Origin of the sequence: Nitrospira sp. MA-1, from assembly GCA_032139905.1 — a bacterium.
Lineage (GTDB): Bacteria > Nitrospirota > Nitrospiria > Nitrospirales > UBA8639 > Nitrospira_E.
Genome location: JAQJDB010000006.1, coordinates 461372 through 519042, shown reverse-complemented (window position 1 = coordinate 519042; position 57671 = coordinate 461372). Strand labels below are relative to the sequence as shown.

The following is a 57671-nucleotide window of genomic DNA, read 5'->3' as shown; positions in this document are numbered from 1 at the left end:
GGCTGAGAAAAACTCCATACATAAACAAAAACTCAGCCAGGGTTTTAAACCAAACACTATTCAAATATACATTATCCATTTCCGGTGAGAAGAACCCTGCCATGGCCCCTATCCCTATTAGGGTTATTCCTGGAAAGATAAATGAAAATGCTCCCGTATACACCACAATAATCCAGGCAAAAAACCTCCATTCCCTCGATGCAAAAATCAATCGAAGATGGGGACATTTCCCCCCGTGATCAATAAGAATTGAACGATGACAATAAATTGCTAACATCACAAAAACCAAAGTGCTTGGTGTCGACGCCAAAAATAATATCGAACAATATTGCATCACCATCAGAACAGTAGGCCAAGCATCAACTTTCCCTTCTTCCTCTATTTTTAAGAATGGATCGACTAAATCTGTTAATCCGGAAAGGAATGCACCAACAACGATCCAACCCCAAAGTGCGCGACGCTGATCCCACGCAAAACTAAAAGCTTCGCGAATAATGGGCAAAACTTTGAGTGGTTTAGGAGAAGGATTAAGTTGCAGAGTGTCCATAAAGGCAAAAACACCGGTAATTTGAGGCGATGGATTCTCCAATTAATATCGGTTAATTGGAATGGCCGCAGGAGAGGAGTTTGGGCTCTGCTTTAGAGTGGAGGTGGAGAATTTCATTTCAAAGAAACGATGAATACCCATTTCTCCCTTTGAAAGCCAATAACTCTGAATCTTTGGTGGGATTACCAAAGGCTGCGAGCAGAAATAGCCAGAGGCAAAGTCCCAATTGTACCTGGTTGAACCGAAAACCCATGGCTAAGCCTCCAAAATGCCACAGACCTTGCCTTAGTTTAATTTTTAGTTTATATTTGGACTATGATTAAACTTAATATTCACGAAGCCAAAACCCATTTATCCCGCTATTTGGATAAACTTAAAAATGGAGAAACGATTCTTCTGTGTAAGCACAATAAACCGGTGGCGGAAATTAGAGGGTTACCTGCTTACCCATCCCGCAAACGACCTATTGGCTTAGCCAAAGGTCAGTTCACCATTCCCGATAGCTTTTTTGAACCTCTCCCCAATGACCTACTCAAGGCATTTTCCGGACTATCTGAGTGAAAGTTCTGCTGGATACCTGTACATTTCTGTGGATCATTTCAGACGACAAGACCCTATCGCCAGAAAGTCGGGAGATATTTTCCGACCCCTCGCATGAAATTTTGTTGAGTGCGATTTCCGTCTGGGAAATTCTCGTGAAATACTCTCTGGGTAAGATTCCCCTCCCCACACCAGTGGATCAATTCATCCTTCAACAGCGGGAGCGGCATGGCATCAGCACACTCGCGTTGGAAGAAGCCGCAACCAGACACCTGCCCAAACTTCCTGCTCTTCATAAAGACCCTTTTGACCGCATGCTCATTTGCCAAACTATTCAACATGAACTGACCATCCTCACTCCTGACCCACTCATTACCCAATATGCCGTCCGAACCGCCTGGTAGATGCCTTTGAAACCAATGTGTTACTGGCAACAGGACAAAAAATTGCGCAAAGGGGCTTTAAGCTAAAGAGGCTTTTTCGGAATGGGAGGAAGATGGAGTCCAATTGGTAAGTTCACGAAACGCGATGGATAACACGATTACGATGATCGGAGTAACCAAATACACAAGAAATGGCCTGAACACATGCTTCACAATCAACATTTGATCACTTTCCAACCAAGTCAATAGCGAGGGAGGGCAGTACAAAAACCCGAAAACAAACGGCAGGCCTCCAAATAATAGTGCCAGCCTCAATTCATTCCCATTAGTTTGTTCGGATGACCATGCCAAAGATGGCTTAAGATCAACTGCAGTTGCTGGAAGAACCAGACAATAGGGTGCAAGAAGATAGGAAAATCCTCCATAGAACAAAATATCCAATGAATAGTTATCCAAGAATGTTTTTATCAACACCAGGCCCCCATAATACCCTTTTAAATTCTCCAACATTTCCAGAGAAAGGTAACGGACTATTATTGCAAGAAGGCCAATGAAAATTGCGGCCAAACATAGATTTAAATTCCAGCAGAATAATCGCCACTCGCGTTTACCAAATTCAATACGACTCAAGGAGTTCCCCTCCCCGTTTGCTAAAACTAAACGATGGCAAAAAACCGAAAACATTGCAGAAATCATTAGGGTGGGAAATGCAGATAAAATAAAAAGGAAAATTCTACCTGATAAAGGATTCCAGTCCTTATTGGCCCAAACGTACTTTACGAAGGTACTCTTGGAGATAACAAAGGGTCCCGGCGATAAGGGTACATCCAATAATCCAGCGGAACAATCTAATCCGATGCTGCCATGAAACCATGAGGGTTTCTCGAATCGTCGCCAGGACGGGAAGTTTTTTCAGAGGAATGCTCTGAGATAATTGGGTCATAGCTATCACACGAAAAACGCACTCAAACGCTCACTATTATGCTTTCACTTATCGGCAAAGTGTCCTTCGCACTCAGACCTGGGGACATCAACCGCCTTTATTGAGTAGAAAAATGACGTAATGCCCACAATGAGAATGCGCTTTGATCCAAGCCGGTTGTGAAATTTTCAGGAAACTTTAAGAACATCGTCTTTCAGGCCTATCGCCTTTTGTGGCGGGCGTCCATTTTACTCACTCAGCAGGGTAGAAAAGATGGATTCCTGCTAAAGGCATCCAGGAATAACGCAAAAAAAAGCGGCTCGGATGAAATACCCGAGCCGCCTGATTCTAACCACCTCGGTTTTACGTTCCTGCACGTTGCAACGTGATATACTGCACCACGGACAATTTTGAGAAGACATCTAATTTTTCAACAGACAGCCTCCCGATCACAAGCGTGCCCGTCTTGGGCTGAGCTACCACTTCAAAGTCCAGTTCTTTCAACTTCTCCAAGGTCTCAGGATTGGTATCCGTCAACCAGACTTGAAGCAATACCTTCCCATCGGTCACATGTTGTGCCACGTCCTGAGGCAACACGGTTGCCTTCTCCACATGGGCCACCAACGATTCGAGTGTAGAATTCATCTTGTTAGATGAGTCCCCACGACGAGAATCATCCCTTTCAGGCTCCACACGATCCACCATAGCCGGGGGACTGGAGGCCACGTATTCCCGGGCAACCTTTCCTCCCAGAAAAGATTGACTCATTGTCGCTGGCGATTGCATCAGGTGTTGCCGAAAACTTCCTGCGTGTTCGTCACCGCTTCCAAAAATGCCTTCGTAGCTTACCCCTTCCGGCAGTTCCACCGGTACTTCTACACGTCGTGGCTGTCCACCTTCCGTGATAATCAACTCTTCCACCGCGACAAATGAGGTGAACTGGGTCATCAGCCGAAAATCCAAGCCCAACTGAGTGATGGCTTCCCGTACATCCTTCCGGGGGTTTCCTTGCTGAACACCATCGAAGTCCTGCGCCATCAGCTCCGCAATTTTGGTTCGCGCCCACAAAGAAGCCAAGACATCATGCTCTGGAGCAAAACCGGGTAGATCGACGGGAATATTCCGCACCACTGAACGCCCTGCCACCTTGCCGCGCAACCGTATCGTGCCCTTGCCTGGTGTCGTATACCGACCGGTCAACACCAACGGTTTCGCGCTAAACAAATCAGGGAGTCGCTTTGGATAGACCTCCGCCACATCCAGCCCTTCCCAGTCCACGGACAGATCCGTGAGCAACGGATGTTGAACCCGTTCATGAAAGCGCCGGGCTGCTGCCGAGCCGTCATCATTCAAACCCACATATTCCACCTCTCCACGGCCTTGTTCGGCCATCCTGTCCAATAAAAACCGGTTGACGCTGCTACCAATCCCGAACGAAAAGATTCGGGCGTTAGGATGTTTCTGCACTTCGCCCAGAATGGCCATATCGTTGCCGATATACCCATCAGTCATGAAACACACGATGCGAACATGTTCTTGCGAATCGGAGGGTTCTAGCGCCGCACGAATGGCCTTCATCATTTCCGTTCCACCGCCGCCCGACCGTGAGGCCAGAAACTTCTGGGCCTTCAGGATATTCGCCGGGGTTGCGGGAACCGGTTCGGGAAACAGAATATGGGTATCACCCGCAAACGTGATGAGATTAAACCTATCGCGGGGGTTCAATCCGTCGATGGCCAGGCGCATGGTTTCCTTTGCTTTTTCGATGGGAAAACCCGACATGGACCCGGAGGTATCCAACACGAAGACCAATTCCTTGGGTGTGACTTCATCAGTCTTCACCCGATCAGGCGGCTGGAGCAGCAACGTGAAAAAACCATTTTCCCCATTTCGGTGTGTCAGGACCGCATCGTGAATATCATTCCCCGCCACAGCATAGGTCAGGATAAAATCTTTGTTGGGAATAGTCGCTTCCCGTTTGAGGTGGACTTCCGCCTGAGAAGCTTGTGAATTGTTCACATCAATATCATGGGTTGCAGATTGGACCTGTTGAATCGGGACACCGGCATCGATCCTGACGGACAACGACAGATCATGTCCTGATCGCGTGCCCGATTTCAAAACAGGCGGCGTGATATGTGAGGCATCAGGGACTTGATGAGTGTCATAGGCCCAGCCCTCGCCGAGCGATGGGATCTGGACTATGGGTTTCCCCGGGATATAGCGCGGCCCCACCACCATCGGAAATATCACCGAATAGACTCCATCCTCATAGGAGAGTGTCTCCACGTAACTAATCGTCACCGTAATCTTCTCCCCCGGAAGAATATTCGCGACCGATTGTGTGAAGATATTCGGCCGTTCCTGATCCAAGAGCCCCGCCACTTGGCCTCGCCGTTTCGCTGCTTCATAAATGGCTCTCGCCTCTTCTCGCTTTTTAATCGTCCCTTTCACCACCCGGTCTCCAACCGTAAGCGTCATCGAATCCACTGCTGCTCTCTGTGGAAGTGGAAAGGTATAGACGGCTTCAATCTTGCCGGGATAAGGATTTTCGAATTGCTGGGTTACCTGAGCCCGCGCCAGGGGGCCGCTGACCTGAATGGAAACATCCGTGTGTTTAAGGGGAAAGGCTTGGGTGAATTTTCCTTCCGGATCCAGCCCTATCAGGCTTCCGGATTGATCTCCATTGCCCCATCCATCATTGAGATTTGCCTCAGCATAGGCTACCGGGACAGGAATGGTGACTCCTGCACCCAAAAAACCCGCTCCAGCAAAAGCCAGAAGCCCCGCCACTCCACTTCCCAACGCCCACCATCGTTTCCTGTCAATTACCGCTTTCATGTGGTCCCTCCTTATTTTCAGCGGCCCCATGCCGCTTCACAGGAGGGTATGGCAGGACTTTGAGAATCCTTTCAGAGAAATCCCTAAAAGATTAAAACAGAATAGAATAAAAAAGGTTGAATAATAATATGCCAACGGCATATCGGCCTACATTCACGTGGCATCTTTGTGGGGCGGGCCGGAATTCTAGAAACGATAATAATCAGTGGAGACAAAACGATCAGGAGTGAAGGCGGTTGGCCTATTCAAACCGACTGCAATATGCAACCGTCCTGACATGCCCCCAACAACGCTCATCATTCTGAACAAATGAATTCTGATGGGGTCCATAAACGGGTGAGGATGACAAGCAGAGGCACGGAGCCTTCTAGAGCTTGGCCTGAAAGTAACGTCGAAGGGTTTGAGCTACAATTTCGGTATGATCCAACTTTCATCGGACAAATCGCGTGGAGAAAATATAAAAAATATAAATTTCCGCACCAGCTCCTTAAAGTTCCACCAACTGCCAACACACAAAATACATTCAGGTTGACTGGTCATAGGAAATGGCATCGCGTCATGGGCAAGGTCAATCTTCACCGATGCACACCGGTACCGAGGCACAAACAGCGGTGGAGGAAATATCTTGAAGCATCTGACTGCTATTGACCAGGATGTTCGGTCTGGCTGTGGATGACAAAATAGTCCAATTCCAATGCTCCGGTATTCGATTGCACTTCCAATTGTATCGTATGGGAACCGGCAGGAAGTGGATGTGATAATCGCATCTCTGGCGTCACCATATATTCACCGATGGCACCCTCATCAATCATTTCGATCTTCGACTGGATTCGGCCATCAACAGAGATATTGACTACATCACCAGCGCCTTTGCCCTTGGTATATCGCAAACGAATGCTCGGATTCGCAATCTCCTCGGTCAGGTTCAACACATAGGTCGCTTCCCCCATCCCTTGTACCGTTTGCCCCCCGGATGCCGTCTTGCGGGACGTTTTCTTCAAGGTCCCCGAGCGATAGTCCTCCGCCTGCCGGGTCACGAAATAGCCCGTTGGTTCCAGCACATCGATCTTGAAATCCGGGCAGGAGGTATTATGCCGCGAATAGGTAGGCCGGTCAAAACTCCAGGAATCTCCCGGGATAGTGGTCCATTCCTCATGCGTCGGATCGATCGTATACGTCTGCACGACACCGGACGATGATTCAGCTTGGATGCGGGAGATATCGCTATTATCATTGGCCACCCACATGGACCGCATCGTGACAAACGGCGCGGTGAGGGTATCGTACGTCACATCCGTCACCCGTACCGTCGTCTTGCCCGGTTCGGCCTGAAGCTGCAGCACCGCAGACGATCCGTTTTTATACCGCACCTTGATGGTCATCGTGTGGGGATCGATATCCAACTTTTCGATCGGAATGAACGGAAACAGGGGATCCTCTGCCGCCGGCCCAATGATCATCGACGATCCGAAACAGACCCGCTCCTCCCGTCCCACCGGGGGTTGCGTGATAATCCGTGCGTATCCATTGGCATAGAGCACAAATATTTGCGGGGGAGCATGATCATCGTCCGTTCGTTTGAGGAACTGGATGAAATCGTGGTCCGGCTCCGATGCCCCTCCCACGATATTAACAGCCATACCCGATTCATAGGGCCACCCGGATACATCCATCACTCGAACCGCCACATCGCCGTCATTGTAAATGTCCTTACCGTCGAGATCGGCAATGTCCACAAAACCCGAAGTCACTAAACTCGCATACTGACCGGCGGAACCTGATGCGATGACCTGAGGATTGTCCCACTGCGGTGCGGTCGTTTTCGTTTTCGCCAGAAATTTCAAACTCTGCTTGTCGGCATCGTAATAGGCAATATTCGGATTCCCTCTTGCCGTAACCCCAATCGAGGCATACCGGCCGACATCCCCCGCCGCATCAAGAACGATCCCCACCGGCCATTGTGCCGAGGGAGATTCTTTATGAAGGTATTTTAGATCCTTATTCGTGGCATCATAATAGGCCACATGCAAAGCCCCATCCGGACCAAACGCCGTCGACGAATACTGACCGACATCTCCCGCCGCATCTAACACCAGCGGGGTCGACCACCCCTGTTTATCCTGATAGATATATTTTAAATTCCCGTTGCTCGCATCGTAATACGTAACATGCGGATAATGACCTTCATATGCTCCGTTCATTTTCTCCGTCCAACCCTCATAATACACGCTCATTGAGGCGTAGGTTCCAACATCCCCGACGGCATCCAGGACCACGGGGGCCGTCCATCCATGCGTATCATCGTTGGTGACGTATTTCAAATCCTTCTTGTCCGCATCGTAGTACACCACATGCAGGTGGCCCGATGGACTGATCGCCATGGCGGCATGCTGCCCGACATTGCCGGTGGCATCCAGGATTGTCGGGGGTGCCCATCCGCCCACCGCATCCGGATTGCTCTTGTAGGTATATTTTAAATCCCCGTGATCCGCATCGTAATACACCACATGATGCCGCCTATCCCGGCTAATGCGTAGCGAGACAAACTGCCCCACATCGCCGGTGGAATCGACAATCTCAGGCTCCCGCCACTTCCCATTTTCATCCCGGACAATGTACATGAGATTTTGTTTGAACGCGTCATAATACGCCATGGCCGGTGGCGAGCCTAAGCCTACCCAATAGCGATCTGTCGGCGGATACGCCAGGGACACATATTGACCCACTTCCGCATTCACCGCGTCCGGGGTTTCAATCGGATACCAATAGAAGCCAGGCGACTGCCAGACAAATTTCAGCTTTTGTTGCGCCGCATCGTAGTAGGCGATTTGCGCCGTCGGCCTCATGTCCCACGCCTGTTCACAGTTCGTCAGATCCCCAATACAGAGATCCTTCTGACCACGTTTGAGTGGATAGTAGGTAGGAAAGGTCGCGGTGATTTGATAGTCGGACACATAGCCGCCATAGACCGGAATATTCACATTGTCTTCTTCCGCGCACTGCGACGGAAAACTCATATTCTTGGCGTGCCGCCCAATGGTCTCACCCGCAACATTGGGGCTTTGCAAGCCCACCACCATCACACACAGCATCACGATGATCGCCAGATTCTTTGTCTTCCCTATACGCCAACCCATACCCATCAAGCGATCTCCTTACGTTTCAGTAGATTGGTGAATTGTCATGTTGCCCGGGTTTCGACAGACGGGTGCATTGCTTACCCGAGGTTGTTGATATGCAGCGTGCCTGTGAGTCAATATGCCCATCGAAGTTAGGATTATTCAACACTCCCCATAGGCATGCGGCGGCACGGTTCTTCCAAAATTTATGACACGTCCAGGAACATGAACCCCGGTAGCGGGTGAACGACAACCGACAAAGGAGGGTCCTGAAAAAGGAGATCCTAAGCCATGGCAAAGACTCCGCAAAAAATCAGGTGAATACCTTCATGACAGGGGCATAGGCTACAGTCATTCATCCCACCCCTGACCCTTACTCTTTACTCCTTATCAAACCGGCCATTTACCATTTGGCCACCAACTTGAATTTATTGCCTGACAACCAGATACCGTGATCATCAATGCGGTAGTTGTCATCGCCCTCAACGGTCACCTGCTCAGGCTTACCCTCTTTATGGATTGGCCAGCGAACATAAATCTTCCTGGCGATGTCTTTTTGCATATCCACATCCAGACTCAGCTTCTGATCGTTGTCGTCCCACTTTGCCTGCATCATCAGGTTTCCGAAATGTGTGGGAAAATTCGAAAGAGTAATCCCATCGCCCACCAGCCATTCACGTGGCGTACCAAACAGCAGGTTCAAGGTTTTACTGTTGTCCTCCTCCATCACGATGAGTCCACGAACAGAATTGACATATCCCGCCCCGACCCACGTATGTGGCATATCACCAATATACACACCCTTCCGACTGTCAGAGAGGACGACCTCGGCAAACTCATTCCAATTGGCCGGACGCCTGCCCTTAAAGAGAATTTCATGCAAGTGGAAAGCTTCCTTGCGATATCCAAGAGTTGCAAGAGCCAGAATATTGCGCACCTCGTATGGCGTGTACGAATAGGGTAGAGAACTGGCATCCCGTTTTTTCACCATTTGATAATATTCCCGGAATGTCCGGTCCAGGATATCGGCAGGCAGAACCTGCCAGGCTTCAGTGGGAAACATGGCAATGGCAATGGAGGTCGGATCAGGAGTGCCTTTGTCCGCATCCACAGGGATATAGTCGAGAGACTTCCAGGCAATGGTCTTTTCAATGGACTCCCTGACACTCGTACTGTAATTTTTCGCCTCCTCCTTCGCCCAATCGGCTAAAAATTTCCGGCCCAGAATCTCCGCCATTTCAATACCGTCCGCCCAACCGCGTATAGCCCAGAAATCATCCCAATAACTGTGCATCGGGGTAATGAAACCTTCATGGCTGATGGACGGGGGGAGAATGCCTTTCAGACGTTCACCGGCCTCAAGATGTTCATAATGTTTCGGATCAAGCGTACGCTCCCGCAAGATGACCATGTACTTCATCGCCCGGTGAACAGCCTCAAAGTGCTTTTCCAGAAAATCCCTGTCACCCGTAAAGCGATAATACTCCATGATCGCAAAGATGAACTGCCCCTGGCTGTCCCATTCGATATTTCTGCCCCAGCCGTCATACACCTCACCGCTGGTGAAGAGAATGGGAGGCACGAGACCATCAGGTTCCACACGTTCGGCATACCAGTTCAGAAAACCACTGACTTCCTCGAAAAAACCAAGTCGCATGAGGGTGGAGGAAATAATAGCGCCATCCCGCATCCAGGTCCGGTTATAGCTACGGGCACCGGGCTGAATGACCACGCCATCATTGTTCAACAGGATATAGGCTACCTGCGACTTCACCGTATTCACGACCGATTCCGCCGCAAGAGAAAATCCCACACGGTCAAGCTTGTCGGTCCAGAAAGTCACATACTCCTCGCGCAACTTTCCGAAGTCAGCGGCCGTTTTCATATGTTCAAGGGTGTCATGCAGGGGGGCCGCAAGCACCACCTCCTTGGTTTCGCCGGGTTTCAATTCAAACGCATACGTCCAGGCTGCCGAGAGGAGACCGGTTCTGGTCTCGTCACCAATAGAGACGGTATCGCCTGGCTTATCTGCCCTTGCGTCCAGGACGACCCTGCCTCGCAGAGCGTTGCCAATATCTCCGTGAGCATATTGCGGGGCGAGGAAACTGTCGGCAGGCGAGAGGGAGAGGTAGCTGTCTTTGCCATTAATAATCACCGGTTTCCCGGTTTCGTGTTTGTATCGGATCGAATTGATCGGCGACAGTCCGCCATGTTGCCACTCAGGGTTAATCTGGGCAGGCCTGACTGTGACGATGATGTCCCCCTTGCGTTCAGTATCGGAGCGATTTTCAAGCGTATGTCGCACATAGGTGATGCTGGCATCAACAGGGCCGCTCGTAATAGCCTCGGACCTGAAATGCAGTCCGTTTCCCGTCTCCCATTGTACGATGGGAACCGGGAGGTACCCGTCCTGCAAGTGCTGGGTTATTTTCTTAGCTCCGGCAGCCGAATACAGATTTTCACCCTCTCGTATAAAGGGCATCAACATGGGGGCATCGGCCTGGAATTCCAGATTGCCATACTCATCAAACAGACTTTCCTCGGTATCGACTGGAAGACCAACCAGGGTCCAGTAGGTCTGGTATCCCCTGAGATGTGGGGGATAATCCCCGAAGGGAGCCCTTCGGGCATCAAATTGATACTGAACAAAAGGCGTGAAGGCTTCCGTGGGACCTCGCAACGAAATATCCCCAATCCCAAAACCACCCTGGGCTTTAAGAGGGTCAGTCAGGACAAGCCTGATATAGTGGACCTCGGCCGCATCATGCGGCACAAAAGTGGATTGCCCCTGTGAACCCTCTGAGACGGAGACGGAAGAAACTTGCTTCCATGCCTTCCCATCCAGGGAAATCGCCATGTCCACCGAACCGGCATAGAGCTCGCCCCAGTCGATGCGCAACCCGGTAATACTTCTAGGCTTTCGCAGGTCCAAGAGCAATTCAGCCCGGTCAACCGCGTCGCTTTTCCAGACGGTATCCTTGCGACCATCCATCATGACCCTGACATCGCCCCCGCCTCCGGCAACCACGGATATATCTACAAGGTCATCCATCCCCTTAATATCAAATTCCCAGAGAGAATTCCCCCAAGCGGTTGCTCTCTCCCTGGTATCCAGCCGGACATATCTTCCGGAAATGGGTTGGATATAAATATCATCCATTTGCCCGTCACTGTCGTTATTTTCATAGACCGTCGTCCACACCTTGGCATCGGTCGAAATCAGAAGGTTATATTTGCTCGAAAATCCGTTCTCCCAATGCAGGGTAAAGCCTGTGATCTCCACCACCTCTCCAAGATCAATGAGAGCCCATTCCTCATCCTTAGCCTGACTAGACCAGCGGGTCGCCATGTCACCATCTGCCAAATACCCCGGAAGGAATTCATCGCTCTGAATCGAAGAAGCAGTCACCCGCCAGGTGTTCTTTGGCGGTATATTCGATGTTGCCAGCGCCGCTCTCAGGGGCAATACCAGCAGGACCAGAATAGACACACACGTCAACAGACTTCTTTTGAAAAACGTCATCAGTGATCTCCCTGACTTGTCGTGAGGTTTCCGGAAGGTTTTTGCCGAAGTTCCCTACCGTCTTTTCCGAAAAGATGGCATTGGTCTGCCGCAATACACACCGTCAGCCTATCTCCCTTCGCAAAACTAAAATCGCCGGATGCGCGGAATATCAGCAGGTCCTCGACATCCGGCGTTTCCAGATAGACATAGGAATGGCTGCCGAGTGGCTCCACCAGCTTGATCTGCGTCTCGACGAGGTTGTGATCACCTCCCGTCGCCAGATGCTCCGGACGAATGCCAAGCGTGACCGGAGTATCAGGGGGTAATGCTCCGGCAACGCCATTCACCTGAATCATCGCTCCGCTTTCAAGTCGGACCGTGGTGATATCCGGGCGGCTTTCTACCACGAGCCCGGACAGAAAATTCATGGCAGGCGATCCGATAAAGCCGGCCACAAAGCGGTTGACAGGATATTTGTACAGTTCATGCGGGGAACCCGTCTGTTCAATACATCCTTCCCGGAGCACCACGATGCGATCCGCCAATGTCATGGCCTCGACCTGGTCATGCGTGACATAGATCATGGTGGTTTCAAGCGTCTCGTGCAGTCGGGCAATCTCATGACGCATCTTCACGCGAAGGGATGCATCCAGATTGGAAAGCGGTTCATCAAAGAGGAAGATTCGCGGACGCCTGACGATCGCCCGGCCAATAGCCGTGCGTTGGCGCTGTCCACCGGAAAGCTCTTTCGGTTTCCGCTCAAGCAGCGCGGTCAGGCCGAGCGTTTCGGCAGCCGCGCGCACAGCCTGGTCGATTTCTTCCGGAGACGCTCCGGCAATTTTCATCCCGAAGCTCATATTGTCATAGACGGTCATATGCGGATACAGCGCATACGACTGGAACACCATCGCAATACCGCGATCCGAGGGGGGAAGCCTCGAGACATCGATCTCACCGATTTTAATGCTTCCTCTATCGATCTCCTCTAGGCCCGCAACGGTACGCAACAGGGTTGACTTGCCGCAACCCGAAGGGCCCACAATCACCGCAAACTCCCCATCGGCGACATCAAGGTCAATGCCCGATAACACGGCGGTCTTGCCAAAACTCTTGTGAATATTTCTTAGGGTCAGACTAGCCATGACGCAAATGCAAAGAGACCGGAAGAAAGGGGTTGTCCAGAATTCCTCCATTGGACTCGATAATTTTCGAATAATACCGGGCGGTATCCTTCGGCGTGCGTTCAAGCGTCTCAAAATCGACATGCACAATGCCGAATCGTTTGGCATAACCAAGTGCCCATTCATAGTTGTCCATCAGAGACCAGGCCATATATCCGCGGACATCCACGCCCTGCTCAATCGCGGTCCGGACCGCGCAAAGATGTTGATTCAGGTAATGCATCCGTACCGGATCAATAACCCGCCCATGCACCGCTTTCGGCGGATCAAAGAAGGCCGAGCCATTCTCGGTGATATACAGCGGCATCTCACCATAACGATTCTTGAGCCAGACCAACGTATCGGAAAGTCCGTCGGGATAGACCTCCCACCCGGTTTCCGTATACGTCTTATGGGGTTGGGGAACGGTCCCGGCCCTCACCGGCAAGGCATCCGGCTTATCACAGGTCACGGCCCGGGTGTAATAATTCAGTCCGACAAAATCGATCTTCTGACAAATCAGGTCGAAATCCTTGGCCGGCCATTCAGGCCAGGCGTCACCGAATATTTCCTTCATTTCCTCCGGATAGGATCCCAGAAGTGCCGGATCAAGAAACTGCCGGTTCATATACGCATCCGCGCGATTGGTGGCTGCGAGATCTTTGGGATCATCTGAAGCGGAATACTTGGGCTCGATATTCACCACGAGGCCGATTTCATGAGCACCGGCAGCGCGATAGGCCTGAACCGCGGCACCATGGGCACGCATCAGATGATGCGCGGCAACGGGCGCTTCATAGTGACAGGAATGTCCGGGGGCCAGAACACCATTTAAATAGCCGCCATCCGTGACGACCCAGGGTTCATTGAGTGTCGTCCATTTTTTGACCCGGCCATCCAGCCGTCGGTACATGGCTTCCCCATAGTCGGCAAACCAATGCGCAATGTCCGGATTCAACCATCCGCCGAGATCGTCCAACGCCTCAGGCAGATCCCAGTGATACAATGTCAGGAGCGGTTCAATTCCTGCTTCCAGAAGGCCATCAACCAGTTTGTCGTAGAAATCCAGGCCTTTCTCATTCAGCCGCCCCTTGCCTTCGGGAAAAATACGCCCCCAGGCCACCGAAAACCGATAGGCCTGCAACCCCAGCTCCTTCATGAGGGCGATATCCTCTCGCCAGCGATGGTAATGGTCGCACGCGACGTCACCGGTCTCGTTGTTCAGAGTATGTCCCGGCGTATGTGAAAATCGCTGCCAGATGCTCGGACCTGCGCCATCTGCCAGCGGTGCCCCCTCAATCTGGTAGGCCGATGTGGCCGCACCCCAAAGAAACCCCTTGGGAAATGTCGCTTGTTTGTTCATTCACCCTTATCCTTTTTTCTTTATCTGCTTTTTTCACAGGTCAATCCCCTTCTCGTGCTCCTTGTTCGACAGGCACCGGCCTGGAATTCTCCTCCGTTGTAAGGCTTTGTTCAGAAGAGGAACAAAGACAAAGAGGAGGTAGCCTCTGCGGAGCCTTTACTGGTTGCTCCGGTGCTGATTGACTGATAGCCCACGGAATCTACCTCACCTACCCTCTCCTTACAAAGGAGAGAGACCCACAACAGAAATGCTGGCACGCAATCCAATTCGCGCCAACCGGTTTTATTGGGATGTTGTATGCACGTTCACAGGGTCTCCGTTGAATGTTACCTTGAGGTCTCCCTTCAGGGAAGCTGGAAAAACCACGCCGCCGGGTGGCATGGAGGATCCTTCCAAATCAACGAGTACCTGCCCATCCTCATCACGCGCCGTATATGAGACCTCGCCATACGGGGTTTTCAATCCACGCACCCGAATCCCTTTACCTTGTAACCAATGACGCGGCAGACCGGCACCGATGACCAGAGAGCCGGTTTCTGGATCGGCATAGACAAACAGATCAAGCACCGCCCGGATAAAATCCGATCCCACCCAGGTATGGGGCATATCACCAATGAAACGCGGTACCCGTTCCTGCCGGCCGATCACCTCGCTCCATTGGTTCCACGCGGTCGGGCGACGGTCATGCATATAAAAATCAAGCAGGGCATGGGCACGTTCCACCTCTCCCAAGCGCACAAACGCGCTGACCTGCCGAAATTCATATGGTGTATAGACCTCCCACGCTTTTTGGTCATCGCGCCGGGATACAAACTCGGACCAGGCTTTTTCAAACGTGGCTATCAGCAATTCTCGTGGCAGGGCTGCCGCCGCCCCGGTCGGTGAAAGCGCGATCGTGGTGGATGTCGGGTCAAAATCTTTTCGGTCTGCGGCCCCCGGCACATGCCCAAGTTCTTTGCCCACCAAACTGACAGACGCGCTGATATCTGCCGCAAATTCAGCGGCATCGGCCCTGATGTCGACTGCCCGGTCAGCGTGACCCAGTTCCTCAGCCAGAAACGCCGCATCATTCAATCCTTTCAGACCCCAGAAATTATCCCAGAATGAATAGGCCGGACGGTCCAAATAACCTTCATGGCTCACCGATGCCGGTAACAGACCATAGAATGCCTTGCGATCATCTTGACGGTTATGCTCCGTGCGTTCCGACAGCCTCAAGGTATCGAGGGCCGCCGCCGCCTTATCCACATGAGGCCACATCATCTCGGCAAAGGCACGATCCCCGGTGTACCGGTAAATATCCACAATCAGAAAAATCAGTTCTCCATGGCTGTCATTCTCCACAACCGGATCCGCGCCACGCTTGTCCACACAGCAGGGAACTTTGCCACTGGCGAACTGGTGGGGTGCGTACCAGCGGGCATACTCAACCGCAGGGTCATTGTGCCCGAGACGCAGGAAACTTTCACTCATCATCGCACCATCACGTATCCACGAACGGGCATAGGTGCGTGGACCCGGACGCAGTGCCGGCCCGTCGCGCGTGATCAACATATGAGCCAACGCGGTTTTCAGACTATTGAGCATCGGCATGGATTCAGGCGGGCCCGAAATGGTCACCTGATTGAGCATGTCCCGCCATTCCTCGGCTGCGGCCTTTTCTCCGGCATCAATGGCCCTGCGGTTCAGGTCGGGCGCACGCCTCCTATCGGAACCGAGCACCGTAACGACAGAAACTTCGTAAATCTCACCCGGCTTCAGATCACCATGAAAATACATGACCCCGGAACCGAAGCCTCCCGGCGCCACAAGGCTTTGCGAAACCGTGCTTGCTCCGACATCCTGCACATGCGGAAACCCGGCCCGTTCAAATTCCGCGAGCGAAACATAGTCCGGCTTCAGATCAGGATATACGGACCAGTCACCATTCACCTGAAACGCGGCACCATCCCAGCCGATTCGATCAATGTTGCTGACACCACCCACAAGGTTCAGAATCTGCGTAGGCGGATCGACCTGCATGGGGCGGATGGCAAGAGCCAGGGTGAACGTTCGAGGGATCGCGCCGGTATTGACCACACGATATCTGGTCACCACATCCCGGGCATGGCCATCCGTTCCCCCTTCCCGTCCAGCAGGAACAGGCGGACGATGTGCACTGATCTCCAATGAGAGGTCCTCATGAGTCCGGCGCACGCGCGGCAAGGGCAGATACTCATCCAGCAGGCTGTGATGATGTTCGCCATCGGCCCAGCTCAGCACCGACCCATTCTCAAGAAGAAACGGCTCAATTGAGAATGCGCCGGGGCCCGGTTCCATGGCGCCATCTTCAGACAGCATGGCCGACCGGCCACCCTGTGGAGGGCCAACGACGGTCCAGTAAATCTGCTCCCCAAAGAAACTGCGCGGATACGATCCCTTTTTGGCTTCCCTGGCTAAGGACAGAAGAAATTGATTGTCATTCTGCCCGAATTCCGGTGGTTCAATCCGAGCTTCCCGCAAGCCAATCCGGCCTTCCGATGCCGGGGTAAGTGAAAGACGAACATAACGCCCGAACGCCTCTGCCGTCCGCACATACCCGATAATTCCTGGCGAGGAAGGCCCGGTTCCCCGTTCCCAGTCCGGCATGGTCCAGTCTGTTCCATCTTCGGAAAGGGCCAGGTCCATCGCCTCCGGAACCTGGCCCTCGGCCCATCGCAAGGTCAGTCCGCCAAAATCGCGCAAATAGCCCAGATCAAAGATCAGGTCCGTGGGTATTTCGGCCGTCCAGGTTGTTTCCGGATTACCGTCAAGGACGGCAGGGACAGGGATGTCGCCGGCCATGGCCACGACCGGCGGAATCACGGCGGGCGGCTCAGGAAGCGGACGAATCTGGAGGGCATCGAACTCGACCGTACCCTCGTCACCGGTTTCGCCAAGAATCACAAATTCAAATTTGGCGATGGTGTTCAGATTCTGGTCCTTGATCGGACCCCAGGCAAAATGGATATCGCTTCGCCGGATACGAACGGTTGTCCAGTCATCAGGAAATTCGTAATCATGAAACTGCTTCCACCAGACATTCGCGCCACTGACATCAACCAGCCGAATCTCAAAAGTAGATTGTGGCGCATGCCCCCTGAGTGTAAATGCGATCTCGAAATTGTTCGACAGATCAAGCTGAATGGCCCGATGTGCATTGGCGGCCCCGGCAGTTCGAAGTTCATAAGACAGTTGAAGCGCACTGCCCTTCACGCCTTCTGCCATCCTGAGCGAGGCCTCGCTGTATTCCGTCGCGATGGTCTTCCATTCCCCGACATTCTCAAAACCATCAAGCAACCGAAAATCATTGGCGGCAGGATTCTCCCCAAATGCGCACACCGGCAATAACAACCAGACCATGCCGACAAACAGGCAGCATGATGTCCGCCATGAACCTCTCATCCTTTGACACTTCCCGCAAGATTTCCGCTCATATAAAAACGCTGAAGCATCAGAAAAAGAATCAAAACCGGTGTCACAGTGATCACGGCCCCGGCCATCATCAGTTCGACATCCTGCACATGCTCACGCGACAAAGAGGCCAGCGCAATCGGCAGAGTATATTTATCCCTGTCGGTCAGCACGATCAGCGGCCATAAAAAATCATTCCATGCAGCCATAAAGGTAAACAGCCCCAGTGTGATCAGAATGGGTGTCAGCAACGGCACCACGACCGACCGGAAAATGCGTAGTTCACTGGCCCCTTCAATCCTGGCCGACTCGATCAGTTCCGTCGGAATGGACAAAGCATACTGCCGTACCAGGAATATACCAAATATGCTGGCCACAAAGGGGATCAGCACACCGATCCAGCTATTCACCAACCCCATCCCTTTCAACATCAAAAAAAGCGGAATCATGGACACCTGGGCCGGAATAACCAGGGCACTCAACAGTCCGCGGAACAACAGGTGCCGACCTTTGAACTCCAGTTTGGCAAACGCATATCCGGCAGCCACATTAAACGTGAGTGACAACAGGGTAGCCGCCGTCGCGACAAACAGGGAATTCAAGAAGTTTCTTCCCATGCTGGAATATTCAAAAAGCTTAATATAATTGGCGACCGTCGGATGCTCCGGCAACAGCGGCGGCGGGAAATTGCTGGCTTCTCCCGGAGCCATAAAGGACACACTCAGCATCCACAGCAACGGGAACAGGGCAAACATGGAAAGAAACGACAGGCCGATATTCACGCCGGATCCTCTCCATAGTTGTCTCATAGGCTTACCAATCATACCGAATTTATAGCTCCCCGCACTTCATGTGCATCCCTGAAAGTCTTGACTCGCTTGCTCCGACGCCTGCCGTCCGGACCAAGGAGCACGTTCTCCTCACAACAAGATCTTACGATAGTGATTCCAATGAATTTCCAAAGTCATCCCTATCTGGATTCCTCGCGGCGCTGCGTGACGCCTGCCGTCCGGTCCTTGGGTCGGACGCTCTTATCACCTGGCGGACTTTGTTTGAGCGTAGCGAGTTAGGCCGCCCTCCTCAATCTTGCGCCCGACCCATCTTAATGTTCCCGGACGGGGCGTCAATGGTTTTGGCCACTTTTGCCGAAACAAAAGTGGCTCGACCGCCGGGGCGAAACCCGGCAACACAGAACATCACGTTGACACGAGAGTAGCAGCCACCAGTGCGATGCGCTCTCATCCCAACAGGATTTTCCTATAGTGATTCCAATGAATTTTCAAAGCCATCTTTATCCGTATGCCCTCCTCGCCCCTGCAATGACGCCTTCCGGCTGGCCCAAGGGAGGGACGCTCTAATGGCGGACCTTGTTTGAGCCAGGCGAGTTGGGCCGCCATCCAGAAATTTGCGTCCCGCCCCTCTTTTGAAGCCAGACGGGGCGTCCATGGTTTTGGCTACTTTTGCCGAAACAAAAGTGGCTCGGCTGCCGGGCGAAACCCGGCAACAAACCTACACTCCACTCCCATACCGACGCATCACCATAAGCTGGCCGATTGCCGCCACAATCATAAAAACAAAGAGAATAAACGCCACGGCAGATGCCGACCCCAGGCTCCACCATTTAAAACCTTCTTCATACATCAGATAAATAATGCTGAGCGTACTCTGGACGGGTCCGCCCTGTGTCATCACATAGGGTTCGGCAAACAATTGGAAGTATCCGGCCATGGTCAGCACCCCGACGAGAAACAGTGAGGGAATAAGGGAAGGCAATGTGACATGGAAAAAACGCTGAAGGGCATTGGCCCCGTCAATCCGTGCAGCCTCATACAAATCGCCGGGTATCGCCTGGAGACCCGCCAGGAGAATAATCATATTGTAACCAAAGTTTTTCCAGACCGCGAAAAGAATGATGGACGGCATGGAAAAATGCGGATCACCCAGCCAGTCCACAACAGGAAGGCCCAACCAATCGAGGGAATAATTAATCAAGCCATAACGGGTATGCAGAAGATAACGCCAAATCACCGCCACGGCCACAATCGTCGTCACCACCGGCGCAAATAGTGCCGTCCTGAAAAATCCCTTAAACCGCACCATCTGCCCGTTCAGCAGCAGTGCTCCCGCCAGTGACACGAACACCGAGAGGGGGGCACCGACCAGCACAAAATACAGCGTATTACCCAGTGCCTGCCAGAACAACGGTCGTTGCAACAGCTCAATATAGTTTTGGAATCCCACGAATCGCAGGTTGGAAAGGTCGGCCAGGGCATAAATATCAAAATCCGTCAGACTGAGAGCCAAGGCCGCCAGCACCGGCAGAAAGAAAAAGACGGCAATGATCGCCAGCGCCGGCCCGGCAAACAGCCAGCCTGCCACGGACGATTTCACGACGGGGCTCCCTCTTCACGCGCCAGCATCCAGCGACGTTTCTCCAGAATGCGACCAATCCGGCTATCCAGTTCACGCGCCGCTTCGGCAGCCGTCCATTGCTCATGGACTGACCGCTCGGTCACAACGCGCAATTCTTGCACGGGATGTTCCCCCTTTCTAAAATCATGTCGGGTCTTGGGAATCACGCAAACCTTCATCACGTATCACAATGTCCGCAAGGTGGTGATGTATCTGATCAAGTGACTGTATGATTTAAGGTTTCAGGAAACAGCGATGCACTTTGGAGTGGAGAGCTATAGCGTCGTGAGCTGGGTATGGGCAAAAGTCCAGGCGGGGGGGGCCGGACAGGGACGACGTAGGTTTCTGATCAATATGGTTGACCCTATGGGGGGTCGCACGTACGGACCGTTGATTTACTGAGGCTGATGTTTGCCGTCCATGAGATTTGCAAGGCTACGAAGCGCCTGGTTCACCGATTCGGAATTGGGAAATCGTTCGGCTACATCAGGGGCTAAAACAACCACGTTCGATCCTTGATGGTAGGCTTTTGCATATTTCCCCCTCACACCCAGTGAAAAATCATATTCCTTTCTCATCTTATCATTTTCAGATTCCGTGCTCATAAAATTCTTTAGAGGTGTTCCACTCAAATCTCAAATTGGCCGGTTAAAACCATATCACACGAAAAACCGATTGGCCAGATGAACAACACGGTAGAATCCAGAATAACCAAGTTGACGCGAAAGAATGACTGATGGTTTTTACTCGTGACGCCTGCCGTCCGGTCCTTGGGTCGGACGCTCTTATGAATGGGCGGACTTTGTTTGAGCCCTTCGAAAACTCAGGGCAGGTTCCGCGAGCTGGGACACTTTAATTAAGGGGTACATAGTTTAGGCAGTCGCTCCTGGCCTTGTGGTGTGGCCGAGCAGTGCAGCCGACACCGGAGAAAAGTCGCGCATTGTTTGAGCGTAGCGAGTTTGCGCGACGCCGGAGTCGGCGAACCGCGCAGGGAACCCGAAGGGCCACACCACGGCCAACCTGGTTTTGGGTCCTTTTGCCGAAACAAAAGGACCTCGCCACCCGGGGCGAAACCCGGCAACATAGAAAACCAGGTGGCAACGAAATTTCCAGCCACCAGTGCAATGCGGTCTCATCACAACGCATTTTTCCAATTGTGATTCCAATGAATTCCCAAAGGCCTCTTTATCCGCCTGCCCCCTCGCCGCTTCCTGACGCCTGCCGGCTGGCCCAAGGGAGGGACGCTCTCATGGCGGACCTTGTTTGAGCCAGGCGAGTTGGGCCGCCCTCCGAATTGCGTCCATCCCCTCTTATGAGGCCAGACGGGGCGTCCATGGTTTTGGCTACTTTTGCCGAAACAAAAGTGGCTCGCCTAACAGGGGCGAAACCCGGCAACACAGAAAAACATGTGAATACGAGAGCAGGGAAATCATTACGATGCGATCACCAGCCAGCGCTTTTTCGATAAAAAAAAACAAGTGGGATTTCTCACAGACGATTTCACGACCCGTCTCCCCCATCCCGCGCCAGCATCCAGCGACGTTTCTCCAAAATGCGATCGATCCGGCTATCCAGTTCACGCGCCACTTCTTCAGCCGTCCATTGCTCATGGACTGCACGCTCCGTCACCATGCGCAATTCCTGCACGATGCGTTCCCACTCCGGGATTTTCGGTGCCGGTAGCGCACGCTCAAGCTGTTCCCTGAAGGCCACGAGGTACGGATCTGATTCAAGCCGGTCTCCGCGCCAGCTTGACCGACGCGGCGGCAGATTCCCGCTGATCTCATAAAACTGTTGCTGGATTTCGGGACGGGACAGAAATTCCATCAGCCGGAATGCTGCATCTTGATGCTCTGAATGTTTAAACACCACCAGGCTGGAACCGCCCGCTGTAGAGGCACCCGGACCCGAAGGCCCAGGCAGGATGGCCGTCATCCAATCATCCTGCAGATCGGCAGGCAACCGGCGACGGAATTCGCCAATATTCCACGGCCCGGTCAGATAGAAGGTAAAGTGGCCGCGTGCAAACTCATCCCATACATTGGCAATGTCGGTTTCACTGGAAGGTGGTGCCAGCCCCTTTCGAAAAAAGTCGAGATAAAAATCAAGAGCGGACACCAGCTCAGGACTGGAAAAATTGCCATACCGATTTCCGTCCCGCAGCAACGGCACCCTTTGTTGAAGAGCAAGAGACACCTGCATCTCATACTCATTCAGTGGCACGTAAAAGGCAAAGTTGTCTTTCCCAACATGTTGCTTCACGGCCGTTGCGGCCTGCATCCATTCAGCCCAGTCACGTGGGGGGCGAACAATTCCAGAAGCCTTAAGAATATCCTGCCGGTAAAAGAGGAGCCGCGTATCCACATACCAGGGCACCCCGTACAAGGTATCGCCAACGACGTTCGTCGCCCAAATCCCCGGGAAATAATCCTCTTCCTTAATCACGGAAGAAGCACCTGCCCTCTCGTCCAGCCCGGCAACGGCATCAAGCGCAGCAAATTCCGCTATCCAGGTATTGCCCATCTGGGCGACATCAGGCAGGGCGTCTCCGGCAAAAGCCGTCAACAGTTTTTCATGAGCCGAGGTCCAGGGAATCTGCTGGACAATGACGCGAACCCCAGGATTCTCGCGTTCAAACTCTTTGAGAACCTCCGGAACAATTTCCCCTTCACGACCCATAGCCCAGAACTTAATTTCCAGAATGTCATCCTGCCCGCTCCCGTTTGTGCATGCGGCAAACATGGCACCCAGCACCACGGCAAGCGCAAATATGGCCGATATTGTTATTCCAGGTCTTTTTTCCCAAGCTGGTGCCATGCTGTATAGTTTACTTTCTGAGCGGATGCCTGCGGCGTCAGTCGGTAACCCGTAGATTGTCTGGATATGACGTAGCCTTACATATGGCACGGCTACACCGGAATAGGTTATCAGAACTTGTATTGAAAGCCGAACTAAACGGTATGCAGAGTCGTTGCCAGCCATTCAAGCCTGCCCAAATTCGTATTCGGGCGATTACCCGGGTTGGAAATCCAGCTATTACGATTGCCGGAATTAGCCCATTGAAGACGTTGGTGGCTTCAATAAACCTTTCACCGCCTTAAACACCGCAATCACAGCTAGGCTGGAATGGTGCGTGCTGTCGTCAATTGATGAGACTAACACAAACGACGAGAACCGTACGCGGTGGGCGGCTGGCATGGCAAGACTTTTCGAAAATGACTCCCGCCCCCTTTGTTTCGACCTTTTGAGGCGTCCGTCAAACCCGGATCAGTTCACTGTGCTCCTTTCCTTTCTTTTAAGCTCAGACCACTTGACCAAGCCATCCACATTCATTAGCGTCTCCATACCTCATCACCCAATGGATTCCAGGTGACAGAACATAACGAGTTACCTCCGTCAAACCTAGATCCTTTCATTGCTGTTTCACTAGATGCCAAGAGACGCCTAGAAACTGCGACACAAACACTCGTGCGATTAGGCGAGGAAATAGATGCCGAGATTTTATTCATTCACCTACTCGTGATGCTCAGTATGGTTCCTATAGATTCGTCTCGGGAATCCACCCATGGCACAGTGTCGGTAAAGAGTGAACTCCTCGCCTATCATCTGTTTCCTCTATTTGGTGTTAGTCAAGATAGAGCTATCCACCCCAATCACATAGACCACGCAATGGAATCGTTGGATGCAGCACTAAATGCCACGATGCAGATACATACCTTCGAGCGGGGACCGGGGGAACATCCAACTGAGGCAGAAGCCATCGCAGCACAGTTAGCACGCAAGACAGCTGTTATACGAGGGTCTGCATACCCCCATCAAACCCAGGAAGAAATCTCTGGCATACAGGGCCAGTTTGAATCTTGGTTCAAAGCGCGCGCAGGCATTGGACCGACACGAGCTTGTGCGCCACTTTTCGCGATCATCAAGACTCAGGAGATTCAGTCAAATGAATGGCTGAGCCAGCTCCAATCTGCCTATGCAAAAGGCATTAAGTTATGGAAGGAGCTTCGCAAGCGAAAACGAAAGGTCTCAACGGCCGAAACACGGACTTTTTTTAGCTGCTTCCCAACGGCAAAACATGCTGGGTTTTCAAGTTACGCAGAGAAGCTGCTGGAGCTTTCGCCCGACAAGATCCCGACATCTAGAGAAACCATTCAGATTGAGCCAAAACCATCAGAGGAGGAGTGGCTTGCCTTGATCAACTTGATTGGATGTTCACATGAGACGAGAAAGACGATGATTGCACCGATAGACGTGAGCAGGCGCCCTCTTTTCGTGGTCTCACAAAACCGGGTACTCCTGTGTGACACGTCGAATGCTCTTGATCAATTGTGGACCGCGTTTGAGGAAGTCGCACGAGCTGAAGAGGCTTTCTACAGTGGGCCATACTCATCCAAAAGAGGAATTTGGCTTGAACAAAAGACAGCTGAATACATGGGACGTCTTTTCCCAAAGGCTAATACATACCGCAAACTGTCATATCCAGACCCTGATCGACCGGGAGGCGTTACGGAGCTCGACTTTGCTATTCACTGGCCTCCGTTTCTAATTCTAGTTGAAGCTAAAGCCGCACAGTTTCGCCTAGCTTCTCAACTTGGGGACATCGCTAAACTACGGTCAGACCTCAAGGCAAATATAGAAGACGCATTCAAACAAGCGAGAAGGGCTGCGAGATACATTGATTCTACGAATGCCGCAAAATTTATCGAGCAGATCACTGGAAAAGAGCTGGTCGTTAAGAAGGCGGATATCGAAAAGTCATACATTCTCACCATCAGCCTTCATCACCTTTCGCAAATAGCTACCCGTTTAGCATCCGTCGCTTCGTTAGGACTGTTCCGGGATCGTGAGTACCCCTGTGCAATGTCCATTGCAGATCTCGAAGTTGTAACTGAATTCTGCCCTGGCCCCGATGCATTCCTCCACTACGTGGATCGGAGAATTATGCTTGAGAAAGAAACCATGGAATTATTAGCTGACGAGTTGGATCTGTTTGGGGCGTACTTGAAGTCTCGATTACAACCGAATCTCCTGTGGGGACGAAATCAGGAAGGAAAATACAACTTTGTGTGGCTACAAGGCTTTCAAGAACCTTTCGACTTCATGGTCGAGTACCGCCGAGGTGCCCGAACGGAAGCGCCTGTTATCGAATTGGAGGTGCCCGAGGAAATCAAAGCACTGTTGTATGAACTCCGAGGCAGGAAGGAAGACCCTGGAGCACGATGGATCGCTTTTTCAATCTTAGGACTATCTGATGCTAACCTCCATATGCTTGCTCGGATGATGGCTGAATTTCGAAGGCAGAACCCTGCACCAGGGCAGATAATGCGCAATACCGTCACTCTGAATGATCTCGTTATCACTGTGATAGCCTGCAAAAACATGCAGTTTGATCAGCTCTACGCGTCAACTCATCAGCGATCTATTTTGGAAAAGTATCGGCGACGCGCAACCACAAGCATTGGATTCGGGCTTGACCTTGCCGATCCTATGAAGTCATTCCACTTTGCTATTTGGACCAATTGGCCGTGGCAGCACGACTCTGAACTAGAGAAGTTACTTCAGGAAGATATTCATTCGATGCCAATTGCTGGCCAACGCTTACCTGGACCCAATGAGCCATGTATCTGCGGTAGCGCTAAGAAGTTTAAGAAGTGTTGCCGAGATAGAATCCAATCTCGTCGAAATTAGGGTTCAAGTCTGTTGTTGCAAGATTTGTTTTTCATTCGTTCTAGTTTTTTTCCGAAAAGACTTCTCGGTTTAGCGCCTCGCTCGGATTTGGGCGCCAGCCCAGCTAACCCCGCCGTAACTGGTTAACCCAAAATAGGCCGCGGTGGCCTGCAACGGCCAATCACAGAGCTGGGAACGGGATACAGCGCCACTTTCCTGCCTTCTCCCGCGCCCCCCGTCGTCAGGTTCTTACTGAGGCCCCCGTCACACCGTACAAGTTCGCGACCGTCTGCACGATTCGCCTCACCAACGGCCGTATCGCCACTTGGGCACGTCGGGCATGTTCCTGGGAGAGCTTCCCCATGGTCAGAAGAAGTCCCCAGCGAATCGCCTCACTGCCCAGCACCGGGGATTAACGATCGGCAGCGTAAAAGGCTTCAATCGCCTCCTCATTCCCCTCTAAGACAAACCCCTGGAAGTCGGTGCGCTCCCAAACCCCGCCAAGACTACCTGGACGAAAAGCCAGGGCGGAGCCGCCTTGCCTCGAAATACATCGTATGGCTGCTCCACGGATACGCCTCATGCGCCGTTGTAAGAGACAGGAATATTAAATTGTCTTGGGATATAATTGATCGCAGGGATTACTATTGAGGCAACGGAACTCCCAGCAGCTTTAAAAAAGACCTATTCCTTTGGTGGCGGTGCGATTTTTCCCTTTATAATGATAGTGGTTCTTGTGGGAGGGTTGACCATAGATGAAGGGAAAAGTCTCCCACCTAATAATGAAAACACCCCGATTTATCAGTGTAGCATGGGGTTTCCGGGTTGGGGAGAAATGCAAAAGTCTCCCACTTTTCCCAAACGGGCAAAAGAAATTCCAATAGCAAAAGGAGGGCTGCACATGGGAAATTTTCACCGAAAGGACGACACACACAAAACGCTACGACGGCTAACATTTCATCCGAGCGACATTGAACATGATGGATTATTGTTTGCCTTTGAAGAAGGCCGAAAGCAAGCCTTTGATGAGTCATTTGAGTATGCACTTAATTATTTTCTAAGTACCCCTGAAGGGGAGAAGTGCGACAATCCCAAGCTCCACGTCGCTCTTAACCTCATTGACCATCTTGTTAATCGTATATGGGACCTACAAAATAATTATGAAAGGTTGGAACATGAAAACGAATTTAAGGCTGAAAAGCTCCTAGAAAATTGGGAAAAAATTGCAAGGCTAAAACATGAACAGGATATGAGTGAAAATAAAATTTCTTCCAAATCAATAATCGAATCAGACGGAAGTTCCAAGGGCAGCAAAAATTGCGAAAGCGAATAGGAAAACTACGATCGGAGAACCAAGCAGGGGCTGGCCCCACGAAACTTTATGGAGCAACATGCTCAACAGTCTTCTTTAACCTGTCCGTGAAAACAGGGGAATACCACTCATTTCCACACCATAAAACGATTTTCCCTACACCCTTGCTTCTTCCCGGACCGAAGCTACCGAACGAACTTTGATTTTCCCCCGTTCTACCTGTGCGAGTTCATACGCTTGCTGAAGTGCTAACCAGCTTTGCGCTGTTCCGCCAAAAGCCTTTTCCAACCGCACGGCCATTTCCGGTGAAACGCCGGCCTGCCCATTGATAATCCTCGACAACATATGCCGGGTAATCCCCAATATTTTGGCTCCATCCGTAACCGTCAATCCGAGGGCTTCAAGGCAGTCCCTCCTGATCGAGCGGCCCGGATGCGGTGGATGATGCAGTCCCATAACATACTCCTTTCTAGTGGTAATCAACCAAATTCACATCAAAGACGTCCCCGCCTTCAAAACGAAAAATAATGCGCCAGTTTCCAGTGACCTTAATACTCCAAAACCCTTTTAACTCCCCTTTTAACGCATGCAGGTTCCATCCCGGAAGGCTCATGGCCTTCACACCCTCGGCCACATTCAACCGCGCCAGGATATCGTCAATGATCGGCACCAGATGCGGGGTTAAGCCCGATGGGTCTTCCTTATAAAACCACCGTTTCAGACCCCGATGCTTAATACTGACAATCATTCATTATAGTGTGCACTACTGATGCACAGTCGTCAATATCATGAAGTATGGCCTAAGACTCTAAACATGCCTCATGGGCAATTTGACGAAATTTGAACGGTTGTCTAGAGGTCAAGTCCTTTGGTGAGAGTATTATCTGCCGGTGTTAGGCACGGAAGAATTTTTTTGTGTACGCAAAGAACAAGGGGGAGCACCTCCCGCGAAAGCTACTACTGGAGGTCAAAACCGATGCGGGCAACTTAGAGAAGCTCAAGGCGTTGAGGAGATTCTCACCGGTTTTCGACATGACCTCCCATGGTACCAATACCCATGTGAATATCGAGAGAAAATTAAACCGTCGAAAGAGATTGAAGGAATGGACAGCAGGCGGAGTCGGCGGATGGATGATGGCAAGAGCCGGCCGCTCATTTGGGAATGGGGTGGGACGCTTTCCCGAACAAACCCGCCCGTAAGAAGAACGGCTCTTCCCCCATGGCATGGGCCATGCCACTTGACTGTGAGTCGGGGTTTCACACTGCATTCCCGAAGATGAGGAAAACCAGGACAAATGTTGGATGAGAGAACCGGGAGGAATTATGGGGTCAAGAGGCAGGAGTACTCAGCGTATTCAAAGGATTTCTCAAATTCAATTTTTTCCTGTCGATAGTTCTCTTCAGCTTCAATCACTTCCTTCGTCCGGGTTGGGGCTTTCCACGAGGCCTGGTTGCAGGCTACGGCTTTTCCTACGTTAAACACTCCGCCTCGTGCACACAACACCCCTAGGTCCGCATAAGCTAGACGCTCCCGATTCCTGGCCGATTGTAACGTCCGTTGATACCCGGTCAGATTTTTTCGCGCTTTGATCACTTTTTCTACTGCGATGCCACAGGAGGGAGCATACGGTTCGCTACCGGCAGGCCACGCCCAGGCAACGAGAAGCAGGAGAGGGAGAGCTATACCAGGTAAAATTTTGATCATCACAAATTGATTCCGGATAGAATGTTTACGATCATCGTGCCTGGTTATGGCTCAAACAGACAGATCTGCTTGGCCTGTTGAAACAATTCTTCAAACGCTCGCCTCTCCTGCCGGTATTGGTCTATTTCCGCCAAAGCAAACTTATCGGGTTTTGGGCTGTGCCATTGCGACTTGGAACAAATGACCGGTTTATCCGCACCACCACGGCTCCCGGCAACACAGGCCTCCGCTTCACCATATGCGCCGGATTGATGGGCTCTTAACATTTCCATGGTACGACGGAATGGGACGAGCGCCTTCCGGGCCGTATCAATCTTTTCTAACACGATCTCACAGGATGGAGAATTGGATTCGGCGAATGTCGGAGTAGTAAATACAACCGCAAGGCCGAGGATGGCGAGAGAAGAGAAAAGCTTCATCATCAGTTCCGGTTAAGGACAACTCGAAGAAGCCCCATATTATCACTGCTTTGACAGGGAAGGACAATACCTGAGTAGAAAGGAAGTTTAGCCGTGGCTGTTAGAAATGATAGGCCTATGACCTAACATCATGGATTAGCGCGCGCGGTTCTAATTCATTCTTGAAGAAACCATAAAAACCATTTAACGAATCTGGGTTATGTTAAGGAGGGTTCACGTCAAATTCCGGTGGAGCAAAAGACGCAGATTTATCAGGGTTTCGAGGAGTGTGTGAGGCCGCATCAGCCCAAACGGGCAATTCATAACATGCCTCGTCACCCTCTACCCCTCATGGTAGTTACAAGACCCGCGAGTTTTCTAAATCATTCCATAGTTCGGGATTGGCCCCCAAGCCTGCCAGTCCAGGAAATTCCGTGGAGCGTCAAGCTCACCTCGTGAAGTCTCTGCTCAAGCCCGGGACTGCAAGGGTTTACGCTTTCACGACCAGTGCGGGATAGCGAGCCTGCACGGTATACCAATTCCATTGTCCGCCCGCCGTCTGCGTGATGGCTCCCCAGACCTCTGCCGATGGCGGCACGTTCCTGAGCACCAACGACACCGTCGTCTGGCCACTGAGCGTCCGCGGGCCGCTGTTCACCACCGTGCCGCCTCCGGCGTACCCGGATAGATTGAACGTCGATGCCCGTTCAAAGACCTCGATCGCGAACACCATGACGTAAGTCGAAACGGCTGTAATCCCGTAGGCTTTCGGCTCAAAGTGCATGGACACAGCAGGGTCTCGGGTGGGCGACTCCCGACGATCGAATCCGGCATACGGCTTGGCCCCATTCGAAGTGGTCACATCCACCTGAACAATGGTCGGCCTGATGAGAGTCAGATTTGTGCGGCCACGACCGACGGTCTTGGCGGGGCTCAAGGTCTCTATCGGAAAAACAAAAAAGCCGACATTGCGCCAGCCGCTGACCGGTTCGAACAATTCTTTGAGATCCTTCAATGGCAGGTCTGATGGAAATTTGGCGGGATTCACCTTGCGTTTGTTGATTGGTTCAGGCTCGGTCGGTTTTGCAGGTCTCTTGGATGGTTTTTTTGTTGCCATGATGACTCTCTTTGTGGTGGGTGAAGTCCATTCGCCTCCCGTTTTCTGAGCGGGAGATTTCGCTACTCTACTCCTTCCGTCTTAAAAATCAACTACCCCGCCAACGAGAGCAATCGTGTGTGAGATGCCCACGAACAGTTGAAGAAGCAGGAGTGCTGAATCTTGTATGGCTGACTATTTGTGAAGATGCACGTCACTTGCCCATACGGGAAGGAGGTCGGTCAAGGGGAGGGTCTGAGTAGGGTAAGGATTTCTTGGAGCATCGCCTCCGGGTTGTCCATGCAATCATGACCCGCGCGAGGAATGTCCTTGATAGACACGAAGGTATTCCCTGCCTCTTGTGCAATGCGTTGTAAGGCTTCGGCTTCCCACGCCTCGATGAGCGGATCGTTTTCCCCCCGCATCAGCAGCATGGGCAATGTGACACGGCTTATCTGTTTGTAGGCCATGGCAGAATACGCCTCCGGTCCCATCATGTGCCACCATGTTTTATAGGTAAAAATTTCATCATGCAATGGGCTCCGGCTTGGTCCTCGGGCTTGGTAGATCACCACCATTTCATCATGATCACTCTGAGAGGGATTCTCGCCTAGAATAGACTTGGCCTGGGCATATAATTCCTCATAGCTCGGAGTACTTTCCCATTTGGCCAATCGCTTTCTCTGTGTATCGGGGATGGCATAGTGCGTCCCTTCAAGAATGAGGCCTTTGACATTGGGAACGTGGCGATGCCCTGCCCAGTGCAAGACCATACTGGCACCGAGGCTATAGCCTAAGATGAAAATATTAGAAAATCCTTCTTGAGCCAGAAAGTGCACGGCCGCGTCTATATCATGGATCGTCTCATCGAAAATTCCTCTTCCGTTTATTTGCCCGGCGAATGCCAGTCTGGTGTTAATGGAAAACGACGAAATATCCCACTCCCGGAGAGCCTGAGAAAGAAGGCGAGGAGTCCCTCGTGCCAAGAAGTTCCCTAACAGACCATGCACTTCAATGACAATTGGTGTTTTGAGGATGTTCGTATCAAGATCATTTTCTTTGATGATCAGATGCCCACTCATCATCAACCCATCGCGTGTTCGAAGCCGGAACAATTGTTGGTGGGGGTGGATCATCGGAATCTTTGGTGGCTGGATTTTTGGACAGACCCGTAAAAGACCATCATTATTCAAATCGCTCCTGAATCCATTTCACCACCTCCTGTCCGAGTTCCTCGTGCTTTCCAGAAAGATCGTGCCCGGCTTCTAGGTGGAGCATGGTCACATCCGGATTGCCTGCTGTTTTGGCCACATCTCCCAGTGCGCCACACTCCTGTGGGTCGATCATCTCATCATATTTTCCGTGAACTAACAGGACCGGCACCTTGATGCCCCCTATATGTTGGTAGGCTTTGGGACCATCTGCTTCAGGTCCTGCTAAGGTCCACCAGGTTTTCAACGTATAGATTTCTGAATGCTCTGGTCGGACGGTTGGACCATGCGCCCGTTTGACGACAAGGGTTTCATCATCCGGCAGATCGTGCCCGGGCTTTGAATGATACAGTGTTTTGGCCTTTTCATAGACTTCCTGGTAGGAAGGTTGACTGCCAAATCGTGTCCATCGTTTCCGGATCGTGTCGGGCAAAGAATATGCTGTGGCAATGGCAATAATTCCTTGAATGTCAGGAGATGGGAATTGTTGCTGTTGCAACGCGCCATAGCGAATCGCCATGGCTCCTCCCAATCCATGTCCTGCAAGAATAATTTTCTGAAAGCCCATCTGTCGAAGATAAGAACAAGCCGCATGGATTTGAGGCATCGCCTCGTCGAAAATACCAAATCCAAAAAATAAGCCCAGATTGGCCATGATCGTATTGATGGTCATGGAAGAATACCCATGCTTCGCCAGAATGTAAGGAAGATCATGCTCGGTTTCATCCAGGAGATTCCCTAGGAGTCCATGGAGCCTCAATATGACAGGCTTGTTCCGGACATGCTCATCGTCTGTGACAAGATGATAAAACAACCCATCAATTTGGTGATTTTGGAAAGGAATGGAAATGATGGTTCCAGACCAACTATCAACCTTCATATTGCACCCTTTCATAACGCGATGGCCGTGTCTATGTTATTTCACGTGACTAAAACCTGTATTCTCTACCCACGACTTCCATCAAAAAACGAATGGGACTTTTCAGGGAATGACCGAGAGGCTGGATGAGTTGTGTGACGATACGGACTCGATGAAACCGCATTGGGCACAGGTTGGCAGGCAACCCCATTCACACCCGCGTCAGCAATGCGCCCAGCGAAATGAAATGAAACTCGTAGCGGGCGGGATCGGCCTCGAATCGATTCGCCATCCGGGCATACAGCTCGTCGATCAGCTGTGGCCGATCGGGGGTGTTCGGCAGGCCGGACGTGAAGACAGGTTCTGAGAATGCGCGGATGAATCCGGCGTAGCTCCCGGCCCAGACACGCGAGTCCCCACTTCGGGCGAACTCCTCGTTAAACGGAACCCGGCATTCGCGGGCCTCCGCTTTGTCGACGCGGAACGCCGGAGGCTCCCCGCTCTCTCCGGCCGGGGGCAACAACTCCGGAAGGGAACGATAGAAAACGGGGAAGACGAAGTTCTCGTAGACGTCGCGCGTCAGGCGGCCGTCCTCCACCATGTCCAGCATCGCGTCGCTCAGCCCGTCGATGATGCCATTTGCGGTGTTGTGCTCGTCGTTGCGTCCGAAGACCTGTACGAGCAGTTTCCCGCCGGGCTTCAGCTCGGCGGCACGGGACCGGTAGAAACTCAGGATGTCTTCACGGGCGTGCTGAGTGAAGGCCGCTCTTTCTTCCGTGGTCACTGAGACGCCCTCACGAAAGGCCCGCTGCGCCGGTGGCGAGGGTGAGATGAACTGCCGAAGGGGCGTCGTGGGCAACGCGGACATCCAGCCCACCGCATTGAATGTCGTCGCGATGTCAAGGCTCGAGGCTGGGGCAACACGCTCGAAGAGCGACCCGCCGACGGCAGCGGTATAGATACCGGCTGTGCGACTTGAGGGGGTCTGGTCGGGAAAGAGGTTGGCGAAGAGTTGATTGAAGTCGTTCGTGGGCAGATCATCGAAGAAGGTCCAGATGTCGGCCGATGTGCGTTCGCGCAATGCCTTGATGATCGCGCCCACGGCATGAATCGCGTTAGCGCCTTCTGACGAACCGAGGTCGAGCAACGCGATCGGCGAGCCGCGCGCCGGCAAGGGCAAGTCGGCCATGGCCTCTACCATCCAGGGAAGAAACTCGTCCATCGCCGCGCGCTGCCCGGAGGAGTGCGCATCGTAGAAGCCTCCCCCTCTCATACCGGTCGTACTCGCCATACTTACATCTCCTGCCCATCGCGTAGGGAACGGCGGGCCTCCTGTCGTGACATCAATACTCAGGCGCTGATGGTCGCTTCAAAGGCCGTGTTTGCGCGGAGCAATAGGAATGGTAAAAGGCCAGTTTGCCTGGACCGGAAACTACCAAAGACCTTGTTGAGGAATCAATCCCGTGTGGTCAACACACTCATCCGACCTCCTGTGTGTGACACACTCAAAAATTCAAGCCTGTCACGTAGCAAAAAGACAAACCCTTTTTTTGCTAAACCAACTCGGTTCCGTGCATGCGCGCGAAGAGTTCCCAATCAAAGGGTTTTGGTGCCACGGCATGCAAGGGAATCGGCTGTATGGTTCCGGGGTCCCGGTAGGCTAACATGCAGCCGATGACCTGTTCCGGTTGTTCGATCAACCGCCGGATGGCTTCGTAGGCAAAGAGTTGCGCCATGGTTTTGTCCACCGGGGTCGGGAAGGCGCCTCGTAGGGTATGGCCAAGAATGGTGGCCTTGGTTGCCACAGAAAGAGGGTAATGTCCGGATCGCGGTTGCAGGTGGGTCCACTGGGAAATCCGACTGCCGACATAATCCACCAAGCCATGGACCCCGCCCTCCGGATGATGTTGGTGAGGCGTGCGTTCGGCCACTATTATAATATGGCTTTTATTCCGGACCCCCAACGTTTGTTTCAATGTTCCCAGAATGACTTCCTCGATGTAGGCATCCGGATCAGGATGTTCATTGACCAACAGTCCCTCCGCTCGTGCCTGGTAGGCACACATAAGCGCCAGGTGCCCGGATCCTGCCCCCATGACCTCCACAAAAAACACACTGCCCATGGCGGCACTGGTTGCCTTCAGCGACTCGATGGATTGATTAGCCAGGGCGACCGCCGATTGGAGCCCGAGTGAGGTGGTTCCGGCGATATTATCGTCGATCGAACCGGGTATCCCCACAACCTGAATGCCGAACCGTTCATAAATGGCACGGGCCCCACGCATACTGCCGTCACCGCCCATCACAATGAGCGCCCCATCCTCCAGGTACGGTTTGAGATGCTGAATGGCGGCCAGTTGAGCCGCCTCATCCTTGAAATCTTCAAACCGGCTGCTGCCAATCGGGCTGCTGGCATGATTGCTCATGCCACGTGTGTCCTGTTCCGTCACCAACTCAATCCAATTATTGGCCAACCCCAGAAATCCGTGTTGCACGAAATAGACTTCGAGGCCTAACCGGTTCCCCGTCACGCGGAGCTCCTTCAATGCCGCTCCGGCTCCCGCAAAATCCCCACCGGAGACCAGGGCAACGATCCGCCGAATCTGGCGGGGTTTCAGGATGACCTTTTCCCGACGGCCTTGCTCCGCAGTCTTCAAGGCCTCGCGGACGGCACGTTCCCGCTCTGAAAGGCCCACGGCGGTGGAATAGCCTGACAATTGCCCATGTTCATAGGTGAGAAGGACGACGTTGTCCTGTCCTTCCTTATAGGCGCCAAATTCTGAGAAGGCTTCACTGAATGGACGAGGATCCAGAAAAATTAAGAGTGCACGCAAGGTTGAGCTGTGCGTATATAAACACAACACTTTTCCCTGGTGAGTTTGGCCCAACTGATGGAACCCGTCAACCAATTCTACATAGAGTTCAAAGAAAGAGTGACCTCCGGGATAACTGTACAGCGGGTGTTTAATCAGACGTTGCGCCGTCTTCGTATCGACCCCAAAGGCCCTGGCGGCTTCTTCGATTTCAATTGTTTTCTCAATACCGGTGGCCCATCCGAAGTCTTGCGATTCTAAGGCCCATTCCGTGATGGGCTGAGTGGCCTTGGCTGTCTCGGGAGACAGGATAGAGATGACCCGTTCAAAAAGCTGCCGGGTATTGGGACTCTGACTCACCATATGCACAAAGGATTTCGAATCCAGGTAGTTATCCAACTGAAGGAAGTCCAGTTGTTTTCCCACCAAGCCTAAGGTCCGGACAAGGGCGGTTCCGATGGCATCGGCCTTTGGAATTCCCCGCTCGACATCCAGAACGTTTCTCAACCGGCGCCCCACCCGAAACTTCTTACTATCCATCCGGGAGACACCGTGCCGCATGGTGAAAAACAGCGTGCGGGCACTTAAATCCCTTGGCATCAACCAGAAGCGGTCATCGCCAATATCCAGGACGATTCGACCTTCCGCCAGATTGGGCGTCATATGCTCGCGCGGAACGATCGCCACGGGTCGACGACGTATAGGTTTATTCGTGGCCCCGATTGGGGCACGAAACAAGGGAGCAAGCTCGCTCTGAGCGAGAAGCTGATTCCAGGCAGCGAAAAACACCAACTCATCTCCTCCGCAGGCTTGCCGGATCAACGCCTGCCTTGCCTCTCTGTAAGCTGCGGCATTGGCAAACCCTTTTTGAGCCTCCTGAACAAACAGTCGTATGGCGGCCATGACCTCCAATGTCCGTTGCGGACGATCTTCCAATGTAGTTAAAGGGGGATGAGGCTCCGCACCCTCTACCGGCGGACGCCTGGCAATGGCCTCCCCATAGGATAACAATCCGTTAATCGTGACAAATTCCAGATTTTCTGCTTCTGCTTTCATCTATTCACCTCACCAAATTCTTCAGCTATTATTGGTTTCATATTCATCTTGCATCATCATAATATGATTCGACCTTATCGACAACGCACGTCCTCCTCCATAAACATTTGATTCATCTCCTGTCGATACAAATATCCTGTGCATACGGTTCTCCCGCCTCGTGGAAATGACGCCCTTCTTTCACTCACCCGGTGGGTGATACCACGCCAACACAATGGAGTCCCGACCGCGGTGATACACCATGCTAGAGTTTAACGCTGTAGTGGGCTACACTTCATGAGTACCCACAGGGAGGTGGGATATCTTCCGCGCCAAGCAGCACTCCAGCGACACGAATACCGACAATCCGATGAACCTCAACCGGAAACTGGGGCACCCAATCCCTTTTTGACACCCGTGTTTAGGATGATGAGATCGTTTCCACCATTCACGATCATGAAAAACTGATAGGGACCCATTCATGCAAAAGACAAAAATCATCTGCACGATCGGACCGGTAACCGAATCTTATGAAATGTTGCGCAAAATGTATGATGCCGGCATGAACATCGTGCGGTTGAACATGTCCCATGGAACCCACGAATCCCATGCCAAAGTGATCAAACATATTAAGACGCTCAATACCAAGGTCCCATTTCCTATTCCGATTCTTCTAGATACCCAAGGCCCTGAAATCCGGACAGGAGATTTATCGATTGACCTCAATCTCCAGGAAGGCACGATCGTTTCTATTTCTGCGCGTGGTCCGATGGATGTGGAAGAAAGCTCTATTCACATCAACTACGCCGATTTAATGGAATCTGTGAATGTCGGAGATAAGATTACCGTGGATAACGGGTTGATTAATTTTGAGGTCCTTGAAAAACAGGATCGTCTCATGCAGTGCCGGGTCCTTGATGGGGGGGTATTGAAAAGTAAACGCCATGTCAATTTACCTGGAATCCGCGTCAATCTCCCTGCCATTACCCAAAAGGACGAAAAAGACATTGCCTTTGGTTTAGCCGCCGATGTGGATTTCATTGCTCTTTCCTTTGTTCGAGAAGCGAAAGATATCCGACAATTACGACAGCTTATGGGCCACAAAGTGGGGAGAGTGAAAATTATTGCCAAGATTGAAGATCAGGAAGGGGTCCGTAATCTGGAAGAAATTATTCAGGAATCGGATGGCATTATGGTGGCTCGCGGAGATTTGGGAGCAGAAATCAACCTGGAGGATTTGCCGAATGTGCAACGGAGAATCGTGCGGCTCTGTGCGGAATCCGGCAAACGCGTGATCGTGGCCACCCATCTCCTGGAATCAATGATCCATAATCCCATCCCCACGCGCGCCGAAGTCACTGACGTGGCCAATGCCATCTATGAGGAAGTCGATGGGGTAATGTTATCCGGGGAAACCACGGTCGGAAAATATCCGCTGAAATGTATCGAGTATCTGAGAAAAATCTCCATCAAAACCGAAGCCATTCCAGGATTGCAGTTTGCGAAACAGTTAAAGCTGACGACAGACAAACAGCAATTGGCCACCGCCGCCGTCCAGCTCGCGGAAGGATTACACGCCAAAGGAATTGTCGTGATCACCCGTCGAGGCATCATGGCGGATTTGGTCTCGAATTGTCGTCCATTTTCCACGAACATTTATGCTTTCACGAACGGGAGTCAATCCCGTCGAACGATGACGCTGAATCGAGGCGTCTATCCCTTTCGGATCGACTTTAGTTCAGACCCGGAGAAAACACTCCAAACCGCATTTCGAATTTTAAAAGCCCGGGAACATTTCCAAGCGGGAGATAAGGTCGTGATTATCTCAGACGTGTTGGCTCAAGAGCGGGTCGATGGGATTCAAATCCGAGCGATTCCCTAAGATTCCCTGGACAGACCATTTGGTCCACACGCGTGAGAACCCTCGACAGCAACAGGTCTTGTGGCCCCATTCCCTGACTCGTCCCTGTTGTGAAGGTTTCAATGAGGAGCCAAGACCTTCTTCTGAACCGGGGTGGAGGAGAGGGGTTAGATTCTTCGGATAGCCAGAAGAACCATGGAAATGAGCCAGGCGAAAAAGACAATATTAATGAAAAATCCTTCCATACTATTCTTATCGGCTTATGAGTTCCTAAAGTTAAGTTTTTTCTTGTTCTTTGAGATTCTTGCTTCATTTTTCACTCGTTATCGATATCCTGACGCACAATCCATGATGACCCTTGGTGGCCATTCACCACACAATCAATGCCTTCCGGCTCTGGCGATTTCGTTCATTCAGAATGGAAAAGGATGGGAAGACACCCCCATCAGGTGAGCACAAACTACGACGTCGGTGAAGACAGGGTCTTCTGCTGCCTGGAAGGCTGAACTGGAAGGGACACGATACGATCTAAGAGCATATCGGCAAGCTGTCGTTTCGGCATGCGTGGGATGTGGTGCGGGGCAGCACCCGGCGTAAGAACATACACCTCATTGGTATCATTTCCAAAGGCAGACTGCTCTCCGCCGATGTGATTCACAATCAGCATATCCAAATGTTTGCTGGCAAGCTTGGCCTGTCCATGCTCAATAAGATGGTCAGTTTCAGCCGCAAAGCCAATCAGGCGTTGGTGTGTCCGCTGGGCGGAGAGTGCCATTAATATATCCGGCGTCCGTTCCAAATCCAACCCTTCGCCATGCCATTGGTCTTTTTTGACTTTCTGTGCATGCGCCTGTTTTGGGCGAAAATCTCCCACCGCAGCCGTCATGCAGAGCGTGGTTGCCCATTCAAATCGTGCCGTGAGCGCCTGCAACATGTCTTCTGCGGTGACCACCGGGATCACGGTCACATTCTTCGGAGCTTTTAACTGCGTGGGACCCGTGACCAAGACGACCTCGGCCCCGCGTGCAGCGGCGGCCTCGGCCAAGGCAAATCCCATTTTACCTGATGACCCGTTACTGATGAATCGCACAGGATCAATGGGTTCCTGCGTGGGACCCGCCGATATCAGGACACGCTCCGCTTGCCAATCTGTTCGGCGATGCAGGAGGTCTACCACCGTCGACATGATGACTTCCTCGGCAGCCAAACGCCCCTGTCCCCATTCTCCGGAGGCCAACGCCCCAACTTCCGGCTCAACCAGGACCACCCCTCGATGGCGCAGAGTCTGTGCATGGGCTTGGACCGCCGGATGGGCCCACATTTCCCCATCCATCGCCGGACAGACCATCACGGGACATTGAACGGTGAGTGAGAGGGTTCCCAGTAAATTGTCGGCTAACCCGAGAGCCATTTTGGCTAAAGTGTTCGCGGTACAGGGAGCCACGAGCAACAAATCGGCATGTTCCGTTAAGGACAGGTGCTTCATGTCCTGATGGCCGGCAAAGACATCACTCGCCACCGGATTTCCTGACAACACTTCAAACGTCAGGGGGGCGATGAACCTGGTCGCTGAATCCGTCATGACCACATGAACCCCGGCGCCGGCTTGAGTCAACAACCGTACAAGTCCCACTGCCTTATAGGCAGCAATACTTCCCGTGACTCCAAGGACAATCCGCTTCCCTGTTAATCCGGTGCTCATCCTGATGGAATCTCCCGCCAAGTCAATTCAGCTCTGTTCTTCAGGTTCAACCACGGTGCCAAGATGTTGAGCCGTGTCATCGATATACACACTCAATTCTTTTTTGATTTCTTGGGCATTTTCATCCGGCTGTGCATAGAGAGCCGGATCAATGGGACGTTCATTTGCTCGTTTGGCATTTTTAATGGCTTCTTTGGCTTCCTGGCCTATTAAATACGGGACCTGTTTGTTCAGCACTTCTTCCAAAGCCCTCGAGGTGTCTTTTGAAAATTTGCTGGCTCCGTAGGGCTCTCCACCCCGAACCAATTGCTTGGCCCGCTGGGCAGCAATCAATACGATCCGATACCGTGAATCAAATTCTTTTTGGTGATGTTCGGGTAATAACGATAATGCATCCATTGGATATCCTCTTTCCTTTCTGTGAAAAACACCTGATCAGATGAATAGTCTACACAAATCAATCCCATCAATGCAGCATTTATCGGAACACATGTGTGGCATCGACATGGGTGGTTCGAACGCGTTCAGCCATAATGACGGCTTGAAGTTCCTCGATGGCCTGCTCCAGAGTTTCATTGCGAATCGTATATTGGTATTCCGAGTAACTCCGCATCTCCTCTTGGGATTTCTGAAACCGACGCTCCTGCTCGTCCGATGTATCCGTCGCCCGTTCAACCAGACGGCTCCGAAGGACCTCCAAAGAAGGAGGCAGAATGAATACCGTCACAGCTTTTTGAAGATTTTTCATGACCTGCCGCGCGCCCTGCACATCGATGTCCAACAAGATATCCGTGTTCGAACCGGACTCCTGCTCCAACTCCTTCCATGGTGTTCCGTATAATCGTCCATAGACTTCTGCATATTCAGCAAACGCGTGCTCGGAAATTTTTGCGTGAAACTCAGTTTCCGAAATAAACCTGTACTCCTTGCCATCCGTTTCGCCGGACCGTGGCTTCCGCGTGGTATACGACACCGAAAGGCGAATGTCGGGAATGGTTTTCAAAATATGCCGGCAGAGCGTCGACTTCCCTACCCCGGAAGGACCTGATACGACAAATAACAATTTCTTCCCCTTTATTGACAACGTTTCTCCCACGTTATGACATGGCTGGACCGATTATTCAATATTTTGAACCTGTTCCCGAATTTTTTCTAATTCACTCTTCAAATCCACAACTTGTCCGGAAATTTCGGAATCGCTGGCCTTTGATCCTATGGTATTCACTTCCCTCCCCATTTCCTGGAGAAGAAAATCAAGCCGTTTTCCAACGGCACCCTTGGATTTGAGTGTGGAGCGAAATTGTGCCACATGACTCTGCAACCGTGTTAATTCTTCCGTCACGTCTGATCGTTCCGCCAACATGGCTATTTCTTGAGCAATTCGATCGTCATTCACCCGTTCGCCTTCTAGTAACTTGGCGACTCTGGCTTTCAGACGATCAGCGGCCACCTGCAGGGCAGAAGGAATGCGTTGCTGAACTACATGAAGCCGTTCCTCGACTATCTGGACTCGCTGTAAGAGATCTTTTTGTAAGGCAGTGCCTTCTTTCTTGCGCATTTTTTCCAAATCGGTCAAGGCACGCTGGACTAGTCCTTCAACAACCTTCGGCACATCCTTGATCACCGTGGGCTCCTCACTGGTGGAAAAAAGATCCCGAAACCCTGCCACCACATTTACATCCACCGTTCCACCCAGCTTGAATTCCCGTTGTAGTTCGCGCAACCCTTGAACATACCGCCTCGCCATGGCGCGATCCAGTTGAACGGTTTTATTGGCTCCAGACCCTCCCCCATTCATGGTCACGGTCAATTCAATTCGACCCCGCTCACACGAACGTTTGACTTGCTCCTTGAGTTCCAACTCCATATGAGAAAGAGACTTAGGCAGACGCACCATCATCTCGCAAAACCGATGATTGACGGATCGAACTTCAACCCCAACCATGGTTCCCTGACAGAGGGATTCTCGTTTTCCAAAACCGGTCATACTTTTCATAATAGCTTTTGTTTTCCTTCCCATCCACAGTCTGAAGCGATCACACAATGAGCACACTTGGGCGTTCTGGCCAGACACACATACCGCCCGTGAAGCAGGAGGCGCTGGGCTCCAACCGTCCATTGCGCTTTTGGCAAAAGCCGTTGAAGATCCTCTTCAATTTTTGTCGGATCCTGGCTTTTCGTCAAGCCGAGCCGATTGGCTACCCGTTTCACATGGGTATCTACCACAATGGCAGGCTCTCCCACCGAACTCCCTAAAATAACATTGGCCGTTTTTCGCCCAACGCCAGGCAGGGTAGTCAAGTCCTCCATCGTCCCTGGCACCATTCCGTGAAAACGTTGCACCAGTGCCTGGCCACACCCAATAAGATGACGCCCCTTATTTTTATAAAACCCCGTTGTCCGAATGAGAGCTTCTAATTCCGCTGGATCCGCATTGGCATAATCCTGTGCCGTGCGATAGCGGGCAAAGAGGTTCGGCGTGACCTGGTTGACTCTCTGGTCTGTACATTGCGCCGAAAGAATCGTGGCCACTAACAGCTCAAGCCGGTTGGATGAATCTAACTCTACCCTGACGTCGGGAACGGATTTAGCCAATGCCGCAAGAATCCGGCCTACCCGCTTTTTCGCCTCCACCGGCGATTCAATTGGATGTCGTGCTGTTCTGAGCCGGCTCATCGAAGCAAGACCCCTCATGGAAAGGTCTCGGCCGCAGCCGGAAGAGGATAGAGAGGCATTTCATGAGAATTTCCCTTCCTGCCACCTTCCGCCTGAAGGCCACGAAGAAGAGTCGTGAGTTCCTGCTGAATCATGAGCAATGACGCGTCTTGTAACGCCGATCCCCCCATTCCGCCATATCGCTGACAAAGGAGTTGGACGTCTTCTTCGACCATCAGATCCGCCTTATTAAAAAAACGCAGGCTGGGAATGTTTTCAAGGCCCAATTCCTTCAACACATTGTCAACTGCGATGATATGCTGCCCAGGATCCGGCACATGGGCATCTATCACGTGGAGTAACACATCGGCTTCCTGCAATTCCAGCAAGGTGGTCTGAAATGCCGCCATAAGGTCTTTTGGCAAATCTCGGATGAATCCTACGGTATCCGTCAGAATGACGTCGCCTAATCCAGGTAGATACCATCGCCGATTGACCGTATCAAGGGTTTCAAAGACGCGATCTTTTACAGAGACTTGGCTTTTCGTCAACGCATTTAATAGAGTCGACTTCCCCACATTGGTATAGCCAATGATGGAAATGATGGGAAGCCCTCGCTTCATACGCATTTTCCGTTGTTCCTGACGACCATGCGCCATAGACTCCAAATCCCGCTCCAAGCGCTGAATGCGCTCACGGGCTCGACGGCGATCCGTCTCCAGCTTGGTTTCTCCAGGTCCTCGGGTCCCAATTCCTCCCGCTAATCGGGAAAGAGCGGTACTGGATTGAGCAAGTCGTGGGAGCAAATACCGCAATTGTGCCAGCTCAACTTGAATTTTCCCAATGGAGGAATGCGCCCGTTGTGCGAAAATATCGAGAATGACTTGTGATCGGTCCAAGACCCGCAGATCCGTGATTTCCGAAATACCCCGAACCTGGGCTGGAGTCAAATCCTGATCAAATATCAAGGTATCGGCACCGGATTGCAGCGCACGAATTGCCAATTCTTTCATCTTCCCCGAACCAACCACAAACTTTGGATGAATCGCTCCTAACCGTTGAGTGATACACCCTAAGACCTCAACGTCCTGGGCACGCACCAATTCTTGTAATTCCTGGAGGCGCCCTTCTTCAGAAGCGGCATTCCCTGTGCTGACACTGACCAGGATGGCTCTCCCCTCCCGAACACCTTCTCGTAAGCCCGGGTTCGACCGAACAATTTCTTGCTCCAATGATTGAATAAATTGCTGGCAATCCAATTGAAACGAGTGAAAGGCACAAGGCGGTAATTCCAACGTAGTTCGCCCCTGGATGGGATTCGAAAGAATGTGCGCCACATAGGCATCACGAAGGCTGCCATCTTTTCCCACACCAAGAGCCATGATTAAATCCAGCCGAAGAAGAGCGAGGTCGGTCAGATCATCCTGGGTCAGCGGTTGATTGTTGAGGTGTGTATGGACTAACCGAACCCCTCGTAATAATCGAAGGCCCGAACGGCTCCTCGAAAGGTGAGGGATGACCAATTCGTGGTGGTCACCGATCAAGACCGATTCAACTTGGCCTTGTCGATTGACCAAAAGCCCGATTTGCCGTCTCGTCTCATAGGTCAGTTCAGCACATTCCCGAGCCACCTCTGGAGTTACGACTTTTTCTGGAGGGATTCGTCGACGGTAAAGACGCTCCATTCGGCTAATATGATTAGCCTTTAACCCATGTAGATTACCTAGGACAACAGGAATAACTCTTCTCCTTTTGCCGTATCATCGGAGTCATTGAGACAGGACTCCAGCCATTGCGGATTCATCATATTTACATTGCAACGTAGAAATCGCATCCACATCCCATGCTGCCCTCTCCTTGCGCTTGAGTTTTTCAAGCCCCGCAGCCGCAATCATGGCACCATTGTCCGTGCAGAGCGCACGGTGAGGTAGAGTTACATGCAGCCCTAATGTGCGAGCACGCTCTTCAAGCCTCAGACGAAGGCGAGAGTTTGCCGCTACTCCTCCCACAACTGAGACCCCTTTCACATCATATTGACGAGCGGCGCGGCAAAGTTTTTCCACCAATACATCCACAATCGCTTCCTGGTAACTGGCCGCTATATCCGCTACGGGCAAGGGAGAGCTCCCCTTTTGTTGTTCATCCCGCACAAAATATCGAAGCGCGGTTTTCAGCCCACTGAAACTAAAATTGAAATTTTGGCTTCGGAGTGTTGGGCGAGGGAAGGATACATATTGAGCATTCCCCTGTTTGGCAAGCCGGTCAATTGCCGGACCACCAGGATAAGGAAGCCCAAGCATTTTGGCGCCTTTATCGAACGCCTCACCCGCAGCATCATCCATCGTCCATCCAATGAACTGATATTCTCCACGATGAGGCACCAATGCCAAATGCGTGTGCCCACCAGACGCAATCAAGACCATGGTTGGGGTGGGCAAATTCGGATCGGACAACCATGCCGACGCCAAATGCCCCTCCAAATGATTAACCGTCACCAAGGGTATATTGGTGGCATAGGCCAGAGCTTTGGCAAAATTTACTCCAACAAGTAAGGCCCCTACCAATCCAGGACGATTGGTGACCGCTATTCCCGTTAATTGGGAAAGAGAAACCTTGGCCTGATCCAAGGCTTCCCTTGTCAAAAGTTCCAGGCATTCCATATGACGACGCGAAGCCAATTCCGGGACCACTCCCCCGTAACGGGCATGCACCTCAACCTGCGAATCCAATATATTTGAGAGGATGTGACCATCCCCATCCAACACGGCCACAGCCGTCTCATCACATGATGTTTCAATTCCTAAAATCACGGATAGAGTCCTTTTCAGCACCAAGATTCATTGGGTAAAAAACAACAAAACCCTCAGGACTGATGGGGTCCTGAGGGTTTCATCTAGGATTTGACCATCCCTATTTCCAATCAAACACTCGCTAACACCTCTTCTTCAATGAAATTTGGAGTTTGGTCGGTCAGGACAACCTTAATCTTTTTGGCATCTTTAAACCGCCCCTTAATCAGTTCTTCAGATAGAGGATCTCCCAGGCGGCGTTGAATAGTTCGGCGTAGAGGACGTGCACCATATTGTTGTTCAAAGCCTTCCTCAATCAACCACTGCTTCACCTCGTCGGTGACATCTAAATATACTCCTCTTTCCACAAGACGGGCATTGAGTTCCCCAATGAGAATGTCAACGATACTCACCAAATGTTCCTTCGTGAGTTGGTGGAAGACCACTAATTCATCAATACGATTTAAGAATTCAGGACTGAAATGACGCTTCAACTCCGCCAGGACTTCACCTCGCATACGTGAAGTATGCTCTTCTTCAACATCACGCTGGAACCCGAGCGATACACCTTTTTGAATGAATCGGGTACCCAAGTTTGACGTCATCACCAGAATGGTATTCTTGAAGTCCACCTTTCGGCCTAAACTGTCCGTCAATACCCCATCATCAAGGACCTGCAGCAACACATTAAATATATCCGGATGGGCTTTTTCAATTTCATCAAATAACACAACTGAATAGGGTCGGCGTCGTACTTTCTCCGTCAATTGTCCACCTTCCTCATAGCCTACATACCCAGGAGGGGCGCCAAACAGGCGTGAACTGGTAAATTTCTCCTGGTATTCCGACATGTCTACCCGAATTAACGCATCATCCGTATTGAACAAGAATTCTGCTAATGCGCGAGCCAGCTCCGTCTTCCCTACACCGGTCGGTCCAAGGAAAATAAACGACCCAATGGGTTTTTTGGCATCTTTTAATCCAGCTCGCGATCGACGAATAGACCGACAAACCGCAGAAATAGCCTCTTCCTGCCCTATGATGCGCTTGTGAAGATAATCTTCCATATGCAGCAGCTTTTCAGTTTCTTCTTCTTCAAGTTTAAAGAGAGGAATCCCCGTCATTTTCGAAATGACGTAGGCTACGTCCTCACCGGAAATAACCGGTTTATTCTTTTCTTGTTTTTTCTTCCAGTCACGCTTTGAATCATCTAACAATTTTCTGAACCGCTCTTCCTCTTCGCGAAATTTTACGGCTTCTTCAAAATTCTGAAGCCCGATTGCCACTTCCTTTTCACGAGCGACCCTTTTAAGTTCCTGTTCAAGAGACTTCAACTCAGGAGGAAGGGCATACGTTAGCAATTTTGCTCGCGAACCGGTCTCATCAATAAGATCAATGGCTTTGTCCGGCAAAAACCGGTCGGTGATATACCGTTCACTCAATTTCACAGCCTCTTCAACTGCCTCATCCGTAATTTCAACACCATGGTGTTCCTCGTATCGATCACGTAGCCCTTGAATGATCTGCACGGTTTCTTCTACGGAAGGGGGCTGAACATAAATAGGCTGAAACCGCCGCTTGAGTGCCCCATCTTTTTCAATATGCTTTCTATATTCATCCAGGGTCGTGGCGCCAATACATTGAATTTCACCACGAGATAAAGCCGGCTTTAACATGTTTGCGGCGTCAATTGACCCTTCAGCAGCACCTGCACCGACTAAGGTGTGAAGTTCATCAATAAAGAGAATGATATTCCCCGCTTGGGAAATTTCTTTCATCACCACCTTAAGACGCTCTTCAAATTGCCCTCGATATTTGGTCCCTGCTACTAAAGAACCAAGATCCAAAGCAATAACCCTTCGATTCAATAAATTGTCCGGAACATCCAGACCGATGATTCGCTGGGCCAGCCCTTCCACAATAGCTGTTTTCCCAACTCCGGATTCACCAATTAACGCCGGGTTATTTTTCGTACGCCGACTGAGAATTTGAAGTACCCTTTGGATTTCATCTGAACGTCCGATAACAGGGTCTAGCGTTCCCTCCTGAGCCAACTGCGTCAAATCCCTACCAAATTCATCTAGCGCAGGAGTGCTGCTCTTTTTATCTCGCTCCCTGGTTCCTGATTTTCTAAGGAACGTGACGGTTAACTGGCGAGCCGTTAAAAGATTGGCCCCTAAACTACGAAGCACCTTGCCACCTATTCCTTCTTCCTCCCGAAGAAGGCCAAGAAGCAGATGTTCACTCCCGATATGGTTGTGGCCAAGAAGCCTGGCTTCCTCGACACCATATTCAATCACTTTTTTCACTCTGGGGCTAAATGGGATTTCGCCGAATGTCACGGTTGTTCCACCCCCTGGCAGATTCCGTTCGATTTCAAGACGGATTTGTTCCGGCGAGAGACCCATCTTTTTGATGATCATCAAGGCTATGCCGTCCGACTCTCGAAGAATGGCGAGCACCAAATGCTCGGTCCCCAGATAATCGTTTTGGTGCCGTTCCGCTTCTTCTCTGGCAAGGATTATAATTTTTCTACCACGATCCGTGAATCGTTCGAACATTGGACCTCCTCTAGCCGATTATTCGCGAAACTTTTCGCTCACACATTCGCCTATTATCCACACATAAATTCGATAAAAATTCACAATTTCAGTCTATCCGTGATCCCTCAAAACTGTCAAGTCAGAAGCCGGATTGAGAGGACCCAGCAACGGTAATGATGATTTACTCTACCAATCAAAATACGCTAAGAAAAGCCTCCTGCCACACACCGATATTATTGCCTATACCATTTCCAAAAAATCCACGCTTGCTATCAGTTCAATGAAGACACTACCATCCTGACGCCTGGCAACACCATTTCTTATCGAAGCTCATGTCTACCTTCCATACTATCGGAATCATCACCAAGCCTAACGCCCCTAACATTCTGCAGGAAATCTCCCATCTCCGTGATTGGTTGGTTTCACATCACAAAACTGTCATTCTTGATTCCACTCAAGGGTTCCCTACTTCTGATAATCCCACCCGTATTCAGATTGCCAAGGAAGCCGACCTTCTCATTGTATTGGGTGGCGATGGCACAATGTTAAGCGGAGCACGGCTCGTTGAACAACGAGGAATTCCCATACTGGGAGTCAATATGGGAGGTCTGGGTTTCCTCACTGAAATCAACTTTGATGATCTCCCCACAGCCTTAGAAAAAGTGTTCGCAGGAGAATGTCAACTGGATAAACGCTTGATGCTAAAAGTCCAGCTACAACGGGGTGACCAAATCCTCTACACCTATTCAGCCTTAAACGACGTGGTAATAAGTAAAGGACATTTAGCGAGAATGATCTCCACCAAAATATGGGTGAATCATGCATTCATGACAAACTTGCGTGGGGATGGACTGATCGTCGCTACCCCGACGGGATCGACAGCTTATTCCCTTTCGGCAAAGGGTCCGATTTTAGATCCACAGCTGGAAGTATTACTAATAAACCCAATTTGCCCGCATACCTTTTCCCACCGCCCCTTCCTCGCCCCTGGTGATGTGCCAATCACCATTGAACTGACAAGTCAGGAACCAGCCATGGCCACCATTGATGGCCAAGTGGGAATGGAAATCCTGACGGGTGATCTTGTGCAGGTTCGAGCATCAGACCACCGTACACACCTCATTCGTTTTCCAGAGCGAAGCTATTTTGAAGTGTTACGCACAAAATTAAAGTGGGGGGATGGGTAAATCCTGCCTTCAAGATTCCCCTAAAACCGACACAACCACATTCATGTCTATCCCATTTGCCAGCCTGGCAACCTGCCGGAAAGTCCTTGTTTCAAAAGGGACTTATGGGGCGCACTCCGGACATTCTTTCCGCTCAACCGGAGCATGAAACTCCGATGAAGTGAGAGGAAAAACTTGATCGCACGTTTCGCAATAGCGAATTTCAAAAAAAGGTACGCCGTCCTCGTTGATCTCACAAGGTAATAATAAATCTATGGGATCAAATCCTAGCGTTTTTTCATCGGGGAACTTTACCACGGCAAGGCGAACGTTAAAAAATTCAAATACCCCTTCCTTGCCTTTATACCGATCTTCATGACCCATCACATACACGGGCTGGCCTTTACGTTTAAGCCGAAGATCCTTTAAGGTTCGCTCCGTCTCAGATGCACAAAAAAAATCTTGAGCTGGGTTTAGGTCGCTCATACTGGCAAAATCCCTCGGTCGTTTAAATTCATCAGACTGTTCCTTCCGCCTACAGCTGGACCAGCTTGTAGCATGGCCTCAAAAGGAGGTCAAGGCGGTGAAAAAATTGACAGACCATTTACAAAGGAGGCGTATCCATGGCTGACATCCTCATTTATCACAAACCCACTTGCTCCACTTGCCGACAGGTTATCAAATTAGTGGAGGAAAGCGGACAACCCTTTACGACCATTAACTACTACGAAAAAACATTTTCCAAATCCACACTCAAAGGGCTACTCAAAAAGGCGGGGATCAAATCGTCAGAAATTATTCGAAAAAAGGAAGCGATTTACAAAAATCTGAACTTACAAGACTCACAATTCACTGATGATGAATTATTAGACATTCTGATCAAACACCCGGATCTCATCCAGCGTCCTCTGGTTCAAAAAGGGGACCAGGCAATCCTCGCCCGCCCTCCGGAAACAGTCAGCAAAATTCTTTAACGAAATCCTCGCGGGGGAAAAAGCCTGGCCAAAAGTCAGAATGGCCGCTGGACAGAATCCGATGCCGTACCGCCGAAATAGTCGGTTTTGAGGAATTGGTAGGCTTCGATAATTCGCCGCAGTTCCGGCTCGGAACTGCGGTCGCCTTGTCGGATATCAGGATGTATCTTCTTCGCCCGCTCACGAAAGGCTCGAGTTACCACTGGCAAAGGACTTCCAAACTCAACCCCTAGCACTTCATAGGCGTGGACGGACGAACGAATTTCTCCACGAACAGAAGTGGGCTCTCCCTCCCCTCCTCCACCTCCGGCAGCCTTAAAGAAATTAAAGAGATTGATCTTGTGCCGTCGACGGCGGGGACGCTGCCTTATTTCGCTCTCAAACTCTTCAAAACGGTCTTCAATAAATTCTAACCGGGATTCCAAGCGCTGGGCGGTAGTCAGTTCGGTAATATCCTCCAACTCCCCCTCAACCAGCCCCAACATCCGATCAACCTCCATCAACCCCTGCTCAACATGCAGATAGGCCTCAGTTCGCTCTTGAAACATTGTTTCAATAGCAAAGTCCAAGCTTTGCTCAGATTGGTCGCGTAGCTTCGAAATCCGCCGACTCATGCCAGCCACAAATTTCCGTCGATTGTGCTCGTTTAATGCCATAATGCCAATGCTCAAGGAAAATTTTTGGCCAATTGTAACACAACTGTCCACTAAGCAAGGGGACTCTTATTACTCGAAAAGAGAGAATGCCGACTTAATTAAAACAAGTGATTAAAGGCGGGGTTTGCCCCTCACCTTGATGATTGGTATCCTGTTTACCCTTGAGCGCATAACCTTAGAAGATCATACATGGTGAAGAACGCGAGTGATTTCCACAATATTAAATTTCTTTCTGCCTATCCAAAATTTGCATTGAAGGAGATTTGCATGAATCACTACCGGCTTATTTTGGGAAGTAGCTTTATCCTCGCCACCATTCTTGCGCCACCTGCCTGGTCTGCCAACCCTGCTGGGTATGGTACCGCAGGCGGTGAATTCAACATCAAAATCTCCCGGGTCCCTTCGAATGAGATCGCCAAAGCCAAATCGGCGAAACCTCCCATTGAGCCCACTCCGGAAATCCTGGCGGAAGGAAAAGAAATCTTTCTGGGACGTGGGGGTTGTATTAGTTGTCATGGGGCAGAAGGAAAGGGGGATGGGCCGGCGGCAAAAAACCTTCCCATTCAACCGAGAAATTTCACCAACCCTAAGTTTAACACCTATCGAACACCTGGTGAAATGATGTGGGTCCTCAAAAACGGAAGCATGGGACAGACCGGCCGGGTCCCCGGAACCGGGATGCTTCCTGTTGTACAACCCAAAGGATTCATTTCGGAAAAGGATGGCTGGAAGGTGTTGCTGTATGAACGAAGCCTCGGAAACCAACAAAAATAGTATTTCTCCTAAATTATGTATTGTTAGATAGTACTACGTCTCCAATTTTTATTATCCTGATCACGTTGAGTGAAAAACCTTTATGTCTGAATCCACGACAGAGCACAAACCCAATCGACTGAGTCACGAAACCAGCCCTTACCTCCTTCAGCATGCCTACAATCCAGTAGATTGGTTCCCCTGGGGCGAGGAAGCGCTGAATATGGCAAAGAAAGAGAATAAACCAATTTTGCTCTCCATTGGCTATTCAGCCTGCCATTGGTGCCACGTCATGGAGCGGGAATCGTTTGAGAATCAGGCCATCGCGGAACTGATGAACCGGTATTTCGTGAATATCAAAGTGGACAGGGAAGAACGGCCGGATTTGGATGAAATCTATATGCAGGCCACCACTGCCATGAACCAGGGTCACGGTGGGTGGCCCATGACCGTGTTCCTCACCCCCGATCAGGATCCGATTTTTGCAGGAACTTATTTCCCTCCTACGGACCGCTATGGTCGTCCGGGATTCGGATCAATTCTGACAAACATTGGGGAAGGGTGGAAGAAAGATCAATCCAACATCACCCAACAAGCCAGTCGATTCACCACACGTCTGAGAACCGCTCTACAACCTGCATCTCCGCTTGCCGTTGGTGAAGCCGAGATTGAAAATGCCGTCAAGCAATTTGCCCGTGATTTTGATGCACGTTATGGGGGATTTGGACGAGCGCCCAAGTTTCCGCCCGCCACCGGACTCTCATTTCTCTTACGTCAGTACCACTGGAGTCTGGAGAAAAAAATACTCGCCATGGTCACCAAAACTTTGGATGGCATGGCCGCAGGGGGACTGTACGATCATATCGGCGGCGGATTTGCGCGCTATTCCACTGATGATGAATGGTTAGCCCCCCACTTTGAAAAAATGCTGTATGACAATGCCCTCCTCGCCCGGACCTACGTTGAAGCCTTTCAAGTCACAGGGGAAAATCGATACCGCCAGGTCGCCACGGAGACCTTAGATTACATTTTGCGAGAAATGACCGCACCGGAAGGCGGGTTTTATTCAGCAACTGATGCGGACAGCGAAGGAGTAGAAGGGAAGTTTTTCGTGTGGACGCCGGAACAGATACGTGAACTCATAACAAATGAACAAGACGCCACCCGCTTCTGCGCCTATTACGACATCACCGAGGAAGGCAATTGGGAACACACCAACATCCCGCGCACAACGAAATCACTAGAAACGGTCGCAGAGGAATTAGGCTGTTCCACCGAGGATCTACGAGACACGATCAGCCGTGTGCGCCCGGAAGTCTACCAGGCACGTCTGAAACGAATCCCACCTGGACTTGATGATAAAATCATCACCGCCTGGAATGGCATGATGATCGGGACAATGGCCGAAGCCGGTCGAGTATTTAACCACCAACCCTATCTAGTTGGTGCCATCCGTGCCGCCGATTTTCTTCTGACCACACTTTCAGGTCCGGAGAGCCGGCTGTGGCGCACCTATCGGTCAGGGCATGCCCATCTCAATGCCTGTTTGGAAGATTATGCCTATGCGGCCGAAGCCATGATCGACGTTTATGAAGCCTCTGGCCAGGAACGGTACCTTCATGAGGCGGTCTCATTAGCTGAACGTATCCTGGAAGATTTTGAAGATCGGGACAACGGTGGATTTTTTACCACCCCCACTGATCATGAAGCCTTAATTATCCGGGGACGGGAAGGCGCCGATGGTGCAACTCCCAGTGGAAATGCGGTGGCCGCTTCGGCTTTGGCCCGCCTATCATTTCACGGTGATCGTGATGACTTTCGGAAAGCCGCGACCAATGCTATTCGTGCCTATGGACAACAAATTGGGCAGGTGCCCAGAGGGTTTCCCAAAAGTCTCATGGTCGTAGACCTCCTATTACGAGGCCCTATCGAGTTGGCCCTTGTAGGAATTCCCGGCGATAAGCTATACGACCAACTCCGTTCAGCAGTGAATGCGTGTTTTGTGCCTTACCGCATTTTGGCCTACAAGCAGGAGCTGAATGGTGAACCGACTCATCCCCTTTTGGCCGGAAAAACTCTGGCGAATGGGAAATCCGCGCTGTATGTCTGTAAAAACTTTGCCTGTCAGGCTCCGATCACCGATCCTCAAGAGGTCGTTGACGCATTGAGCCATCCTCAGGGAACCACCACTTCACACACGAAAGAACCACCCCTGCAAGCACTGACCACCCAGGGCCTTTCCGGACATGCCACTCCTCAAGGAACGGGGCAATACGTAGCCAGAATCCTTGCCAGCCCACAGGATTCTCGCCCTTCTCCTCATGGATATACGTCTTTGGGTTCAACCGGATTGACGACTTCTCGCATAGGCTTTGGTGGTTACCGGATCGACGTTGGGGTGGAAGACCACCGAAGGGCTCTTGAAAAATCTTTACAAGGCGGGTGCAACCTTATCGATACGTCCACCAATTATGCCGACGGTGGAAGCGAACGGTTGGTCGGTGTGGTGCTCAAGGATCTTGTTGCTAAGCAGAGGATCTCCCGCGATGAAATCATTGTGGTCTCAAAAATCGGCTATGTGCAGGGAAATAATATTACACGCGCCGAGGCCAGGGAACAGGCCGGGAAACCGTTTCCCGAAATGGTCAAATATGGCGAGGGCATCTGGCATTGTCTCCATCCTTCATTTCTAGAGGAACAACTCATTCTGTCTCTTGACCGACTGGGGCTGGAAACCCTGGATGTCTGTCTCCTGCACAATCCAGAATATTTTTTGTCTGATGCCAAGAACCGGAACTTATCAATTGATCCACTCAGACTTGAGGATCTCCGGCAGGAGTTTTATCGGCGTCTGCAAGAAGCTTTTACCTATCTGGAGACACAAATCGCCGCCGGCCGTTTGCAATACTATGGGATCTCCTCCAATACCTGCACGGCCAAACCCGATAATCCCGAAGCCACATCACTTTCTCGTATGCTCAAGGCCGCTGAGTCTGCCGCGAAACATGCCGGCCTCCCTCACCATCATTTTCGTGTTCTGCAACTCCCAATGAATATATTTGAATCGGGAGCCCTGCTCACACCCAATACCGGACCTGAACAGTCGCAAACGGTCCTGGCATTTGCCCAGGAAGCCGACATTGCTGTTCTGGTGAACCGGCCTCTGAATGCCATTCCGGGAAAAGGCGGAGGCATGATACGTCTCGCAGATCCCCAAGCGGAAATTTCCAATACGAACTTTGATGCCCAGCACCCAAAAGTCGCCGCGCTGGAACACGATTACAAGCAGGTGCTAGCACCCCAGGTCCCCAAACCGGAAAAAGGAGCTGCTCCACTGGACTATTTCAACTGGGCCGAAGAACTGAAACGAATTCGTCCGTCCATCCACAATCTTGAGCACTGGGACCAAATCGAATCACAAACGATTGCCCCTCATGCCAATCAGGTCTTCCAACTACTCACCAGACATTTCGCCGGCAAACAGGAAGAAGAACAAATATGGGAATCGTGGCGGGATCGCTATGTCCCTGAACTCGTCTCCCTCCTCAAGGTCATGCGCATGGAGGCCGCGCATAAAAGTGCGAAGAAACTCTCTGAAATTCGTAAGCTCATAGACCCCCTCATACCGGATTCCAAACGGGAAGAACCTTTTGCCCGTAAAGCCATCTGGGCAGTAGCCAGTACCCCAGGTGTAACCTCTGTGCTCAATGGCATGCGACATCCTGTCTATGTCGATGACTCGCTGGGCATCATGAAATGGGAACCGCTCTCTCAAACCCGAGCACTATTTGAAGCCATTCATACATCCGAGATTCCCTGATCCTTGATCCCATGTTATTTATAATATGAAAATGAAACCAAGTTTCATTATTGCCAACAAACTCTAATATTTGATAGGTTTGTTTCATGGAAACAATTGGACCATTAATCGGGCTTGGCGCAATTGCGGGAGTTTTCCCGATTTACCTTGGCATCATCCTGGCCTTGGTCATCGCAAAGGCCATGAGCAGAGCCTGGGAAGGCTATTTAACCGGAATCGCCACGGGTGTGCTTGTCTATCTCTTTTTTGACCTCATGCACGAAGCCGTAGAATTCACCGGCGCGACGGATCCGCTATCCTGGGTTGCCTTTCTCGGAAGTTTATTGATCGGGTTTGTGGGGCTGGTACTTATTGAGCAACGCCAACAGGGTCGGAACAGAACGGAGCCATCAAAGCTGTTCTTACCCTATATGATCGCCTTAGGAATGGGCCTCCATAACCTGGGCGAAGGCCTAGCGATCGGCGCCGCCTATATGCAAGGTGAATGGGTCTTAAGTGGTGTCCTCATCATGGGTTTTGCTTTACACAATGGGACAGAAGGATTTGCCATTATTGGCTCGGCTGGAAAATCAAGACCAAGTTTCAAAGATATCATTTTGATGGGATTGATAGCAGGCCTACCAACGTGTCTTGGGACTTTGATCAGCGGATTCGCAGTATCCTACTACTTTACTATCATGTTTTTTGCCTTAGCTGCAGGTTCGCTGTTATACGTCATCTTTTCATTAACCACGATTTTCTACACTGCCACACGCCGGGTCCAATCGGCCTATGGGGTCTTCACCGGTATCAGTCTCATGTTCCTCACTGCCATGGTTCTGCAGATAGTCAGCGGCATCCGCACGTAAGAAGGCGACTAGCTCAAACCCAGCACTCCTTGAAATTCCGCAGCCAACCTGTTGTTCATTGCGGACCTTCTGAACGACCACCCTCGTTCTGCTTACACCATAAAAAATGGCCAGTCTTTTCCTCTCAGATTAGGAGGTCCCCATCAAAACTCACATTATCCAACGTTGGCATGACCCTTCGAGACCCCATCATATTTTTCCCTCACTTGTAGAAATTTCTTGATACCTACCAATGCCTCTTACCTAATCCTGTTCACCTATATGGGGATACTCCCTTACCAACTGTTCATAGATGAGCGGGTCAAGTTGAGCCTGCCGCAACGATTTGGCTTTTGACAATTGGAGGAGCGTCATGTTGGCAAGAGTCTGAAGATTAGCCTCCTGAAAATCCACTTGAATTACTGAAGCCTTTTCAACATTCGCACCCAGTAGATTGGCTTGCTTGAGATTGGCCTGCGCCAGATCAGCACGACCAAGATTGGCACCGGCGAGATCTGCCTGGTCCAGATTTGCCTCTCGAAGTTTACATCCTTCCAAATTAGCCTCGGTGAGTTTTGCACCCTGCAAATTGGCCAGGTGAAGATTCGCTTCAGTCAGATTCGCTTTAGTCAGATTTGCCCCTGTTAAATCCGTCTTGGCGAGATGTGCCCGCTCAAGATTCGCCTGTATGAGTATGGCCCGGAGAAGGTCCGCGTCACTCACATTCGCATTTTCCAAGTTCGCGCCGGTTAAATTCGTTTCCAACAAGCTGGACTCAGTCAAATTAGCCCCGGACAATATGGCACCTGAAAGATCCGCGTGATTGAAATTGACATCTTGCAAGTTGGCACCCGCCAAATCGACACCGGACAATTCCATTTTGGAAAAATTCCCACCACTCAAATCTACGCGATTGGAAGGATTCGCCTTTCTCCAGGCATTCCAGGGGTCCACACCCACCTTGATGAGCTTCAATTGCTCTTGATTTGCCATGAGACTCCTTTTAATGCCGACAACCCGTCTTGATACAATATTGTATCCGAGGCTTAACAGTATATCCTCTATTCTATGGTGGCTTAAAACAATTAATACAAATTCAACACACGTCTCTTCCCAATATGCGGGAAAAGATCCAACCCCTCAGCAATTGACGGATTCGAGAATTCTACCGTAAAACATCCCAGATGGAATCAAAAGTGGGTAGAAGGTCAAGCATGGAAATGACCCTGAAGCCCACATAGCGAGTTATGGGAAAACCCTGTTTATCGGTTTCTTATCCGAGTCCAATTGGCCCATTCCTCTCTCCACATACCCGGACCAGCTTGAACCTGGAGCAGGCTTTCCTCCATTGCTGTTCTCACCATCATGTCGTCCAAACCGGGAGTCGCGGTGAACCAGACTGCCCCATCCCGATCAGTCCGGTATAAAGGAAGGCCTCGCTTTTTATACGCATCCAAAACCTCGGGAGCCGGATGGCCATACCGGTTGTGGGCTCCAACCGAAACAACCATCGCTTCAGCTTGAAGTCGATTCACCCACTCACGGTTCAGAGAACTTTTCGCTCCATGATGCGGCACTTTCACGATGCGAGCAGAAAAACCA

General features: G+C 51.2%; 49 protein-coding genes (2 of these 49 running past the window's edge). 11 read left to right on the top strand and 38 right to left on the bottom strand.

Annotated features, from left to right (window positions below; genetic code table 11):
• Positions 1-547: the 5' portion of a hypothetical protein gene (locus PJI16_09845; GenBank protein MDT3777856.1), read on the bottom strand. 332 nt of this gene lie to the left of the window's left edge; the window shows 547 of its 879 coding nt (coding positions 1-547); it begins with the start codon at positions 545-547; its stop codon lies off the left edge, out of view.
• A gap of 315 nt (positions 548-862) precedes the next feature.
• Here PJI16_09845 and PJI16_09840 point away from each other — a divergent pair, with 315 nt between their 5' ends.
• A complete protein-coding gene (locus tag PJI16_09840) occupies positions 863-1108 on the top strand; it encodes a type II toxin-antitoxin system Phd/YefM family antitoxin (GenBank protein ID MDT3777855.1) in 246 nt (81 codons plus the stop codon).
• Positions 1105-1491 carry a type II toxin-antitoxin system VapC family toxin gene (locus PJI16_09835; GenBank protein ID MDT3777854.1) on the top strand — a complete coding sequence of 129 codons (387 nt, stop codon included), beginning with the start codon at positions 1105-1107 and terminating at the stop codon, positions 1489-1491. The genes PJI16_09840 and PJI16_09835 overlap by 4 nt, the downstream gene beginning before the upstream one ends.
• Before the next feature lie 57 nt (positions 1492-1548).
• On the opposite strand, the gene PJI16_09830 is transcribed toward PJI16_09835, so the two are convergent.
• The 15 genes from PJI16_09830 to PJI16_09760 all read right to left on the bottom strand — a co-directional run bounded on the left by PJI16_09830 (position 1549) and on the right by PJI16_09760 (position 23422).
• A complete protein-coding gene (locus tag PJI16_09830) occupies positions 1549-2100 on the bottom strand; it encodes a hypothetical protein (GenBank protein MDT3777853.1) in 552 nt (183 codons plus the stop codon).
• 655 nt (positions 2101-2755) lie between these two features.
• Positions 2756-5233: a marine proteobacterial sortase target protein gene (locus PJI16_09825; GenBank protein MDT3777852.1), complete on the bottom strand. Its 2478-nt coding sequence runs from the start codon at positions 5231-5233 to the stop codon at positions 2756-2758.
• A gap of 641 nt (positions 5234-5874) precedes the next feature.
• On the bottom strand, positions 5875-8376 hold the full coding sequence (locus PJI16_09820) for a sialidase family protein (protein ID MDT3777851.1): 2502 nt from the start codon (positions 8374-8376) through the stop codon (positions 5875-5877).
• 379 nt (positions 8377-8755) lie between these two features.
• Positions 8756-11875 carry a discoidin domain-containing protein gene (locus PJI16_09815; GenBank protein MDT3777850.1) on the bottom strand — a complete coding sequence of 1040 codons (3120 nt, stop codon included), beginning with the start codon at positions 11873-11875 and terminating at the stop codon, positions 8756-8758.
• Positions 11875-12999 (bottom strand): sn-glycerol-3-phosphate ABC transporter ATP-binding protein UgpC, encoded by a 1125-nt coding sequence (ugpC, locus tag PJI16_09810; GenBank protein ID MDT3777849.1) that lies wholly within the window; start codon positions 12997-12999, stop codon positions 11875-11877. The genes PJI16_09815 and ugpC overlap by 1 nt, the downstream gene beginning before the upstream one ends.
• Positions 12992-14380 (bottom strand): GH1 family beta-glucosidase, encoded by a 1389-nt coding sequence (locus tag PJI16_09805; GenBank protein ID MDT3777848.1) that lies wholly within the window; start codon positions 14378-14380, stop codon positions 12992-12994. Before PJI16_09805 ends, ugpC begins: the two co-directional genes overlap by 8 nt.
• Before the next feature lie 282 nt (positions 14381-14662).
• On the bottom strand, positions 14663-17803 hold the full coding sequence (locus tag PJI16_09800; protein MDT3777847.1) for a discoidin domain-containing protein: 3141 nt from the start codon (positions 17801-17803) through the stop codon (positions 14663-14665).
• Positions 17800-18636, bottom strand: a complete 837-nt coding sequence (locus tag PJI16_09795) for a carbohydrate ABC transporter permease (protein ID MDT3777846.1) — start codon at positions 18634-18636, stop codon at positions 17800-17802. The genes PJI16_09800 and PJI16_09795 overlap by 4 nt, the downstream gene beginning before the upstream one ends.
• A gap of 256 nt (positions 18637-18892) precedes the next feature.
• Positions 18893-19054 carry a hypothetical protein gene (locus PJI16_09790; protein ID MDT3777845.1) on the bottom strand — a complete coding sequence of 54 codons (162 nt, stop codon included), beginning with the start codon at positions 19052-19054 and terminating at the stop codon, positions 18893-18895.
• 267 nt (positions 19055-19321) lie between these two features.
• Positions 19322-20203, bottom strand: coding sequence for a sugar ABC transporter permease (locus tag PJI16_09785; GenBank protein MDT3777844.1), 882 nt, complete (start codon positions 20201-20203; stop codon positions 19322-19324).
• Positions 20200-20391, bottom strand: coding sequence for a hypothetical protein (locus tag PJI16_09780; GenBank protein MDT3777843.1), 192 nt, complete (start codon positions 20389-20391; stop codon positions 20200-20202). Before PJI16_09780 ends, PJI16_09785 begins: the two co-directional genes overlap by 4 nt.
• Positions 20392-20619: 228 nt before the next feature.
• A complete protein-coding gene (locus PJI16_09775; GenBank protein MDT3777842.1) occupies positions 20620-20802 on the bottom strand; it encodes a hypothetical protein in 183 nt (60 codons plus the stop codon).
• A 294-nt stretch (positions 20803-21096) separates the two neighbouring features.
• Complete coding sequence (locus tag PJI16_09770) at positions 21097-21360, bottom strand: hypothetical protein (GenBank protein MDT3777841.1); 264 nt, start codon at positions 21358-21360, stop codon at positions 21097-21099.
• 364 nt (positions 21361-21724) lie between these two features.
• Entirely contained in the window at positions 21725-23041 is a 1317-nt protein-coding gene (locus PJI16_09765) for a sugar ABC transporter substrate-binding protein (GenBank protein ID MDT3777840.1), read from the bottom strand.
• Between the two features lie 234 nt (positions 23042-23275).
• A complete protein-coding gene (locus PJI16_09760; GenBank protein ID MDT3777839.1) occupies positions 23276-23422 on the bottom strand; it encodes a hypothetical protein in 147 nt (48 codons plus the stop codon).
• Between the two features lie 171 nt (positions 23423-23593).
• Between PJI16_09760 and PJI16_09755 the strand changes: the two genes are divergently transcribed.
• Positions 23594-25915 (top strand): SEC-C metal-binding domain-containing protein, encoded by a 2322-nt coding sequence (locus PJI16_09755; protein MDT3777838.1) that lies wholly within the window; start codon positions 23594-23596, stop codon positions 25913-25915.
• A 391-nt stretch (positions 25916-26306) separates the two neighbouring features.
• Here PJI16_09755 and PJI16_09750 read toward each other — a convergent pair whose 3' ends face one another.
• Positions 26307-26477 (bottom strand): hypothetical protein, encoded by a 171-nt coding sequence (locus PJI16_09750; GenBank protein ID MDT3777837.1) that lies wholly within the window; start codon positions 26475-26477, stop codon positions 26307-26309.
• A gap of 45 nt (positions 26478-26522) precedes the next feature.
• On the opposite strand from PJI16_09750, the gene PJI16_09745 reads away from it, so the two are divergent.
• Positions 26523-27227 (top strand): hypothetical protein, encoded by a 705-nt coding sequence (locus PJI16_09745; GenBank protein MDT3777836.1) that lies wholly within the window; start codon positions 26523-26525, stop codon positions 27225-27227.
• A 135-nt stretch (positions 27228-27362) separates the two neighbouring features.
• Here PJI16_09745 and PJI16_09740 read toward each other — a convergent pair whose 3' ends face one another.
• Both PJI16_09740 and PJI16_09735 read right to left on the bottom strand, forming a co-directional pair.
• A complete protein-coding gene (locus PJI16_09740) occupies positions 27363-27662 on the bottom strand; it encodes a HigA family addiction module antitoxin (protein ID MDT3777835.1) in 300 nt (99 codons plus the stop codon).
• 13 nt (positions 27663-27675) lie between these two features.
• Positions 27676-27954: a type II toxin-antitoxin system RelE/ParE family toxin gene (locus PJI16_09735; GenBank protein MDT3777834.1), complete on the bottom strand. Its 279-nt coding sequence runs from the start codon at positions 27952-27954 to the stop codon at positions 27676-27678.
• A 167-nt stretch (positions 27955-28121) separates the two neighbouring features.
• On the opposite strand from PJI16_09735, the gene PJI16_09730 reads away from it, so the two are divergent.
• The gene (locus tag PJI16_09730) at positions 28122-28406 is read left to right on the top strand and encodes a hypothetical protein (protein MDT3777833.1); all 285 of its coding nucleotides are present in this window, start codon (positions 28122-28124) and stop codon (positions 28404-28406) included.
• Positions 28407-28527: 121 nt separating this feature from the next.
• Here PJI16_09730 and PJI16_09725 read toward each other — a convergent pair whose 3' ends face one another.
• The 7 genes from PJI16_09725 to PJI16_09695 all read right to left on the bottom strand — a co-directional run bounded on the left by PJI16_09725 (position 28528) and on the right by PJI16_09695 (position 36344).
• Complete coding sequence (locus PJI16_09725) at positions 28528-28914, bottom strand: hypothetical protein (GenBank protein MDT3777832.1); 387 nt, start codon at positions 28912-28914, stop codon at positions 28528-28530.
• A 41-nt stretch (positions 28915-28955) separates the two neighbouring features.
• Positions 28956-29333 carry a hypothetical protein gene (locus tag PJI16_09720; GenBank protein ID MDT3777831.1) on the bottom strand — a complete coding sequence of 126 codons (378 nt, stop codon included), beginning with the start codon at positions 29331-29333 and terminating at the stop codon, positions 28956-28958.
• A gap of 466 nt (positions 29334-29799) precedes the next feature.
• Entirely contained in the window at positions 29800-30426 is a 627-nt protein-coding gene (locus PJI16_09715) for a hypothetical protein (protein MDT3777830.1), read from the bottom strand.
• Positions 30427-30647: 221 nt separating this feature from the next.
• The gene (locus PJI16_09710; GenBank protein ID MDT3777829.1) at positions 30648-31598 is read right to left on the bottom strand and encodes an alpha/beta fold hydrolase; all 951 of its coding nucleotides are present in this window, start codon (positions 31596-31598) and stop codon (positions 30648-30650) included.
• On the bottom strand, positions 31591-32496 hold the full coding sequence (locus tag PJI16_09705; protein ID MDT3777828.1) for an alpha/beta hydrolase: 906 nt from the start codon (positions 32494-32496) through the stop codon (positions 31591-31593). The genes PJI16_09710 and PJI16_09705 overlap by 8 nt, the downstream gene beginning before the upstream one ends.
• Before the next feature lie 190 nt (positions 32497-32686).
• Positions 32687-33766 carry a cyclopropane-fatty-acyl-phospholipid synthase gene (locus tag PJI16_09700; GenBank protein MDT3777827.1) on the bottom strand — a complete coding sequence of 360 codons (1080 nt, stop codon included), beginning with the start codon at positions 33764-33766 and terminating at the stop codon, positions 32687-32689.
• Between the two features lie 262 nt (positions 33767-34028).
• On the bottom strand, positions 34029-36344 hold the full coding sequence (locus PJI16_09695; GenBank protein MDT3777826.1) for a 6-phosphofructokinase: 2316 nt from the start codon (positions 36342-36344) through the stop codon (positions 34029-34031).
• Positions 36345-36804: 460 nt separating this feature from the next.
• On the opposite strand from PJI16_09695, the gene pyk reads away from it, so the two are divergent.
• Complete coding sequence (pyk, locus tag PJI16_09690; GenBank protein MDT3777825.1) at positions 36805-38205, top strand: pyruvate kinase; 1401 nt, start codon at positions 36805-36807, stop codon at positions 38203-38205.
• 439 nt (positions 38206-38644) lie between these two features.
• Here the strand turns inward: pyk and coaBC are convergent, their stop codons facing one another.
• The 8 genes from coaBC to PJI16_09650 form a co-directional block, all read right to left on the bottom strand.
• Positions 38645-39886, bottom strand: a complete 1242-nt coding sequence (gene coaBC, locus PJI16_09685) for a bifunctional phosphopantothenoylcysteine decarboxylase/phosphopantothenate--cysteine ligase CoaBC (protein ID MDT3777824.1) — start codon at positions 39884-39886, stop codon at positions 38645-38647.
• A 27-nt stretch (positions 39887-39913) separates the two neighbouring features.
• The gene (gene rpoZ, locus PJI16_09680) at positions 39914-40285 is read right to left on the bottom strand and encodes a DNA-directed RNA polymerase subunit omega (protein MDT3777823.1); all 372 of its coding nucleotides are present in this window, start codon (positions 40283-40285) and stop codon (positions 39914-39916) included.
• Positions 40286-40364: 79 nt separating this feature from the next.
• Positions 40365-40949, bottom strand: a complete 585-nt coding sequence (gene gmk, locus PJI16_09675; protein ID MDT3777822.1) for a guanylate kinase — start codon at positions 40947-40949, stop codon at positions 40365-40367.
• A 54-nt stretch (positions 40950-41003) separates the two neighbouring features.
• Entirely contained in the window at positions 41004-41882 is an 879-nt protein-coding gene (locus PJI16_09670) for a YicC family protein (GenBank protein ID MDT3777821.1), read from the bottom strand.
• A complete protein-coding gene (gene nth, locus PJI16_09665) occupies positions 41879-42562 on the bottom strand; it encodes an endonuclease III (GenBank protein MDT3777820.1) in 684 nt (227 codons plus the stop codon). Before nth ends, PJI16_09670 begins: the two co-directional genes overlap by 4 nt.
• Before the next feature lie 14 nt (positions 42563-42576).
• Positions 42577-44226 (bottom strand): GTPase HflX, encoded by a 1650-nt coding sequence (gene hflX / locus PJI16_09660; GenBank protein ID MDT3777819.1) that lies wholly within the window; start codon positions 44224-44226, stop codon positions 42577-42579.
• 84 nt (positions 44227-44310) lie between these two features.
• Positions 44311-45351: a tRNA (adenosine(37)-N6)-threonylcarbamoyltransferase complex transferase subunit TsaD gene (gene tsaD / locus PJI16_09655; GenBank protein MDT3777818.1), complete on the bottom strand. Its 1041-nt coding sequence runs from the start codon at positions 45349-45351 to the stop codon at positions 44311-44313.
• Positions 45352-45461: 110 nt separating this feature from the next.
• On the bottom strand, positions 45462-47891 hold the full coding sequence (locus PJI16_09650; protein MDT3777817.1) for an ATP-dependent Clp protease ATP-binding subunit: 2430 nt from the start codon (positions 47889-47891) through the stop codon (positions 45462-45464).
• Between the two features lie 314 nt (positions 47892-48205).
• Between PJI16_09650 and PJI16_09645 the strand changes: the two genes are divergently transcribed.
• Complete coding sequence (locus tag PJI16_09645) at positions 48206-49060, top strand: NAD(+)/NADH kinase (protein ID MDT3777816.1); 855 nt, start codon at positions 48206-48208, stop codon at positions 49058-49060.
• Between the two features lie 102 nt (positions 49061-49162).
• On the opposite strand, the gene PJI16_09640 is transcribed toward PJI16_09645, so the two are convergent.
• Positions 49163-49525 carry a hypothetical protein gene (locus PJI16_09640; GenBank protein ID MDT3777815.1) on the bottom strand — a complete coding sequence of 121 codons (363 nt, stop codon included), beginning with the start codon at positions 49523-49525 and terminating at the stop codon, positions 49163-49165.
• A 137-nt stretch (positions 49526-49662) separates the two neighbouring features.
• Here PJI16_09640 and arsC point away from each other — a divergent pair, with 137 nt between their 5' ends.
• Entirely contained in the window at positions 49663-50013 is a 351-nt protein-coding gene (arsC, locus tag PJI16_09635; protein ID MDT3777814.1) for an arsenate reductase (glutaredoxin), read from the top strand.
• Positions 50014-50048: 35 nt separating this feature from the next.
• On the opposite strand, the gene PJI16_09630 is transcribed toward arsC, so the two are convergent.
• Positions 50049-50669, bottom strand: a complete 621-nt coding sequence (locus PJI16_09630; GenBank protein MDT3777813.1) for a DnaJ domain-containing protein — start codon at positions 50667-50669, stop codon at positions 50049-50051.
• Positions 50670-50936: 267 nt separating this feature from the next.
• Here PJI16_09630 and PJI16_09625 point away from each other — a divergent pair, with 267 nt between their 5' ends.
• From PJI16_09625 to PJI16_09615, 3 genes are all read left to right on the top strand, one after another.
• A complete protein-coding gene (locus PJI16_09625; GenBank protein MDT3777812.1) occupies positions 50937-51443 on the top strand; it encodes a c-type cytochrome in 507 nt (168 codons plus the stop codon).
• A gap of 82 nt (positions 51444-51525) precedes the next feature.
• A complete protein-coding gene (locus PJI16_09620; protein ID MDT3777811.1) occupies positions 51526-55242 on the top strand; it encodes an aldo/keto reductase in 3717 nt (1238 codons plus the stop codon).
• Positions 55243-55328: 86 nt separating this feature from the next.
• Entirely contained in the window at positions 55329-56090 is a 762-nt protein-coding gene (locus tag PJI16_09615; GenBank protein MDT3777810.1) for a zinc transporter ZupT, read from the top strand.
• A gap of 243 nt (positions 56091-56333) precedes the next feature.
• Here the strand turns inward: PJI16_09615 and PJI16_09610 are convergent, their stop codons facing one another.
• Positions 56334-57062, bottom strand: coding sequence for a pentapeptide repeat-containing protein (locus tag PJI16_09610; protein MDT3777809.1), 729 nt, complete (start codon positions 57060-57062; stop codon positions 56334-56336).
• Between the two features lie 269 nt (positions 57063-57331).
• Positions 57332-57671 carry the 3' end of a DNA internalization-related competence protein ComEC/Rec2 gene (locus PJI16_09605; protein ID MDT3777808.1) on the bottom strand. The gene runs 2222 nt beyond the window's last position, so 340 of the gene's 2562 nt are visible here — the last part of the coding sequence; its start codon lies off the right edge, out of view — the gene reads right to left on this strand; the stop codon is at positions 57332-57334.

Coding starts and splice junctions, on each gene's coding strand:
- PJI16_09840 (MDT3777855.1), top strand. CDS start 863: ATGATTAAACTTAATATTCACGAAGCCAAAACCCATTTATCCCGCTAT.
- PJI16_09825 (MDT3777852.1), bottom strand. CDS start 5,233: ATGAAAGCGGTAATTGACAGGAAACGATGGTGGGCGTTGGGAAGTGGA.
- PJI16_09820 (MDT3777851.1), bottom strand. CDS start 8,376: ATGGGTATGGGTTGGCGTATAGGGAAGACAAAGAATCTGGCGATCATC.
- PJI16_09815 (MDT3777850.1), bottom strand. CDS start 11,875: ATGACGTTTTTCAAAAGAAGTCTGTTGACGTGTGTGTCTATTCTGGTC.
- ugpC (MDT3777849.1), bottom strand. CDS start 12,999: ATGGCTAGTCTGACCCTAAGAAATATTCACAAGAGTTTTGGCAAGACC.
- PJI16_09805 (MDT3777848.1), bottom strand. CDS start 14,380: ATGAACAAACAAGCGACATTTCCCAAGGGGTTTCTTTGGGGTGCGGCC.
- PJI16_09800 (MDT3777847.1), bottom strand. CDS start 17,803: ATGAGAGGTTCATGGCGGACATCATGCTGCCTGTTTGTCGGCATGGTC.
- PJI16_09795 (MDT3777846.1), bottom strand. CDS start 18,636: ATGATTGGTAAGCCTATGAGACAACTATGGAGAGGATCCGGCGTGAAT.
- PJI16_09790 (MDT3777845.1), bottom strand. CDS start 19,054: ATGAGAGCGCATCGCACTGGTGGCTGCTACTCTCGTGTCAACGTGATG.
- PJI16_09775 (MDT3777842.1), bottom strand. CDS start 20,802: ATGAGAAAGGAATATGATTTTTCACTGGGTGTGAGGGGGAAATATGCA.
- PJI16_09770 (MDT3777841.1), bottom strand. CDS start 21,360: ATGAGACCGCATTGCACTGGTGGCTGGAAATTTCGTTGCCACCTGGTT.
- PJI16_09765 (MDT3777840.1), bottom strand. CDS start 23,041: ATGGCACCAGCTTGGGAAAAAAGACCTGGAATAACAATATCGGCCATA.
- PJI16_09760 (MDT3777839.1), bottom strand. CDS start 23,422: ATGCCAGCCGCCCACCGCGTACGGTTCTCGTCGTTTGTGTTAGTCTCA.
- PJI16_09750 (MDT3777837.1), bottom strand. CDS start 26,477: ATGAGGCGTATCCGTGGAGCAGCCATACGATGTATTTCGAGGCAAGGC.
- PJI16_09740 (MDT3777835.1), bottom strand. CDS start 27,662: ATGGGACTGCATCATCCACCGCATCCGGGCCGCTCGATCAGGAGGGAC.
- PJI16_09735 (MDT3777834.1), bottom strand. CDS start 27,954: ATGATTGTCAGTATTAAGCATCGGGGTCTGAAACGGTGGTTTTATAAG.
- PJI16_09720 (MDT3777831.1), bottom strand. CDS start 29,333: ATGATGAAGCTTTTCTCTTCTCTCGCCATCCTCGGCCTTGCGGTTGTA.
- PJI16_09715 (MDT3777830.1), bottom strand. CDS start 30,426: ATGGCAACAAAAAAACCATCCAAGAGACCTGCAAAACCGACCGAGCCT.
- PJI16_09705 (MDT3777828.1), bottom strand. CDS start 32,496: ATGAAGGTTGATAGTTGGTCTGGAACCATCATTTCCATTCCTTTCCAA.
- PJI16_09700 (MDT3777827.1), bottom strand. CDS start 33,766: ATGGCGAGTACGACCGGTATGAGAGGGGGAGGCTTCTACGATGCGCAC.
- PJI16_09695 (MDT3777826.1), bottom strand. CDS start 36,344: ATGAAAGCAGAAGCAGAAAATCTGGAATTTGTCACGATTAACGGATTG.
- pyk (MDT3777825.1), top strand. CDS start 36,805: ATGCAAAAGACAAAAATCATCTGCACGATCGGACCGGTAACCGAATCT.
- coaBC (MDT3777824.1), bottom strand. CDS start 39,886: ATGAGCACCGGATTAACAGGGAAGCGGATTGTCCTTGGAGTCACGGGA.
- rpoZ (MDT3777823.1), bottom strand. CDS start 40,285: ATGGATGCATTATCGTTATTACCCGAACATCACCAAAAAGAATTTGAT.
- PJI16_09670 (MDT3777821.1), bottom strand. CDS start 41,882: ATGAAAAGTATGACCGGTTTTGGAAAACGAGAATCCCTCTGTCAGGGA.
- nth (MDT3777820.1), bottom strand. CDS start 42,562: ATGAGCCGGCTCAGAACAGCACGACATCCAATTGAATCGCCGGTGGAG.
- hflX (MDT3777819.1), bottom strand. CDS start 44,226: ATGGAGCGTCTTTACCGTCGACGAATCCCTCCAGAAAAAGTCGTAACT.
- PJI16_09650 (MDT3777817.1), bottom strand. CDS start 47,891: ATGTTCGAACGATTCACGGATCGTGGTAGAAAAATTATAATCCTTGCC.
- PJI16_09645 (MDT3777816.1), top strand. CDS start 48,206: ATGTCTACCTTCCATACTATCGGAATCATCACCAAGCCTAACGCCCCT.
- PJI16_09640 (MDT3777815.1), bottom strand. CDS start 49,525: ATGAGCGACCTAAACCCAGCTCAAGATTTTTTTTGTGCATCTGAGACG.
- arsC (MDT3777814.1), top strand. CDS start 49,663: ATGGCTGACATCCTCATTTATCACAAACCCACTTGCTCCACTTGCCGA.
- PJI16_09630 (MDT3777813.1), bottom strand. CDS start 50,669: ATGGCATTAAACGAGCACAATCGACGGAAATTTGTGGCTGGCATGAGT.
- PJI16_09625 (MDT3777812.1), top strand. CDS start 50,937: ATGAATCACTACCGGCTTATTTTGGGAAGTAGCTTTATCCTCGCCACC.
- PJI16_09620 (MDT3777811.1), top strand. CDS start 51,526: ATGTCTGAATCCACGACAGAGCACAAACCCAATCGACTGAGTCACGAA.
- PJI16_09615 (MDT3777810.1), top strand. CDS start 55,329: ATGGAAACAATTGGACCATTAATCGGGCTTGGCGCAATTGCGGGAGTT.
- PJI16_09610 (MDT3777809.1), bottom strand. CDS start 57,062: ATGGCAAATCAAGAGCAATTGAAGCTCATCAAGGTGGGTGTGGACCCC.